The organism is Agrobacterium rosae, assembly GCF_002915175.1.
Classification (GTDB): Bacteria; Pseudomonadota; Alphaproteobacteria; order Rhizobiales; family Rhizobiaceae; genus Agrobacterium; species Agrobacterium rosae.
This window is the reverse complement of record NZ_NXEJ01000013.1, coordinates 57,672-115,342: the sequence shown is the minus strand read 5'-3', so window position 1 is coordinate 115,342 and position 57,671 is coordinate 57,672. Positions and strand designations below refer to the sequence as shown.

Here is a 57,671-nt window from a genome sequence, read left to right as displayed (position 1 = left end):
TCACCTCCGGCCGGGACTTTGGTGCATCGACGACGGTGTCGTCAGTCTCGGGCAGACCGCCCGCAGTGGCCGCGCCACCTTTGCCTTTCTTCTTCTCCTCGGGTATCCTGTACGCTACCGACTGCACCTTGCCGTCACGGTCGAGATACATCCCGACGTGATCGGACTTGGACGGCTTGCCGTAAACGCGCTCCGCCTTCTTCGGCAGTTCCGGCTGACCCCAGTTGTTGACCTCGATGATCGCCCCCTTCTTCGGAAGGTTGCTCGTCATCCATTCCTGTTGGGCGCCGAGAAACGCTTCCACGTTGGTGGTGTAGCGGCTGTCCTGGTCGGCCGGGGCGAACAGATCCTCTACCCATTCGATGCCGTAGGCAGCGGCGAGATCATCCCCGAAGCTCGCATCCTTGGCGAACATGCGGGTCTTCGAGAGCGCCCGAGAAATATTGTACCAGTCGGCTCGCTCGGACTTTTTGGGCTTGTTTGCCTTCCACACCTCCTTCTGCTCATCGAGCGAGGCTGCGGCGATGGTCCGGAGCTGCTGCTCGTTCGGCATGTCGCCGAGCGCCATATGGTCGAGCATGGGAGGCAGCACATTGGCCAGGAGTCTGAGCTTCCTGATCTGGCGGACCGGCAGTGCGAGCGCCACGCCGATCGCTTCCTCGGTCCAGCCCAGCGCAACCAGGCGTTCGATGCCGCGCCATTGGTCGACGGGGTTGAGCGGCTCGCGGGCGATGTTTTCCACCATCGAGCGCATTGCACCGTTGTCGTTGGCAGCTTCGACGACGAGGACGGTGATTTCCTCCATTCCCGCTGCGATAGCCTGCTTCACGCGGCGGTGTCCGGCCTGGATGATGTAGCCATTGCCACCGTCGATTTCCGGTGAGATGACCGGCGGCTGGATGATGCCGACCGCTTTTACCGTCGCGAGCAACAGCGCGTCAGACTGCGGCGAGGATTTCGAGCGACGCGTGTCGTCGGGATTGTCCTTCAGCGCACGGGGATCGAGTTTGAGGATTTGCATGAGATTGGCTCCTTCCGGGATTGGTGAGCCGGCGCCTTGCCGGCCCTTTTCCGTCTTCAGTTCTTTCCGAAGACACTTCCCGGACCGCGGAGCGGACGGGCCCGTGCAACTGCGGCCGAGCATCCCTGCCCGGCTGGCCAAGCGGGGCTTACAGCCCTGCGCAGGACGATGGGCCGGGATTGCGCAGTGCCGCGGTTGAGCGCAAGCGTCAGCGGCCTGCCCGATCTGCGAGCAAGCTTCCCCCTTCCTTATTTTCTCATTTCAAAAGAGCGTCCGTGCGGGCAGATGTTGTCACGAGTGTCGCTTGTCAAGCCGCGATCCGCTCACCGACATCAGCCGCCAGGGCCGTCTCGACCTCGGCAAGCTGCCGGTGTTTTTCGGCCAGTTCCCCGGCGAATGCGAATTCACTGCCTTCGCCGCGCGACTGGTACGACGCCAACCTGCGGCGGGCGTCGCCGAGACGCTGGCGATAGCGCTCCCGCTCGCCATCGAAATCGTCGAGCGCGTGCTCGAGGCGTGAAACAGCCCCGAGCGGCGTCACCGTAACCGGAAGCTCGATCTCGTAGTCCGCGCCGGTTCGCTTCAGCATGGTGGTGTAGCGATAGCCATCCTTGCCATAACGTTGGCCGTGATATTCGAGCTCGAAACCGCCGATCGAGGCGATGACGGCCTCGCCCTCTGGGCTGAGCTGGACTAGGGTCAGGATCTCCTTCATGAGGGCGCGGCCCGCCTCCTTGCGTTCGGAGTAGTCTTTCCCCGCGACCGTCATGGTGAAGTCCTCGCCAGTGGTCGGAACCAGCCGCGTGATGTCCTGACCGATCTCCGCAATCCGCCGTGTCGACACCTCAATGTCGCGCTCGGCGTCGCGAAGCTGCCTGCGAACGGCGTGCTGGTCGTCGATATGCGCTGCACGAAGCCGTTCCAGCCGGGCGATGTCCGCTTCAAGCCCCGCCTTTTGCATGAGCCGCTGATCGCCCGACGCGATGGCTTTCGCCATTGCGAACTGGTTGGCCTGCCCCTCGCCTATATCTTCCAGCCGCCGGATCGAGGTGTCGCCGGAGAGCGCGGCAGCGATGAAGCGGGCCTTGCGCTCGTTGTTCTGCCACATCGTGGCATCGAGGCTGCCTTCGGTCGCGTAGGCGAAGATATCGACCTCGTCGTGCTGGTTGCCCTGCCGAACGATGCGGCCCTCACGCTGCTCGATCTGCGAGGGAAGCCAGGGGACGTCGAGATGGTGCAGCGCCTTCAGGCGGAGCTGGACGTTGACCCCGGTTCCCATCGTCTCCGACGAACCGATGAGGAACCGGACCCTGCCGGCCCGAACGTCGCCGAACAGGCGCTGCTTCGCCTCCGACTTCTTGAAGTCCTGCATGAAGGCGATCTCCGACGCCGGCACGCCTAGGCGGATCAGCTCGTCGCGAATCCAGCGATAGGCGGAGAAGCCCCTCGTCTTTTCGACGCTGATGGTGCCCAGGTCGGAAAAAATCATCTGCGCAGCACCTGGCACCTCGAACGGCTTGCTGTCATGACGGAGATAGACGCTGCCTGCCGTCGCCTTCCAGATGCGGAAGGCGTTCGAGACGAGATTGTTGAGCTTGTTGTCTGGCTCGTTGTCATTGTCGGCGTCGACCAGACGCAGGTCGATCGCCGCATGCCGGCCATCGGTGATAACGGAGAGCAGGATGTCGTCGCCCGGCTGCGGCGGCCGCTCGCGCTCCTCGATCGCCTTGATGCGCTCGGCCAGCACCATCTGGTGGTGCTTGAACGCCTGCGTCGGCTTCGACGTGACGATCTGGCGCCTGCCGGTCGAGATCGCCGGCACCTTTACATACTCGCGCAAATCCGCCGGCATCACGACATCCGCGAAGCTCCGGAACATCGCGATCAGCTCGGGCACGTTGACGAAGCTCGCGAAGCGGGAGACCGGCTTGTACTTGCCGGATGGCTGAAGCTCCAGTTCGGTGGTGGTGTCGCCGAACGTCGACGCCCAGGCATCGAACTCGTGCAGGCCACGCTCCTCCAGCGCGGCATGGCCCATCAGCCGCTGGACCGAGAACATTTCGCCGAGCGTGTTGGTGATCGGCGTGCCCGACGCAAGCACGAGCGCCCGGCCGGGATTGATCGTCTCGATGAAGCGCGACTTCACATAGAGGTCCCAGGCCCGCTGCGAGCCGTTCGGATCGACCCCCTTCAACGTACTCATATTGGTGGCAAAGGAGAGCTTGCGGAACTCCTGCGCCTCGTCGACGATGATCTGGTCGACGCCGATCTCGGCGATCGTGAGAAGATCATCCTTGCGGGTGGAAAGCGCTTCGAGCCGCTCCTGCAGGCCTTCCTTCAGGCGCTCCAGCCGTTTGCGGGACACCCGGTCTTCATCCTCGACCTTCAGCAGCAGGGTCTCGTAGAGCTCCAGCTCATCGTGAATCATTTGGCTTTCAAATGCCGCCGGCACGCCGATGAACCTGAAGGCGGAATGCGTGATGATGATCGCATCCCAGGTCGCCGTCGCCGCGCGCGACAGGAACCGGGCCCGCTTGTCCTTCGAAAAATTCGTCTCGTCGGCAACGAGGATACGAGCCGTTGGATAGAGCGCCAGGAACTCGCGTGCCGCCTGCGCAAGGCAATGCCCCGGCACGACCTGCATCGCCTTGGCGATCAGGCCGAGACGCCGCTGCTCCATGATGCTTGCCGCCATCGTCATGGTTTTGCCGGCGCCGACGGCATGGGCAAGATAGGTCGAGCCGGACGAGATGATCCTCCAGATCCCGCGCTTTTGGTGTCCATAAAGAACAAAGGCGCCCGAGGCGCCTGGAAGGTTGAGATGATCTCCGCTGAACTTTCGCGGTGCGATGTTGTTGAAGCGGTCATTATAGACGCGCGCGAGCCGGTCGGTGCGATCGGGATCAGACCATATCCAGCGCTGGAAGGCGTCCTTGATCTTGTGAAGCTTTTCCTTTGCAGCCTCGGTATCGACGACGTTGAGAACCCGCCTTTCGCTGTCGCCATCCCTGATCGTATCGAAGATCTGCGGCACCCGGCTGTTCAGGGCATCGGACAGCAGTTCGCCTGCGTGGCGGCGGTCCGTTCCCCATTCGGACGTTCCCGCGGCCAGATAGCCGAGCTGTCGGGCCTCGACGGTCCATGACGCCAGTTCGGGCATATGATGGATCCGGATATCGGTTCCCATCATCTCCTTGACGAAGGCGACGACGTCGGCGGCCGGTATCCATGGAGCGCCTAGACGGGCGGTGATGTCGGAAGGTCGAAGATCGACCGGCTGAACGCCCGCCAGAGCGGTGACGTTACGGTTATAGACGGGATCGAGCGCGGCCGCGGCTTCAGCAACCTTGAGTTTGTCGCGAACCGGACCGGACAGATAGGCGTCGGCCATCTGCCACGAGCCATCGGCGGGATCGCGGAAGATCGCATTGCCGAGCTCAGCGACGACATCGTCTGGATCACGGTGCAGAAGTTCCGCGATATGGTCGAGATCGACGCGCCCGCGTTCGTTGAGCACCACGGCGAGTGCATCTGCTGCACTGGTGATGACAGGCGGTGCGGGCGGCGAGATGACGCGCTCGGTGAAGATCGCGCCGGGCTTCGCGGTGTCGTTTTCGAGGTCGTAGTCCTCAATCGAGGCGACCAGCCAGCAATCGGGATCGTCCGCGAACGGTTGCAGGTTCGGGCGGCGATGGCTCTCGCGTGTCTCGCCAGACTCCGGATCCTCGGTGATCGAGACCGTGGTGTGGTTGATCGGACCGAAGTCGCGCACGAAGCTCGACCAGGCGATGCGCAGCCTGACCTGCAAATCCTTCCAGGGCCGGTCCTGCTCCTGGGCTTTCAGCACCTCACGGACGGCGTCGCGTATTGGAATGAGCTTCCGGATGATGCGGACATGCTTCTCCGGGATGCCGTCAGCATTGCGACCCTTGCGGACTTTTAGAGCAACGGGCTCGCCGTCGATGACCTGCATGAGGCCGCGGGCATTGTCGAAGAAGAAGCTGCCTTCACGCACGTGCCGGTCGGACGGCAGGTCGACGGGGGCCGCGTCGATCGCATCCTCCAGACCGAGATCGAGATCGATGTCGGTCGGCTCCCCGTCATAGCGGCCTTCTGGAAGGAGATGGACGGCGGCCGACAGCGCGGCGACGAGGTCCTCGCCATCGCGGGCAACGCATGTATAGGTCTCGCCGAAGGGGCCGGAGGTCTGCGCATGGGTGCCGAGCACGAAATCCGGATGCCGCGCGAACCATCTGTTCACCCGGATGGCGCCCTCGTCGCCGGTCGCTGGCCGCACCTCCTCGATGTCGAGCCACGAGAGATCGCCCTCGGGCTCGGCGACCTTGCGCTTGCGGAAGAAAAGGATGTCCACGACGACGTCCGTGCCTGCGTCGGCTCGGAAACTGCCTTCTGGCAGGCGGATAGCCGCAATCAGATCCGCGGTCGTCGCGATATGTTGGCGCGCCGCCGAATCCGCCTTGTCCATCGTGCCGGAGCTCGTGACAAAGGCGGCGAAAGCGCCCGGCTTCAACAGGTCGATCGACCGGGCGACGAAGTAGTCGTGAAGTCTCAGACCGAGCGAGCGATAAGCCCGGTCTGATCGCACGGTCCGGTCGGAGAACGGCGGATTGCCGATGGCGAGGTCGAAGCTCGCTGGCAATTCCGTGCGCGCAAAATCTCCAGTGAGGATCCGCGCGCGCGGCTGCAACAGCCGGACGATGCATGCCGTTACGGGATCGAGTTCAACGCCGGTGACGTGCGACAGATCACGAAGCGCTTCCGGCATCAGCGCCGGAAACAGGCCTGTGCCGATTCCCGGCTCCAGCACCCGGCCGCCGCGCCATCCGAGGCGCTGAAGCCCTGACCATATCGCCCTGACGATGAACTCCGGTGTGAAATGGGCATACTGGGTGCAGCGGGCAAGCGACGCATAGTCGGTCTCGCCGACCGCATCCTCCAGATCGGAACCGATCTCGTCCCAGCCCTTGCGGAATTCGAGCTCGCCCGGACGGCGGAAGACGCCGTTGGCAAGATCGGACGCGCCGAAGCCGGTGAAGCGGATCAGCGTCTCCTGTTCCTCGCGCGTCGCAGGACGTTCGCTCGCCTCGATCTCGGCAGCGAGCCGGATCGCTGCAATATTGTCGCGCGCACGGTCCTTCCAGCTGCGGGCGAGACCACGGTCATCGGCGAGATTGAAGTTCAGGCCACGGGCACGGCACTGCCGGGACGACGGTCGCACGACTGAGGCGATCGGCAAAGCCGGCGCTGGAGTTGTAGGATCGGGATCATCGTCTGGTTCGAAGTTGCTGCCGAAGGCCGTCACGCCAAGGCCGAGGCCGGACGAAAGCGCAGTGCTGCCGAAAAGATCGATGGTGAAGTGCTCGTCATGTGACATGCTGAAATCTCCTGGGTGAAGGCGCGCGTCGCCGTCCCGCTGGAAGGTTCCAGTCGGCCGGCGACATGCGTGGGATGAGGGGGATTGGGTGGGCTTGACCGCCGCCAGATGGCGACTGTCGAAGGATCGCTAGTTTCGCTCGATCACGAAGAGCTGCATCGAGTCCTGCAGGAACGCGATCTTCAGATGCGTGCAGCCGGGGCTTGCCGCGATCAGTTTCACGAGCATGGCGCCATCGAGAAACTCGACGCCGTCATCGCCGCCGAAATGCTGGCGCTTGTAGTGCCAGTAGTCAGGGTTGGTCTTCGGATCGCACTCTTCGGCATAGACGACGAACGGCCGCTGCCCTGCGGCGAGCTTACCATTGGAGAGGATGTAGACGCCCTCGTCGCCGACCAACCAAAGACCGGGCTTCTCATCGCGGCCCGGAAACACTCCGTAGTGGGGATTGCGGAAACCGCCGTTGAGGTAGGCGTCCAGCCGTCCGTGCATCATGACGACGCGGATGTCCGTCACGGAAAAGGTGAACATCGCCGCCTCCCGTCAAGCCGCGATCGCGTCGGGGAGGTACCGCAGATGCACCGGCAGCTTCGACGCGATCTCCGCATCCGTGAGGTCGTCGAGCAGCTTCAGGCGGGTGCCCTGGCGTCCGCCGTAGAACAGCACGGTCCGCTTGCCGTGGTCGTGTTCCGGCCAGCGCTCGCCGGCATAGCCGCGATAGTCATCGTGGGTGCTCGACCAGATGTGGTCCAGGCGTTCCTCGCGCGTCATTGCCCGAACGGGCCGGGTTTCCCGCTCTGCGATTGCGCCGCGCATTCGCTCGGGCGAACCCTTGTCGGACAAGTCGCAATAGGCATGGAAATACCGCATGCGGTCATCGATCTTCAGGGTGAAGAAAATACTCGTGATGTTGCCGGTGAGGAACTCGCGCATGGCGAACATGTCGCCTCGCATGAACAGCGGCGGCAGGATCTCGAACATGTAGTCGTGCTGGGCTTGGGCGATTTCGAACCATTCGCCTCGATAGAGCGCGCTATCGTCACCCTCCCAACGGTTCGGGCGTTGCGCGTGGCGGTCGAACATGCGGAACATCTGCCGGCGGTCGGCGATGCCTTCAAAGACTTTTCGTATCGAAGAGACGGTCATGGGCAGGCTCCTTTCAGCCTTATCGGGAAGGACACGCGGCTCATCCTCGCGATGTCGCCATCCTCTTCAGCCCTTCCTGACCCCTCCTTGGCGCCGCCTCTCCGCCCGGACGGGTCAAGGGCCGCGCAGCGGGCGAAGCTTTACCCTTGACGCGGCTGGCGGGCATGCGGCAGCCGGCCTTCCCCTTCCCTTCCCCTTCCCCTCTTCCTTCCCCTCCTTGGTATTTCATTCAGGTGAAATCAGCTCACAGGCTGTTTCAATCACTCGTCTTATCATACTTGGGGCTGATTATTTGGCGTTGATAATCAGGGTGTAAACTGATAATTTGTACGCAACAATCAGCCTGTTGTCTGATGATCAGCCGCGGTAGAAAGTTGAACGATGAAGGACGACGCAAGAAAGCGAGCGCGCAGAAGGCTTGACGAGCGCCTTCGCGGGCTGCAGCCGGCAGAGGGTTTCAGGGCACCGCCAAAAGGATGGGTCCGGGCGTTGCGCGACGCGCTCGGCATGACAGGAGCGCAGCTCGGCTCAAGGATGGGAATCCGGCCCCAGACCGTGGAAGCGATCGAGAAGTCGGAGGCATCCGGAACAATCCAGCTCAGTACGTTGCGGCGTGCGGCAGAGGCACTCGACTGCACGCTGGTCTACGCATTGGTCCCGAATACGTCGCTCGAGACCGCCGTCAATGAGCGCGCGCGCAAGATCGCAATGCGCGAACTGCAACGGGTCGCACACACAATGCGCCTCGAAGCGCAGGGAACAGACAATGGCGATCTTGAAGCCCGTCTCCAGGCCTACATCCGCGACCAGCTTTCCGAGCGCGACCTCTGGTCAGAAAGATGACCGACCTCTTCCAAGAACCCGAGGACGCAACACCGCTCGAGCCGCAGGAGCGCGAGGGCCTGCTTCAAAGCTGGATCACCCACAGGCAGGATCTCAACGAGGCGGAACAGGAGAACATCGTCGAGGGTGCCGCCTGGGCGCGTGGACGACGGCGCATGCCGGTCGGCAGGATGCTGACCGAAACCTTCATGCGTACATTGCACCGACGCATGTTCGGCGAGGTCTGGCAATGGGCAGGCAGCTTCCGAACGACGGAGCGCAATATCGGCATCCAGGCCTACCGAATTCCGGTCGAACTCACGGCACGGCTCGATGACGTTCGGTATTGGGTCGACCATGAGATATTCGCGCCGGACGAGATCGCAATCAGATTCCACCATCGTCTTGTCGCCATCCACCCGTTTCCGAACGGCAATGGGCGCCATTCGCGTCTGGCTGCCGATCTGCTCGTGGAAAAACTGGGCGCCGAGCCCTTCAGCTGGGGTAGCGGAAGCCTGGGCGACGTGGGAAATCTGCGCACCCGGTACGTCGCGGCACTGCAGGCCGCGGATAATCACGACATCGCGCCTCTCCTCGAATTCGCGCGCAGCTGAGCGCAAAGGTCCTCGTTCCAGTCCTCGTGGTGGGGACGGTGGCGCTCAAATCTGCAGTCGGCGTCCCGGGCAATTGCTTCCAATCGATCAGCGTAGACATCGCCCTGCGCGTTATTATCCGTGGCGGCGACCACCGACATACCCTTCCGCGCCGCCAATAAACGGATCGCCGCATCGGTGGCAGGTGCCCAGCCGCCGCCGGTACTGAAATAGAGGCTATCACGCCGATTACTCTCCAGCGCGGCAAGGCTCATGGCGTCGATGGCAGCTTCCGTCACGCAAAGGCGCGGCGCGTGGATCGCGCCGAACCTGAACAGCACTTTCGCTCCCCCGGTCGAAAAGCCACGCCACTCCGGCCCGCGTTCTTCCCAGCCGGTGACGGCGCCCTCGCTGTCACGGTGCGCGGCCCACATACTGCCGCGCGGACCTTCGCGCACGAGATCATGCCGGAGCGCTGCGCGGATGGTTGCTTCCGGAACGCAGCGTTCGTCGCGGAGATAGCGCCAGGTCATCGAGCCCGGCCACGGCTTGCGCCGCTTCGTCCATCGTTCTGAAACTCCGGCCGGCAGATCGATCTCGCGCGCAGCGTGGGTCCAGACCGGCTCCTTCGGGACGAAGTCGACCAGCGATGCGACATGGTCGAGGGCTTCGACAAAGGGCACTCGGTCGAGATGCTCGACAAGACCGAACACGTCACCCTTGGCATCGGACAGCGGATCGAACCAGCCCCTGCCCTCGTGAATCACGATGATTATGGCCCCGCCGCCGCGGAATTTGACCGCCCTGCGGGTGCTCTCCTTCAGGTCGATGGCAAACCCAGCCTTCTCCAGCACGGCAGCGCATTGCACCCGATCCCTGAGGTCTTCCAGTTCCTTCTTTTCCATTTTTCTTCCCGACGCGCATTGCGTCCGCCCTTCCTTCTGTTTCCATTTCCATTTCCCCGCACCCGCGGGCTCCTCTCCGGACGCCGCGAAGAGCAAAGAAGGCAAGGGCGCGGCTGGCAACCTGCAGATCTGCACCTTGCGCTGACGGATCGTGCAGCCGCGGCGCAGCTTCCCTTGCCGCCTGCCGCTCGCAAGCGGCACGAGGGAGAAGGGTCTCAATGAGACCCGCCCGGAACGTATTCATGCACGATCACCAGATCGTCTTCGTCATCGAGTTCGTCGCTCGGGAGAACGCCGAACTCGTCGCCGGACCGGAAGAGCGTGACCGGAACCATCAGAGTGCGGGAAAGCTGAAAGGCGTGGTTTTGGGCAAGGGAAAGATCGGTGTTCATCTGAAGGCTCCATCTTTGGAGCGGGCCATTCCCGCTCGATGGCTCCCGTCAGTGTCCGGAACCGGTCGCGATCACCGCGAGGGCGAAGCCGAGCGGCGGCAGCTTGCTAGCCGACCCCGCAGCGGGTTGATCGTCGGAGATCCGGGGCCGGACCAGGAAGCCATCCATCAAGAGCGGAATGGCACGTCTCCTATGGACCTCGTTCAACCGACAATGATCATGCGGGAGCAAACCTTATAGCGAATGCGGATCTCTCCGAGATCTGCTCTCCTCAGAGGCCGGTTTTGGTATCAATTCGGAAGCGCGGTAAGACTGAGCTGGTGAGAAGAGCGGAAGAAATTGGAACGCGTGATGAAAAGCGAGGACATTGCCGTACTGGCTCAACAGCTAAAGGAGCAGGAGTGAAAGCATGGGTTCGAACGCTTGCGTCTAGAGGCCCGGGGCGAGGACCCTTATTAGTTGTGCATCACTCGCGGAGATCGCCATGACCTTAGTCTGAAATAATCGTCAGCTTTACCGTTCAGCAGGTCAGCCTCGATATCAAAGGCTGACTGCACGATTGAGTCCATTTCCCTTTCGCGATCTACTGCGAAATAACGCTCCTCAAGTCTGCGCTGCTGTATTTCGATGGAATCCCGCCAGTAGCGGGTTCCTTTTATGTCAGTATGTGTCTCGACATATCTAGCCAGGGGACCGCCACGTTCCCGACGCATGTAGCCCGGGCAGGCGCAGCAAAACTCGTAGAGCTTGTCGTCGCTCGTTGCGATCCAGACATCATGCTCGATGATGCCGAAGTTGAACTGCTCGCGCGAATTGTTCACGATATCTGCAGCAGCAATCAGCTTCAGGTCGTTAGCTCCATTCAAAGCGATGCGCTCCAGTACTTTGTCGGGTGTCAAGCCTTTGCCGCCACCCTTTTTCAGTTTCACGAAGTTGTTTGTGATAGCTACTTTCCGCGTCCTGAGTTGGTCAGTTAAGCCATTTTCGGGGGCGAAGACATATCGAGCGATCGTCAGTTCCTTGAGACTGATGAGATCCAGCACCTCGGCGCAATAATCGATGTAGAGGGCGAATTTTTCCAGGCCATTCAACGCCTCTAATCGATGTATGACGTTCATAGCGAGCAGCGAAGCATATGAGCACGAGATTGCCTTCTGACGCTCCAGCGACAGCGCGCTAAAATGCTCAGGGTCCATCTTTCCACCAGCATACGGAACCTTCATCGAGTTTGGGTCCTCACGGAAATTTGGCAGATAGTCTGCAAGAAACCTGTCGAACGCTGCTTCAACGTCGCCTCGACGCGCTGGGGGCAGTTCTTGGTAAGCCGCTGCGGGCGAGATGAATACGCCATACCTGGAGGTCTTCTCGATGAGTCTCGCGAGTTCCAGAACACCAGCATTCTTAAGTTCCTGGTGTCGCTGGCCGGTCTTATAGGCGCTTTCGATTGCAATCAGGATATTGGTGTCGAACATAATATTGGTTTGTCGACCATTCCGATGGTTTTCTCGGATGGCATCCCTGTCGAGGTTGATAATTTCGGTTGAGTTCGACGACGATTTGAAAGCGCGTATCATGAGGTTCTCTGTTTTATGCTCTGCGTAGTTCTCGGTCCCGAAATCTGGGTCTTCTTGTCGATACCAATCTTCCGCTGGCCTCTCCTGTATAATAATCTGATGATCTAAACTTAACCTCGGGCTCAGACAGCGATTTTTGTTCTGGAAATTGCGCTCAAGCTTTATTTTGCTTTAAAATTGCTGCGAGCGGACTGACAACTCCCTGGGCGCCACCGCGCCTCAGGATGGGGAAAATCAATGGAAGTTCCGGCTTTTGATTTTCAGCGTATCAATGTGAAGATCGGGCGCTTATCCCGAGCCGGAGACTATGCCGAGCCCGTTCCTTAAAGCCCGAGATTTCAGGTGAAGCCGCCTGGCAAGCTCGGCATATTTCAGACCACTTGAAGGTAAGCCGCGACCCATTGCAGCCATCTTTTATGATCAATACTGTCTCGATCGAGCCGTCTGGTGAAGGAGCGATCAATGTCTGAAACACCCTGGTTGGCAAAGGCGAAGCGTCTCCAAGCGATAGCTTCGACCGGGCATTCGTTCTGCAAAGATGAGTTTGATCGTGAACGCTACGAGGAAATCGCAGCAATAGCGAACGCCATGTTGGCTGATCTCGCCGATGTTCCGGTGGAACGCATTCGCGACTTGGTCTCTGACTTTGCCAAAGGGTATGCCACGCCTAAAATCGACGTTCGCGCAGCTCTGATCGAAAATGGCAAAATACTGCTTGTGCGCGAGAGATCCGACGGTCTGTGGACGCTTCCGGGAGGCTTTGCAGACGTAGGGCTTTCGGCCTCCGAGAATGTAGTAAAGGAGGTACGGGAAGAAGCTGGTATCGCCGTTTCGGTGTGTCAGCTCTACAGCGTTCGCCACAAGGCCAAGAGCAGTTATGAGCCAGATGCGCGGGACTTTTACAAGATGTTCTTCCTTTGCCGCCGAACGGGTGAACTGACGCTGACAAGCGGGCTGGAAACCAGCGAAGTTTCTTTCTTCGAACGCGGCCGACTTCCACCATTATCGCGAAGCCGCTCCATTGAGCGCGACGTCGAGCTGGCCTTCGAATTCAAAGACGGTCGCCAAACGATAGCCGTTATTGATTGAACATATTTACAGTGTTCCGATGAACATTTCCGGCGCAAGGATACTACCATCAAACATTTAGAGAACGGGTCTGCTGGCGCCGCAGGATAGCCTGCGGCGTCAAGTTGCTAAAGGTTGTCAAGAAACGACAAGAGTTTATCGTTAGCTTTGAAGCGACAGAAAGGCTGCTTGCTCAGCGAGGCAACCTTTGCAAGTGCGGCCCCCTTGATCGCCAGATGCGCATGAAGGTAGGCTTGGGTGGAGCGTGTGGATTCGTGGCCAAGCCAAAGTGAGATGACAGTGCTGTCCACCCCCGCATCCAGCAATTCCATCGCCGCACTGTGACGAAGAACGTGCGGTGAAATGCGCTTGGCTCGCAATGACGGGTATTGCTGTGCCGCCTGCTTCACATGCTTCGCCAGCAGATATTGAACCGCGTCCGGACTCATCCGAGATCCATGCACGGTCGGGAAGAGGATGTCGGACTGGCCCAATCTTGGCTCGTCCAGCCATTGTTTAAGCACGGAACTCAGAATTTTGGTGAGCGGAGTGACGCGCTCCTTCCGTCCTTTTCCGAAACATCTAATATGCGCGCCAGTGTCCAGGGTGACAGCGCCGCGATCGAGGCCGACCAGTTCGGAGAGCCGCATGCCCGTCTGTATTGCCGTCAGGAGGAGGCAGCAGTCGCGGCGACCGATCCATAATCGCCTGTCCGGTGCTGCCAGGAGCGCCTTGATCTCATCCCGGACAAGGAACTGTACCTCGCGCCTCGTGCCGATCTTGCCGGGGATGGCGAGCACGCGTTGGATCTGATGGCTAAAGGTAGGCTCCTCGAATGCAAGGAACCGAAAGAAGGCTCGAATAGCGGTAAGCCTGAGATTGTAGGTGGCGGTGCCCGATCGTCTTTCTGCGGTGAAGTCATCCAGGAATGCTATGACGAGCTCTGCGTCGAAATCTTCAAGCATCAGGGATGATGGCTGCTTGCCCGTCTTGCGGTGGGCGAACCTCAAAAAGAGCTTGAAGGTGTCGCGGTAGGAGGCGACGGTATGCGTGCTGACATTGCGTTGGCGCATTAGCCGCTGTGTAAAGAAGCGCTCGATAAGACGTGGAAGCGAACTGGTCATTGTGCCGCCTCCCATCGCGCGTCGAGACGGAGTTTGGCTTGCTCCAGAAGATCGGGATGTGCGCTTAGATACCAGTATGTGTCGGCCACCTTTCCATGGCCGAGATATGTCGAAAGTTCCGGGATTCGACGATCGACGTTCTCAACGTTCCTGTACCAGTCCAGAAGTGTGCGCACCGCGAAGGTATGGCGAAGATCGTGAATCCTTGGCCCCTCTGTCTCGGAAGCTCCCCGCAGTCGGGCCTCACGGGTCCAGAGAATGAAGGAGAAATGAGGGTTGGCATGGTTCAGACCCCGCCCACGATCCCCTGTGAAGAAGAACCTGCTGGCGCGCGGGTCGGCAGACGATCTCGCTCATCAGAATACCGTCGGAGTGCGTCCCAGGTGCTGCGATGCAAAGGTATGTGTCGGCTCTTACCGCTTCAAGCGTTGAAGGACTGACCTTGAATTGCCACAGGCGACGTTTTTGATGCCATCATTTCGTAGCCGGATCTGGAGAAGAGCGCCCGAAAATCCGCTGACTCTACGTCGGGTCCCACTCCGCGCTCAACCGAATTCCGAATGCACCTTCCGATGCTCGGACCGAGGTTGTGACACTGGTCGCCCAGAACCTTGAGCGCAAAGACCAAGAGACTGCAGAAATAACAATGCGAGATCAGGCCATCATTTAAAGCGCAAAGTCTCTGCCGATCATTCGCGTGGCCTGGGCGGTCGCTTTACACGGGGCGAAGATAATGATGCAGCAGCAGCCCGCCGATGGGGAGGGAAGCTGGATCATACTTAAAAGACACATTTTGAGGTTGACCGTAGTAGGTTTACGCACTATGTTGCCCCGTAGTCGTACTACGGAGTTTATATGGGCGACAGGACAGTCACGGACCGCATGAAGCGGCAGCGCGAACTGCGCGCGGCGGAAGGATGGCAGAAGGTGACCGTATGGGTTCCAACCGTGGTAGATGCCGAAGATGTCAAGAAACTCGCTGCCGAGCGCCGGGCCAGGGCCGAAGCGCTCGCCGGCCTTAGCGAAGAGGTGCCTAAAGTGAACGTCGACACAGCCGAACGGATCGCGAGGGCGATCGCCGAGCATGGCTCCAAGGCTTACAATACGCCCTCGGGCGCCGTCCTCGAATTGATGAAAGAACTCGCCAAGGAAGATGATTTGGAAAGTCTCGCGAGTGCGTTCGTCATCATAGCAAGGGCAAAGCCAACCAACGCAAAATTCATTACCGCACGCGTGCCGGCCATGATCAGCGAGTTTCTTATCCGCCATCGCGGAATCGACGGGGGTGCGATGGGCAAATGGGGCATGTCAAACCCGGGCTGGGCCGATGAGATCAAGGCGGCCATACGCGAACCGGAACGGTTCCCGCAGGTTGTCGACGCCCTGGCGCAAACCATTAAGCGCAGTCAGACCGTGCAATAATGCGAGAAGCGGACGTCGAGCATTCGCAAATTCCGGAAAGGGGTTCGCCTTACAGCGGCAACATCCGAGCAACTCTGTTGCTAGCGGCTGCACGAATCATATCTTAGAAATTGAAACACCAGGTGAGGACTGGCCTGACCTGGTGCACAAATATCGGTGTCGAAGGCGCATGGCAAGCCAGTGGGGCCTGTTCGACTGCTTTGGAGTAGTTATCTACGTAATATGGCAGAAAGTCAAGTTCCTTTTCCCTACCTGCCGGCGCAACTGCAGGCCATCCGTGCCTCGATTTCCGAGCCGCGCTTCGCAACTTACCTTGCAAAGGGCGGCAATCACGAAGAATATGCGATGGCGCTGTATCTCTACAACGCCCGGGTTGCCAAAGCGTTCCTCTATCCGCTTAATGTGGCAGAAGTGACACTGCGAAATGCCGTCGACGGGATCCTTGTCGCAAGGTTCGGAGCGAACTGGCATCAGGACGCCACATTCCGCGATCAAACTCTGACAGGGAATGGCTTGGCGACGCTCGACAAGGCGATACAAAGGGCGGGCGCGGGCGCAGCACGTGACCAGATCGTCGCGACGCTCACCTTCGATTTTTGGTCGAACCTCTTTCGGCCGGAATATGGTGGCCTCTGGCGCACCACCGTCAATATCGCTTTCCCCCATCTACAGCACGGCGAAAGCCGCCAGGAAATCCAGAACCTGGTAAAGCCGATCAATGTCTTCCGGAATCGCGTGGCCCATCACGAACCGGTTCTTGATCTAAACGTGACTGACATTCATGCCAAGATCGTGCGGCTGATCGAATTACGATGCGCCGAAACGGCAACCTGGATGAAGCATCACTCCACTCTCAGCACCGTCGTCAGAACGCGCCCTCGCCGGGACGGCACCAATGCCAACACGCTGGCCGCGAAGCTCGATCCGGGGTTCGTGCCAGTCAGGCCGGAAACGGGTTTGAGTGAGCTGGCCGAGCTGCTCGACGAAAAGCATCAGGCAATCATCTGCCTCGACGATGACGGGCGTCCGATCGCGGCGCTCACAGTAGTAGACGCCATCCGCTTCATCACAGAGTGCGCAAAGAGGTTGGGTGGGATGATCGATCTTAATGATCATACGGTTTCGGACCTGGTCAAGGTGGCCAACCTCGCGGACCGATGGACGCAAATGGATGACGCCACCCCGCTCGCCTTGGCGGTGAAGGAACTCCAGAAGCCGCGTATCCAGATTCTCGTCGGGATTGAGGCCGCATCAGGCAAGGCCACAGGCGCGATTTTGCGCGCACACCGCCGCTATTGACCGGAAGGATTGCACTTGAGCTTCAAATTGGTGGATTCTGGATGGTCGGACGAACTGGATATCGGGATGCGGGAAAGACCGGAAACGGTTCTGATCGTATGTCCGTTCATCAAGAAGCAGACCGTAGAGCGCCTGATTTTCGCGCATTGCCCTCGTGATCTTCGCGTCATCACTCGATTCGACCTCAACGCCTTCAATGCGGGGGTAAGCGATATGGATGCGCTGTCTCTCCTTCTCCGAAGCGGAGCGAAAATCCGGGGAGTCGTCGGCGTCCATTCCAAAATGTATATCTTCGGCGGCAAGCGGGCGATCGTAACAAGCGCGAATCTCACCGAAGCCGCCATGTTTCAGAATAAGGAGTTCGGCTTCGCCGCTGATGACCACTTCATCGCCGCACAGTGCCAGAATTATTTCGACCGCTTATGGGCCAGCACCAGACACGATCTGTCGCAAGCCGATATCGAGCGATGGCGGCAAATTCTCGCCCCGTACCGTGTCGGGACGAGAGATAGCATTTCTCTACCCGACTTCGGAGAGACGGTGAATTCGACATCGCCGTTCGTACTGGAGCCTCCGACCGATGCGCCTATGCAGTCTTTCGTCAAATTCTTCGGAAGAGCGGACAACCGCGTGTCGCTATCTATGGGGATCGACGAGGAGGTTATTCGCTCCGGTTCGCATTGGGCATGCACGTACCCGAGTGGAAAGCGGCCACGCCAGGTTCGAGAGGGGGCCATCATGTTCATGGCTCGTATGGTTCAGGCGCGGAGCGACTACATTATCTACGGGCGCGCCATTAGCAGGGAACACAGACCAATTCTGGATGACGCCACACCAGCCGACGTGTCGGTGAGAGTATGGAAGGAGAATTGGCCTCACTACGTTCGCGTCCACGATCCCGTCTTCATTAACGGACCGCTTTCGGCAGGAGTGTCCATGGTCGATATGATGACCGAACTTGGTCCGAATTCTTTTGCGCCAACGCAACGCAATCTGAACGCCGGCAGTGGAGGCAATCTCAATCCGCGGCGCGCCATCATGAGAAAACCGCATATGGAGCTCACGCCACAGGCCTATAGGTGGATATTCGATCGGCTCGAGAAATCGATGATGCGGTATGGTGCGCTCGATCTCACCGACTCGCGTTTCGACCTTCCGGCGGCGCAAGACAACTCCCCAGATGCGCTTGCGACCACCCCACAGCTGTCAATGCAGTCTTTAGAGGATTAGAAAATGGATATCCCGCACGTCTCGCGTCAGCCACCTGAGATCGGTAGCCGGGTGAAAATCTACTTTGATCGTAAGTCGGCTGATCTCATCATTGAGACCCCTGAGGGACAGCGCAGCAGGGATTTTATGGGCGTTTGCATCGGAGACGCTGTTTTCGACACGGAACCCACCGCCAGGAGCAGCACCCGCTGCATCGTGACGGGAACTTTTCTTGCTGTCCCGGGCTCACGTGAGAGCCGCGATATCGAGTCGGAAATCCGCGCGCAGGGCAGATCGCATCTGGAGTTTTACTGGTGGCGTGACAAGACGTGGCCACTCCGCAAAGCGCGCCTGGCGTTCATTGCGAAGCCTCATGGTGGCTTCCCGACTTCGATGGTCGTCGACGGAGAAGACTAACAGGGGGCGCCTCGGCGCCGTCTGTAGTCTACAGATCAAAGATTTCGAGGCCTGAAATTATCATTTGCGCCGTTCCCAGCAATGATCTGGGAAGTCTCGCTGCAAAGGCCTGCCTACCGCTATCGACAATTGCCATTATGCGATGTCGGCCGTCCATGACTGAGATCCAGCCCTCCTCTTTTGAGGTCGGTGTCAGCACCGGAAAACCTATTGGTTGGTTGGAACCGATCCGGCGCACCCAATAGTCATATTTCCCTTGCTTGAAATCCACGCCGCCGCCGCCTCTCCTATCGATCGACCAAAACCATGGTGCATGATTTCCGAGGTGCTGATCAAACCCAGCACTCGGCACTTGGACGGTTACATAGTCGTCCAGGTCCGCGAGCGGCACTTTTTCATTTGAGATATAGGTGAGGCCAAGAAGGGTCGTCATGGAGCGAGCATCTCTGATGGAATTATGGGGTTGTAGTAATTTACATGAATTCCCTGGTCAGAAGGTGAAACCAACACCCCGACATAAAGTCGGCCATTTAACCCAGCGTCCGGAAGCGTCGAAGGGAGCGCGGCGAACGGCGGTCAAGAAGCAGGACCCCGTCAAGACCGGACGAAACACTTCTATCCTGCCGACCCGCATAGGTCTGCGACCGACCTTCAAGGGCAGAGAAGACCTGAGCGACACGCCTGCGACGCGTTGCTTCAGTCGGGGGCCGCTCTTGTACCAAGGCAAGGATTTCCTTGTCGATACCCAAGAACACACCATCATCGATCTCGCGGCCGACATAACCCGCACCAACCTGATCGGATAGATCAAGTACCGGCTGATCGAGGATAATGGAGTAGGCTCGTGTAATCGCTTCGAAGAGATCAAACGTCACGGTGATGCCGTCACCCTTTGCCGGCGGATCCAGCACTCTGCCCTCTGCACCACCGGCCTTGAACATGAAGAAGTTTGCACAGCGCGTGGTCGGCGCCCGTCCGTTGACCGTGTGAAGCGCCGAAACCTGCCCCAGTGCCTTCGCAACGGTGCTTGCGGCTGGCGCTCGGATGCGACCCTTACTCTCGAACACATGGCGTTCCCTTCGCTTGATGCCGATAAAGTCGGGACGCGATTTTGGAGGAGGAGGCGCTGCGCCAGCCTTCGGCGCGACCGGAGCCGTTGGGGATCCCCATCGGCAGGAGGCAAGGCCGGCGACATGCACGAGATACTGCACGCTCATCTGACTCTGAGCATACCAGTGCGTGAACGCCTCGCCGAAAAGGAACGAAACCCCCACCTTCTCCGACTGCTCCAAACTCCGAAAATAGGCCATCGTGTTCAAGGAGGCATCCAGATAGCCCGTCGCCATCGCGACCAGCATTTTCTCCCGCCAGGGGCCAACGGTGCGGACAGCGGCTCGACGGCTGGGATAGCCGACGGTCAGCAACGAGCGGATGATGTCGGCATGTGTCGCTGGCAACGTTTTCGTGCCATTCAACGCCGTAAATCGTCCAGAGAAGTTTGCGGAAGTGACTGTAACGGACATACCTATCGCCCGGCCCGGATTGACACCCCGATAGACCGCAGGGCGGGTATCAGGTCGGCTTGACGAACTAACTCGACCGCCGGAGAGGCGACAAGTTTCTCACCGACGGCCCGATCGTAGACCGCCACGCAATCTGTTGCAGTGAGGCGTGAGGAATAGAGCAATCCATCGACAGCATAGGATCGAAAGATCGACTCGCTCAGTCTCTGCCCTTCCTGATGTTCCTTGCCCCGGGCTGCGTCCGTGCTGACGCCCAACCTCAGGAGGCCGGTCGTGCGCAGGTCGAGAAGAATGAGAGCATCCGTGGCCGTCACCTCAGTGACCGACCAGTCCTCGATTTCACTCTCATCCAGCACTCGGTCCTGCGTCCCCTCGAAGCGGTCGCGCACGATCGTCTCCGCAATCGCGGTCGCGAGATCATATGCGGCATAAAGCAGTCGGAACATCTGGTTTGGACTTGAGAATCGCGATTGACCGAAACCCATGCCGAGCGGGGTCGACATGTGGGCTACAGGGATGATGCGGAGATAGGATTGAGGGAGAAACGCAAGCGCGAGCTCCCGAACCGTTTGAGGATCAAGTTTCACGATTCAGCTCAACCAAAATCGCGCTCAGCTGCATCCAGAACCTCGTCAAGATTGCCCATCTTGAGATTGTCGAGCGGCGTTCCGCCTATGCTTGGCTTCGGCTGGATCAACCATTGCCACGCTGAACGCGGATTGCGGATGATTTTGGTGACCTGAGGCATGCCCTCGACCGGCCGGCCATCCACAAACTGAGCCAGGGGAAAGACATGCTTTCGCTCGCCCTTGAGCAGACCGACTACAGCTCCGCGCTTGTGCCAGTCGTGTAAGGTCGATCGCTTCGTGCCGAACTTTTTCTCGATATCGCCCGGACCGGCGACCGGACCGGCCCAGTCTTCGATGCGGGTTGGCGTCGCAAATTCGTCGAGCCTGCGGCGCCCTTCCTCAATGCCTACCGATTGACCCAGACCAGCACCTCGGCTGACCTCCACAGGCTTTTCGACCGATACCTCCGCGAGCACATGACCTGGCTTCGCAGCCAGTTCGGCGACGGCGGCTTCGACAATATGGGCGAGTTCCGTTTCGTCGTCGGCAATCCGACGCTGTTGCTCGACAGAAAGGCGCGCTGCTACCGCAGAGACCACGGCCATGACCTTGCCAGTCGCCGCAAGAGCCTGCTTTGAAAGGCCTGGATTGTGTCGGGCCAGAACCTTGAGAACATCGGCTACCGCAGCCGGATTGACTTCCAGCTTTGCGCCCATCTGCGATTTACGGGTGACAGCGACCATCTTCGTCTTCCTTCTTGACTACAGCCAAGATAATGCGGATTGTCCGGTTTGTCCAGATTGTTGCCATCAGAGGGCGTCGCGTTGGTTTCCCGCTGAACAACGCTTGATCAGGCAACAGCCTTGATGTCGGAGGGGATCGATATCGTCGCGACGGCCGCAACGACAGAGGCAATGCCCGCCAGAACGAATGTCGTGGACAGCGATGACGTGATCACCATGCCGGCCAAGGCGGAACCAAGAGGGAAACCGGCCAGATTCAGGCTCATCGAAATCGACATGACGCGGCCGAGTTGTTGCGGATCGGTTCGACGCTGGCGAAGCGTCAGAAGAGCAACATCGATCGGACCGGACATGACGCCGGCAAGCATGAGGCCGATCGCCAGCCCGCCAAACCCAAACTCAGCTGCCACGGGCCATGCCGCCAAGGCCGTAATTACCATTCCGATAGCCATAATGTGACGCTCGCGACCGGTCGTTCGTATGTGCCCAGCGAACAGCGCACCAATCCCGCCGGCAATGCCCATCGCAGCCCACAGGAAGCCTGTCACCGAACTCCCAATGGAAGTGTCGTAATGGTTGGCGACAAAAACCGGAACGACGACATAGAGAACGCCCCAGGTGATCTGATACATCGAATAGGAGATGGCAAGGCCGCGCAGTGTCGGTTGCCGAGCCACGATCTGGATGCCTTCCAAAGTCTGCCGCATGAACGACGCCTGCCCTGACGCCAGACCTGGAAGGAGCGGTACGAGGGACATGCATATTGCCGCGCCTGCATAGAAGAGGGCGATCATGGACATCGCACTTTCAGGACCAAGCCACGCGACAATGATGCCGGCCATCGCTGGCCCGACGACATCAACGACGGCATAGACCGCCGTATCCAGCGCATTTGCTCGATCGAGTGCGTGAGACGGAACCAGGCGAGGCAATAGGGTGCGGGTGCCAGCTGCGCCCAACGGACCGGCGAGGGAAAACAATATCACCAGAAAGAACAGGACCGGTGGCGTCGTCCAGTTGAGCCAGCTCACGGTACTGATTGCGGCAATGAATATGGCGCTGGCAATCATGTCGATTCTGACAGCTATCGTCGGTCCGACGCGATCAAGCAGAACACCCGCGATTGGACTAACCATCAGGCCAGGCACGATTGCCGCGAAAGTCAGCCAGCCGGCCAGTGCCGGTGACGAGAACCGCGCCAGCACGAACAGCACCAACGTGAGAATGAACATGCGTCCGGCCAGACGCGAGAGGGTAGCAGCGACAATGAGAGGCGTCAGACCGGGAATTGTGGTGAGGGCTCGGTATGAATTTTGCTGTTCCATCGTGACCTGCGAAAGATGGTTGGATTTTTGAACATCAATCAAGTGCGCTCGGAATGTCCGGGCTGAATGCAAAGGCAAGTATCAGGCAGTTCTCTGAATGCCGAGACGTCGTAATTCCCGGTAGACAGTTGAGCGACCAAGGCCAAGCTGCTTGGCGGCTTCGGTCGGGGATGTCTTAGCTTCGATGAGTTTGATCGCCGCGTCTATCTTTTTCATGTCGAGGGGTTGGCGGCCGGGGCGCTTGCCCTTGGCTCTCGCCGCGACGATACCGTCCTTCGTCCGTTCCGAAATCAACCGTCGCTCGAAATGGGCAATGGCCCCGAAGACATGAAAGATCAGCTCGCCGGCGGCTGACGACGTATCGATCTTCTCTTCAAGGCTCAGCAGGTCGATCTGACGCTCGCGCAGCATCTTCACGGTCTCAAGCAGTTCGGCCAAAGACCGGCCGAGGCGATCCAGCCGAACGATCGCTAGCGTGTCGCCAGCGCGAGCATAGGCAATAAGATCCGCCAGACCCGGCCGATCCATGCTCTTGCCGGACTTCACATCGGTGAACACCTTGATCGCTCCGGCGTGTTCGAGACGCAGCGTCTGACCCGCTACATCCTGATCGCCGGTCGAGACGCGCGCATATCCAAGAATTGCCCCCATGATGGCGTCTCCGAAACGGCCGTTCTGTGGACGGTGACAACCGACCTCATTCCGCCACTGAAAAATCGTCCATATAATACGTCTCTTTATTCTCTGCTGTCCATAGATTATCACGCCCTTTTGTGGACGAGTTAGCAGGGTGAAGATGCGCAAACATGAACTTTTGACCGAGCACGAACGGCGACAGCTCTTATATGGGGTCGGAACAAGATCTGTTCCCGCAGACACGCTAAGGCCGAACGGAATGTGAACTTTCGTCGCGAACCCGCATGACGGTCTGTCGGCTGGTTGCGAATTTTCGCGCGATCGCCGAAACGCTCATGCCTTTCGCTAGATCTTCGCGTACATCTTTCTTCTGCTCTTCACTGAGCGTGGCCGGCCGGCCGAGGGTCTTGCCTTCCGATTTGGCGCGCTTGAGGCCGGATTGCGTCCGCTCGACCAGCAGATCGTTCGAACTGGGCGACGGCGTTAAGCACCTGCATGGTCATTGTGCCGGATGAACTGGTCAGGTCCGCGCCGCCGAGAGCGAGACAATAGATCCGTTCCGCGGAATTGTGGATGGCTGAGATAGATATCTTATCCCATCCGATCGAAGCTCATCGTGCCACATCTTGGGAGGGCACAGATCTGGCAGGCTTCTTGAATGGATCAAGGACCGTGACGCCCCGGCTCTGAAAATCCGCGACGTTGCGTGTCACGATGACCAGATCATTTACCTGCGCTGTCGCGGCCAAGCCGGTATCGTCGGTATTCTTTTCAGATTGACCGAGCATCTGCCCCCAACGGCGTGCGACAGCCTCGTCGACCGGGAGAATACGACCTTGATAAGCGGCGAAGATTGCGTCGGCAGCCTTGGCAATCGCGTTCGCCACAGTGTCATCGGCTTTCCGCTTCTTCTCGATGCCTTTCGAAATCTCTCGAACCGAGATCACGCTGATGGCGAGATCGGTATCATCGATCGTATCGAGCCAAGCCGCGACATTCTCGTGCGGTTCGGGTCGACCAATCTCTTTCAGGACATTTGTATCGAGCAGGTATTTCAAGCTCAGTCATCCAGCGCGCTAAGATCGGCTGCGCGCATGGCGGCTTTTGCCGTTTGCTTCGGGTACGGCCGGCCCGCCTTCGGATGCGCCTCCGCATAAACTCGCGCCGCCACGACCTGTTGTTCCTTCAAGGAGGGATAGTCGCGAAGGACCTCTTCGACCGTGGCGCCGGCGTCGAGAAGAGCAGCGATCCGATGAGCCTCGATGTGCGTGCCTCGGATGACCGGCTCCTTCCCGGATAGGTCGACCTGATCGGTGAGCTTCTCGAGTTCCTTCAGCTTGCGCTCGACGAAGACTAAGTGCTGACCGATGTCGTAGCGCTGTTTGCCGAACACGACTTCCTTCGCGAGACCGCGCTTTAGGGAGGTCTGCAACGCCTCATAGAACTCGGATTGGCTCTTGGGCGTGAGCGCCAGTTTGAGTTCGTCATAGGCATGGAGAAACACCAGCTCAGCTTGACCGAACTGTCGAATGCTTCGACCACCTCGCTTCACGAGTTGCGGCTTAATCGGCGCGCGCTCGACAACCTTCTTGAAGATGTCCAGCGGCGCGCCCACTACAAAAGCCGCCTGTGCCGTTGTCAGATGTTCCATCCGATCGCCTCTCTAATTCACCCCGAAAGATAGGGCCGAATTAGAGATAGTGCAAGGCCCCCGTTTGATTTCATTTTGGCAGGGTGTTTCAGACAATACCCCAGGCTCGGTAGCTTCCACGTCCCGTCATTTCCCGAACACCCAGCTCGGCGATCAGATCGAGCGCCGCGCGATGGCTCACTCGCAACTCCTTGGTAATCATGGATGAGGAGACGATCGGCCGGGTTAAAAGCAAATCCACGACACCGGGAAGGCTGCTTGACGACCGCTTTCCTTGGAGCTTGCGCTCTAGGCGGTCCCGGGCTTGGCCTAACCGAATGATTTCTTTCATCCCCAATGCTGCCCCTTCCGCCATGGCCTCAAGCGTGGCGACCAGTCGCCGCGTCCGGTCCCGAGACCGGCGACGATCGCGCGGAACAACCTTCAGGCCGAAATTGAGCCCGAACAGGTGCGACGCGAGCTTGCCGCGCGCGCGAAGATAGGAACTCACCAGTTGCGCACCGAGCCAATGTTGTCTTTGCAGCGGTTCCAGAGTTTCCCACGCATCCCAGAGGATCGCAGAACTGAGCGTCGGCGGCATCGCCGCAACCTGCTGCATGACGGCTTTCCATTCCGAAAGCCGGCCGCCTTCGTCCCAGTCCGGATCCCGAATGATCAGTTCGCCAAGGGCCAAAGATCCCGCCTTGTGTTCCTGATCCTTCCCTGTCGCGGCTGCGAGCGTGCGAGCCGACCGGTCAAGAAGCGCATCGATTTCTGCCATCTCGTCGGCGAAACCATCATGGACCTCATCCGACGTCACCTCTGCTAGCGGTGCTCGCGCGCCCTCCCCTGACACCTCACGTGCGGGAGGGATCGAAGCCCGGGCAATCAAGTTTTCGAGACCTGATTGGCTGATCGCCCAGTCTGCCTCAGCCCCGGCTATTCGCCTCCGGGCCCGGAGGATAGAATGTGCGATGGTGATGTCGTGCGTAGGGGCCCGAACATCCCGCTCGGCATCGTGGAGAACTAGGTCTTCGACGTGTACGAGTTCGCCGGCGACCCACATGCTGGCGGTGGCGTCATGGAAGTGCGCTCGCTCGATGAAGCCCGGTCCCACTACACTACGCCGCACAATCTCATCCAGGCGTGCTAGTTGATCCTCGGCGTGAGCGACCGCCGGAAAAAGAAGCGCCAGAGGCAAATCGCCGATTTCATAGGCCATTGGTATTCCCTGTTAAATTGTTCAATATTGAAGCTATTATAACGTTAACTTCAATCACAGGTGAGAGATTTTCCGCCTACTTTATATATAGAACGGAGCGGCGCTCCTGATTGTACAGCTGGACCGTCGGCGGACGTCGAAGCGCCCAAAAACGTTGTCTTTCAGCGCATTTTTTTACCAAAGTGACCACGCACATGCGTCAAGAGACGTTTACAAACGATCGTTTATCCTTATCCTCTGCGTTTGGAAAACTGCCCTTCAACACTCCTCAGGCGCTGCAAATGGCTCGTAACACGCAAAATCGACGTTCCGGTCGGCCTCAGGGCCGTATAATCGGCTATGCCCGCGTTTCGACGGACGAACAGGCGACGGAAGCGCAGGAGATCGAACTCAGGTCGGCCGGTTGCGACATTATCGTTCAAGAACATGGTTCCGGCGCCTCGCGTGCCCGCCCTGCTCTTTCCAAACTGCTTCGGGAGATTAGCGCTGGCGACACGCTTGTTGTGGTACGACTTGACCGCCTGGCGCGCTCGGTCAGTCATTTGCTCGAGGTAATCGAGGATATGACGGCGAAGGGCGCGCATTTCCGGTCGCTGCGCGATCCTATCGACACGTCGACGCCGCAAGGAATGTTTTCCCTCCAGGTTCTCGGCGCCGTGGCGCAGCTCGAACGCGCGCTCATTTCCGAACGAACGAAGGCGGGTATCCGCGCAGCCAAGTCCAAAGGAAAGCTTTCCGGCAACCCGGGCATCCGGGAAAAGCGCCCGGAGGCACTGGCAAGGATGACCGCGGCCCAGAAAGCGGCATATGGCGATAGGATTCAGGCGTCCGCGAACCAATGGCTTCCTACCGTTCGTCGCATGCGACCGGATCACACATGGGACGACATCGCCCGAATGCTCAAGCAGCGGGGCCTCGACTGGACGCCGGAACGTCTTCGCCGCGCCGTGAAGTGGATGGTGACGGAACGCCTGGTGGATGCAGCGCTCCTGAAAAAATCTCCTCCCCGTCTTCCCGAAGATCGCCTGATGACGCTTGTGGCCGGCATCCATTCTTCGAACCCCGACCTGAAGCTCCGCGAGATCGCCTGCCAGCTTGAAAGACTGCACGAGCGCACGCCGCGCGGTGGATCCAAATGGGCGCCCTCGTCCGTCAAGAACCTGATCGACCGCGCCCGACGTTCCGGGTTGATCACCGACGTCGACATCGCCGCGGCTGAATAGCGAGAGGATCACCAAGATCTCGGCTTTCGCAGGTTTTTGAGCAGCGATTCCGATACGTGGAGGCGGCTGTCATCCTCGACCTCCTCAGCAGTTCGCGGCTTTCCAGCGCCGACTGCATTCTTCTGCTCGTCCAGCTTCGCCCGGAGCAACGCCATGACCATCGGCCAGGTCGAAAACTTCCCATCCTTGGCCCGGTCGGTCAGGCTGCGCAGATAGCCCCCAGCGTTATTGATCTGACCGGCCCGCTGATAGATCGAAGCCAGCGTGATCGCCGCGTGTTGCTCGCCCATGGTTTCGCGGGCCTCCCGCCAGGCGCTCGGACTAATCCCCAGCATCGGCCGGGCAAGCTCAGCCGCCGCCAGCAAGTCGCGCCAATGCCGAATTGGACCTCCCTGGGCCAATTCCCGCATTTCGGGGCAGGCATCCAGCACGATTCCCAAAGGCAGCTCGCGTTTCGGCAAGCTCCGTACATTGTCGGTTTCCGCAACGCTGCCGCCCGCTTCATCTTTTTTTCTAGAGCCGTATTCAGATTCAAATTTAGAGTCTGGATTTGAATTCTGTTTGTGGCGACCGATATGGGACTCATTGGCGTCCAGATTCATCGTTTTTGTGAAAGATTCCAATACGTCACGGATCTCGATGCAAAGTTCCTGAAGCTCTTGCCCAATACTCTCGACAAGCTGCCGAGGTGCCGAGCGTGGCAGGCGGCCGATGATCCCCTGATAGGTCTGGGTAACTCTTCCCCAGTTTCCAGGAACGCTCTCTTCGACGCCAGTTTCGATCATTTTGACAATGTCACGACGAAGAAGAGTCAAGCGCTCCTTGGCCACCCGGAAGGCCTTTTTTTCAGCTTGCACTGTCTGGGCCAGATCTCGGAACTCCTCGGCCCGCGCGACGATCGGCGACAGATCGAACCCATAGGCCTGCTCAATCTCCCCTCCCCTTCCCTTGCGGGCGAACCGCTTGCCATTGGGGCTGTCGCGGCGAATGATGAGCCCGCAATCAACCAGTATGGCAAGATGCCGGCGCAGTGTCGTGGCGGGCATGCCGTTGGCGCGAGCCATCAGCTGTTCGTTAGAAGGCCATACGACCAGTTCGGCACCACCAGTCAAGGCGGTCTCCGGGTAAAACGTCAACAGCGCGTTCAGGATCGAGAGTGAGCGGTCCGTGGCTCCGATCAGTCCCCGGGATTCACGGATGTGCTGGAAGACCTGCCATTTGTGGGCGACAGTGTCTGATGCGACAGCTTTTGCTGCCATCTGGCTTGCAATATGGCCGAGTGTCATCGGCCGCCGCCCAAAGGACGTCGTTGAGATATGCGTCTGCATTTCCTTTTACCTTTTGTTAGGCAATTGAAATCCGCCCGTCGAAATGACGCTTTCCCTTACGGGACCCTTGACTACGATTCCTGGAAATGCGATTCTCTTAGCTGCGAGACTACAGAGAAGGTCTTCCGGAACGCCGTTTCGGGGGCCTTTTTCTTTTGCGGTGAGAGCCAGTCCATCTCAGTCGAGCGGAGCTTTAAATTGGATGAAACCCTGACTATTGGTCGAGCTTGCCTCCTCCGTTGGTTTCAATGAACTGGGCGTACAGACTGTCCAACTGGTCAGCGACATATTCGCCAAAAGTTGGCACCAGTCTCTCGTCGAAAACCAGAGCCGTTCGTCCAGTTTCTTGTCGGATCGTCGCTGCCTTTTTCCCCTTTGGCGTGCTCCAGGCCCTTACCTTTTTTGGAGTCTTCGCAGGTGGCCTTGAAACGGCGTTGAAAATGAGGTTAAAGCGGGTATCGCTATCAGATTGCTTGAACTGCTCTGACCCAAGCATCGCTTCGATTGCGTCGGTTGCCTTAGGCTTCCCAAGCCCCTCGGCAAGTGCGACCCAACGCGATCGACCCGCTTTCGACGCTGGGCCGATTTGTGTGGCGAGGTTCAGCGGTATGCCCCTTGCTACAGTTATGTAGCGGCTGAGGTCGGCCTTGTCAGTGGATAGCGCGGCAATGATGGTGGCTCTATCAAAACCCGCATCTTCGAGGCGCAGGGCGAAGAGAGCCTTCTCAATGAACGAGAGGTCAGCACGGTTAAGATTTTCGCGGCCCTGGGCCACGACCAGTTCACAGTCCGTGAGATTTCGAACAATGGCAGAAACCTCTCTCCGCAGATTTACTGCCGCGCGCAGCCGCCGCCTTCCATATACGATCTGATATCGACCGGCAGCCTCAGGGTGCGGTCTGACAAGAACCGGCACCTGCTGCCCCTCCTGCGAAATGCTCGCCTCAAGCTGCTCGAATTTCGGATCCACGTCTGAGGGCAGCCGATCCGCGATCGGCGACCCGTCGATCATGGATGGATCCAGAGACACGACGGCTTCGCCTGTAGCCAGTTGATCCTGCAGCCGAGCTGCAGCCTTTGCGCCCTCAGCCATCTCTTGCAAAGACGAACCCATGGCCGAAATCGCTCCGGTACGAACACGAGCGGTCGACTTGTCGACTGCTGCTCTATCGGTCGCAGGTTGCTTCTTGAGGAACAAAGTATCGATTGCGTCTTTGCGGCTCATGATATCGGCCTCTTGGGTTTGGCGTCGTGGCGTCGCATTTTTGATTGCAAATGCGCTTGGTTGGGAGCTCCCAACAAGACAAGACAACTGCACCCTGGCCAATTAGCGATGGGCGTGCGTCGTCGTCTCAAATTACCCCGGCTTCTCCAGTGCCCCATGTCCAGGGGGCGAATCAACACCTGTCTGTTGGGAGCTCCCAACAGATCTGTGAGGAACGCAAAGCCTTTCATTAGACCCGCCCCCACGCCATCTTGATCAAAGCCTCGATCTCCGAATTCACCGCATCTAAAGATTCCATCGCCCGGTCGTATGTCGACCGCGTAAGGTTCTCTCGCCCTATCTCATAGAGCGTCTGCTTGGTTAAACCGGCATCAGATACCGCTGCCGACTTGACCATAGGATTTGTAAGGACGTGATCCTCGAACATGTTGCGCAGCAGTGCCGTCACTTTCGTCTGCGGCGCGTCCTGGGGCTCATAGCGCGTCAAGAGATAGCGTATGAAATCGTACTGGAGATTGCCCCCCGCCTCTTTCACGACACCCAGAAGGTCGCGTGTCATGAGGAGAAACTGGCTCATGGAAGCGATATCCAGCATCTGAGGATGTACGGTGATTACCATTGATGTTGCAGCACACAACCCGCTGAGAGTCAAAAACCCAAGCTGAGGAGGGCAGTCGATGACCACGACATCGTAATCGTCGGCGACCTCATCAAAGGCTTGGGCCACGCGAGTGAAGAACAATCCGTCGCGCGTACCTTTGTCAGTCAATGCTTTCGGGGTGGTATGCTCGAACTCCATAAGCTCGAGATTTCCAGGAACAAGGTGAAGACCATCAAAATACGTCGGTCGGATCACATCTCGCAACGGACGACGTGTGTCGTCGTACCGAATAGCCGCATAGAGCGTTTCGTTTGCACCGACATCAGTTTCTGGCAGAACGCCGAGGAGTGCTGAAAGACTAGCCTGCGGATCGAGATCGACTGCGAGAACCCTGTAACCTTGCAACGCCAGATACTGTGCAAGATGAGCGGACGTCGTCGTCTTCCCAGAGCCACCTTTGAAGTTGGTTACAGCAACGACTTGCAAATGCTCAGAACCTCGGCGATGAGGCACAAAATCAATGCTTTCACGTCCTCGAGTCGAGCCGGCAAGCATCTGCCGGATTTCGTTTATCTGACCGAGGGTGTAAAAGCGCCGTCCGTTGCTGGCGAGTTCAGGTTGCGGCCCTTCGCCAGCCAGTGTCATCTTTCGAAGAGTTGAGTCAGATATTTTCATCAAGCGTGCGGCTTCACCCGAGGTGAATTTGCGCAAGCTCTTGTGCGACGTCGGAGGAAACAAAGCCTCGCTCATCGCTTGAAGCTGAGAGCTGAGCTGCTCAGCATGCTCACCAATGGTAACATCTACCGACGGGCGATCATTTCGGGATATGGCAGCGGCTTTGCTCACGGTGTTATCTCTTGTCACGGTTAATTGGCGCGTATTGCCATTTATCCGTGACGATTACCTAATGCGGGTGAGGTTGCAAGACGTTTTTGGTTAATGAACGGTTACGCGCGTTTCAATCGAAATCACACTAAATCCCGATTCTTCAAATGCTATCTGTGAGTTAGACCGATTCCCTTCATCTGTGCGACGTGGCACCAAGTGCAGATCTGCACAACCTTGTCGGCGTCTGGCCGGCCTCACCCGCTCGCATTTCGCGCCTTGGAACACCGACTCGGTAGAATCACCTGAGGTGCAAATCTGCACGTAGGCAAACGCACCGTGAGATGATTTCTGTTCGCATGACCTGTTCATGCGGAGATTACGATGCGGATACTCACAGTTTCGCCGGACCAATACGAACGGTATCGAAGCTTCCTCAAACAGATGCACCGCCTTCGCGCGACGGTGTTCGGTGGCCGTCTCGAATGGGACGTCTCCATCATCGCTGGGGAAGAGCGCGACCAATACGATAATTTCAAGCCGAGCTACCTTCTGGCGATTACTGACAGTGGGCGGGTCGCCGGATGCGTCAGACTTCTTCCGGCTTGCGGGCCTACGATGCTGGAGCAGACTTTTTCGCAACTCCTCGAAATGGGCTCGCTCGCAGCGCATTCCGGAATGGTAGAGAGCTCTCGCTTCTGCGTCGACACCTCCCTCGTCTCACGGAGAGATGCGAGCCAGCTGCACCTGGCGACTCTTACCTTATTCGCCGGTATCATTGAATGGTCGATGGCCAGCGGCTACACGGAGATCGTCACGGCGACCGATCTTCGTTTCGAGCGCATCCTGAAGCGTGCTGGATGGCCGATGCGCCGGCTTGGTGAACCCACCGCGATCGGCAACACCATTGCCATTGCCGGAAGACTGCCAGCCGATCGTGCCAGCTTCGAGCAGGTTTGCCCTCCGGGCTACTATTCTATCCCCCGGATCGACGTGGCAGCGATCAGGAGTGCCGCGTGACCCAGCTGCGCTCTCACTCCCGTCTCGTCCGCAAACTCCAGGACGCACTCGGCGACCAGCTCTGCGTCGCGCTCGATGACGCAACGGTCGTCGAGATCATGCTCAACCCCGATGGCAAGCTCTTCATCGAGCGCCTGGGCCATGGCGTGGCCCCTGCAGGTTTGCTCAGCCCGGCCGCGGCAGAAGTGATCATTGGCAGCGTCGCGCACGCACTGCAATCAGAAGCCGACGACGAGCAACCGATCATCTCCGGCGAATTGCCGATCGGCGGCCATCGTTTCGAGGGCCTGCTGCCGCCAGTGGTTTCCGGACCGAGTTTCACTATCCGGCGGCGGGCCTCGCGCCTGATCCCGCTCGACGACTATGTGAAGCATAAGATCATGACGGCGGCGCAGGTATCGGTTCTGCGCAGCGCGATCGCTTCTCGCATGAACATTGTGATTTCTGGCGGCACCGGTTCGGGCAAGACGACGCTTGCCAACGCGGTCATTGCCGAAATCGTAGCGAATGCGCCGGACGATCGGATCGTCATTCTCGAAGACACGGCGGAGATCCAATGCGCCGCCGAGAACGCGGTCGCGCTCCACACGAGCGACACGATCGATATGGCCCGGCTTCTCAAGAGCACCATGCGTCTGCGGCCCGACCGGATCATCGTTGGTGAGGTGCGCGACGGGGCGGCCCTCACGCTACTCAAGGCCTGGAACACCGGGCATCCGGGCGGCGTCACCACCATCCACTCGAACACGGCGATGTCGGCGCTTCGCCGGCTCGAACAATTGACCGCGGAGGTGAGCCAGCAGCCCATGCAGGAAGTGATCGGCGAGGCGGTGGACCTGATCGTCTCGATAGAACGAACGGGGAAGGGGAGGCGGGTCCGTGAGGTCATCCATGTCGAGGGTTTCGCAAACGCCCGCTACCGAACCGAGCACTACGCGCAGATCGATGAGGATAGTCATGTCGCATAAGATCAGGATTGCCATCGCGCTTGCGGCATTCGCCGCCGTCTCTTTCATCGGTTTGGCGGATCCGGCCTTCGCCTCTTCAGGCGGCAGTCTGCCGTGGGAATCCCCGCTTCAGCAAATCCAGCAATCGATCACCGGGCCGGTTGCCGGCTTCATCGCACTCGCCGCAGTCGCGATCGCCGGCGGCATGCTGATCTTCGGGGGCGAGTTGAATGATTTCGCAAGGCGGCTTTGCTACGTCGCCCTCGTTGGCGGCGTTCTGCTCGGTGCGACACAGATCGTCGCCCTGTTCGGCGCAACTGGCGCTTCGATTGGCGAGATGGAGGCTCGAACCGGGCCTGGGATCATCGAACCGGTAATGCTTCGCGCGCAAGGGGAGGGGGCCCATGGCTGAGCCGGGTTCCAACCTTGCCCGTTCTCGGGTCCACCGGGCGCTGTCGCGCCCGAACCTGCTGATGGGCGCCGACCGCGAGCTGGTATTGCTCACCGGGCTTGCCGCCGTGATCCTGATCTTCGTCGTGCTGACGTGGTACGCCGCATTGTTCGGCGTCGCGATCTGGCTCGTTGCGGTCGCGGCCCTTCGCATGATGGCGAAATCCGACCCGCTGATGCGCCGCGTTTATCTGCGGCATGTCTCCTATCGGTCCCACTATCGGCCGACCTCGACGCCCTGGCGCAAGTTCTGAGGTCGCGGGCATGGTGGCACTGAAACAGTTCCGACACTCCGGCCCGTCCTTCGCCGACCTGGTTCCCTATGCTGGACTGGTCGACAACGGCGTGATCCTGCTGAAGGAAGGCTCGCTGATGGCTGGCTGGTATTTTGCCGGGCCGGACAGCGAAAGTTCGACCGACGCCGAGCGCAATGAGGTCAGCCGGCAGATCAATATGATCCTCTCCCGGCTGGGCTCGGGCTGGATGATACAGGTCGAAGCGTTGCGCGTCCCGACGATCGACTATCCGGCAGAGGACGCCTGCCATTTCCCCGATCCGGTGACGCGTGCGATTGACGCCGAGCGCAGGTCTCACTTTGAGAGGGAGAGCGGACATTTCGAGAGCCGGCACGCGCTGATCCTAACCTGGCGGCCGCCCGAGCCTCGGCGCTCCGGCCTGGCGCGCTACGTCTATTCCGACACTGCCAGCCGCTCGGCCACCTATGCCGACTCGGCGCTCGAGTCTTTCCGGACCTCGATCCGCGAGGTTGAGCAGTACCTTGCTAATGTCGTCTCCATCCGCCGCATGGTGACGAGCGAAACCGAAGAGCGCGGGGGTTTCCGGATGGCCCGCTACGACGAGCTGTTCCAGTTCATCCGCTTCTGCATCACCGGTGAGAACCATCCAGTCCGGCTCCCGGATATCCCGATGTATCTTGACTGGCTGGTCACGGCCGAGCTGCAGCACGGTCTGACCCCGACCCTCGAGAATCGCTTTCTCGGGGTCGTCGCCATTGACGGCTTAGCCGCGGAGAGCTGGCCGGGGATACTGAACAGCCTGGACCTGATGCCGCTCACCTATCGATGGTCGTCGCGCTTCGTCTTTCTCGATGAGCAGGAGGCACGCTCGAGGCTGGAGCGCACCCGCAAGAAATGGCAGCAGAAGGTGCGTCCGTTCTTCGATCAGCTTTTCCAGACACAGAGCCGTTCGGTAGATCAGGACGCCATGATGATGGTGGCCGAGACCGAGGATGCGATCGCCGAGGCGTCGTCACAACTCGTCGCCTATGGCTATTACACCCCGGTTATCGTTCTGTTTGATGAACAGCAACCGCGCCTTCAGGAAAAGTGCGAGGCGATCCGTCGCCTCATCCAGGCCGAAGGGTTCGGCGCCCGGATCGAGACGCTTAACGCGACCGATGCGTATCTGGGCAGTCTGCCGGGAGTTTCCTATGCCAATATCCGCGAGCCGCTCGTCAACACGCGCAATCTCGCGGACCTCATTCCGCTGAACTCGGTCTGGTCGGGAAGCCCCGTCGCGCCATGCCCATTCTACCCGCCGGGATCGCCGCCGCTCATGCAGGTCGCCAGCGGCTCGACGCCCTTCCGGCTCAACCTCCATGTGGATGACGTCGGACACACGCTGGTCTTCGGCCCGACCGGTTCGGGCAAATCGACTTTGCTGTCGCTGATCGCCGCACAGTTCCGACGCTATGCGGATGCGCAGATCTTTGCCTTCGACAAGGGGCGGTCGATGCTGCCGCTGACGCGCGCCATAGGCGGCGATCACTACGAAATCGGCGGGGACACAGCCGAAGGAGGGGAGGGGGCCTCGCCACAGCTCGCCTTCTGCCCGCTCGCCGAACTCGCCTCCGATAGCGATCGCGCCTGGGCGGCCGAGTGGATCGAGACGCTCGTTGCTCTGCAGGGCGTCACTGTCACACCCGACTATCGCAACGCCATTTCCAGGCAGTTGGGCCTGATGGCGGAATCGCGCGGCCGCTCGCTCTCGGACTTCGTCTCCGGTGTGCAGATGCGCGAGATCAAGGATGCGCTGCACCACTACACGGTCGATGGACCGATGGGCCAGTTGCTTGATGCCGAACAGGACGGACTGGCGCTCGGCGCTTTCCAGTGCTTCGAGGTCGAGGAGCTGATGAATATGGGTGAGCGCAATCTCGTTCCGGTCCTGCTCTATATGTTTCGGCGGGTCGAGAAGCGGCTGACGGGCGCGCCCAGCCTCATCATTCTCGACGAGGCCTGGCTGATGCTTGGTCATCCGACGTTCCGCGACAAAATCAGGGAATGGCTAAAGGTGCTGCGCAAGGCCAACTGCGCCGTGGTGCTCGCGACCCAGTCGATCTCCGACGCCGAGCGTTCCGGGATCATCGACGTGCTCAAGGAGTCCTGCCCGACCAAGATATGCCTGCCCAACGGCGCGGCCCGCGAGCCCGGGATGCGCGAGTTCTACGAGCGTATCGGCTTCAACGAGCGGCAGATCGAGATCGTCGCGACTGCCCTGCCGAAGCGCGAATACTACGTCGCCTCACCCGAAGGCCGCCGGCTGTTCGACATGTCGCTCGGTCCCGTGGCGCTCTCCTTCGTCGGTGCGTCCGGCAAGGAGGATTTGAAGCGTATCCGCGCCCTTCACTTCGAACACGGGGTCGACTGGCCCAAGCACTGGCTCCAGCAAAGGGGGATCGCCCATGCCGAAACACTTTTCCCGGCCGCTTGAAGCGGCGCGCGCCGTCATGATCGCGGCCATCATGATCCCGGTCGCTTTCCCGCTTGCCGCATATGCCGGCGGTGTGACCGGGCAAGCCACCGAATGGACGCAGCTCGCCAACAATGCGGAGCTCATTAGTCTCGTCGGCAAGTCCGCCGAGCAGGTGAACAATCAGATCACCCAGATCAGCCAGCTTGCCGAGCAGATCCAGAACCAGATCAACATCTACAAGAACCTGCTGCAGAACACCGCGCAGCTGCCAAACCATATCTGGGGCCAGGTCGAGAACGACCTCAACAAGCTCCAGAACATCGTCGCGCAGGGACAGGGCGTGGCATTTTCGATGGGCAACATCGACGACGTCCTGAAGCAGCGGTTTCAGAGCTTTGCGGACATGAAGAGTAACCTTCCGGACGGTCAAAGCTTCTCGTCGACCTACCAGAACTGGTCCGACACCAATCGCGACACCATCGCGGGCACACTGAAGGCGGCTAACCTCACGGCCGAGCAGTTTTCCAGCGAAGAATCCACCATGTCCTCGCTGCGCTCGATGTCGGAGAGCGCCGACGGCCAGATGAAGGCCCTGCAGGTGGGCCACCAGATCGCCACCCAGCAGGTGGCGCAGATGCAGAAGCTGCGCGGGCTGGTGTCACAGCAGACCACGATGATGGGAACTTGGTTCCAGTCGGAACAGGCACAGAAGGATCTTGCCCAGGCCCGGCGCGAGAAATTCTTCAACGCGCCAACCAATGACATCCGCGGCGGGCAGACTATGGAGCCCCGCTGGTGAGCCCGCGTATCATCATCGCCCTCGCAGTAGCCGGTGTCGTCGCCTTCGGAGCCGGCATGATCGTCTGGGTGGTGGTCCAACCGGATGCTGCGACTGAAACACCGGCCGGGACGTCGCGTTCTGGCGCAGCGCAGCGCGAGCACCGGGAGCGCTTCTTCGAGGGCGACCCGGATCGCGACGTGCGTGGCGGGCAGGAAATGAAGCCGCGATGGTAGTCATCCGCTCGTCCCGCAAGCTCGAAACCGCATTCATCGTCGTCGCGATCCTGGCTCTCGCGACAGCGCCGGCGCTCGCCCAACAGGGTTCCGTGCTCACCACGTTGGAGAACCAGGTCGTCACCGCCGCCAAGGGCTGGGAGACGACGATCATGAACGCGGCGCGCTCCCTGTTCTGGATCCTCGCCGGGATCGAGATCGGCATCGCCGCCGTGTGGCTGGCGATCAATGCGGCAAGCCTCGACGCCTGGTTCGCCGAGCTCGTGCGTCGGATCATGTTCATCGGTCTCTTCGCCTTCATCCTCGATCGCGGCCCTGCGCTCGCCAAGGCGGTGGTCGACAGCCTGTTCCAGATCGGCGCCGGCGGGGGCTCCGCTTCGCCGGCCAACATTTTCGATGCCGGTATCCGCGTGGCATCGAAAATGTCGGAGCAGGCGAAGTTCGGCTTGTGGGAGGACAATGCGCTGGCGATCGCCGCGGTCTTCGCGATGATAGTGGTCGTCGTCGCTTTCAGCCTCGTCGCCGCGATCTTTGTCGCCGTCATGGTCGAGATGTATGTGGGCCTCCTCGCCGGCATGATCATGCTCGGCCTCGGCGGCAGCTCCTATACCAAGGATTTCGCGGTCCGTTACCTTGTCTATGCCTTCTCGGTCGGCATGAAGCTGATGGCACTGGTGATGATCGCGAAGATCGGTTCCGACATTCTGATCGGGCTGGCTGAGGCGCCGACGGCGACCTCCGACCAGTTCATCACCACGCTCGGCATCGCCGGTATCTCCGTCGTGGTCTTCATTATCGCCATGTACGTGCCGCCGATCATCCAGGGCGTCGTCCAGGGTGCATCGGTCTCGGGCGGCATGGAGGCAATCCGCCACGGTGGTCAGACGGCCGCCTTCGCCGCCGGCGGCGCTTTCCTTGGCGCAGGCGCCGCGATGAAAGGGGCGCAATCGGCAAGTACGGCGAGGGCTGAGGGCTCATCGATGGCCGGGGCGGCGCTCCGTGGCATGGCGTCCGGCATCGGCAACGCCGGATGGGCGGCGGGCTCGGCAGCAAAGGAGAAGGCGATTGCCTCGCCCGGTGCCTATGCCGGCTCGCTGCTCGGTCTCGCCAACGCCAAGCTCGACCAGACGCGGCAATCCGGCAGGCCCTCAGCGCCTCCTCCGCCTCCACCCGTCAACGAAAACAAATAAGAGGCTGACCGCTCATGGCCGGACGTACCCCGCCCGACAATCCCTATATTGCTGCGAGAACCGAATGGAACGAGCGCTATGGCTCCTATGTGAGGGCGGCCGCGGCGTGGCGTGTCGTCGGCATCACCGCCATGCTCATGGCCGTGATCGGCTTTGCTTATGCGCTCTACCAGAGCACGCAGGTCAAGCTCATTCCCTACATCGTCGAGGTCGATAAGCTCGGCACGGCCTCGAGCGTCGGCTTCCCGCAGCAGATCGAATATGCTGACCCGCGCGTGGTTCGCGCCACGCTCGGCGGCTTTGTCTCGAACTTCCGATCGGTGACGCCGGATGCGGTCGTGCAGAAGCAGTATATCGATCGCACCTATGCGTTGCTTCGGACCTCGGATCCCGCCACCGAAAAGGTCAACGCCTGGTTCCGCTCCTCCTCGCCGTTCGAGAAGGCGAAGAACGCGACCGTCGCCGTCGAGGTCAACAACATCGTCGCGCTGTCGAACCAGAGCTACCAGATCGACTGGACGGAGTTCGAGCGCGATCGCCGCGGCAAGGAGACCGCAACACGCCGGTTCCGCAGCATCGCCACGGTAACACTCACGCCGCCGCAGGACGAGGGCGTCATCCGACTGAACCCGATCGGTCTCTATCTCCGGGATCTCGACTGGACCGCGCAGCTTTGAAAGGCATGGCCCCCAACATGAACATTCAACTCAGACGTTTTTCGGCCACGCTGACTGCTGCCACGATCGTCGCTGCTATCGTGCCGTTGTCGGCTTCACTTTCCTCCCGCGCGCTCGCGGCCGATGGCGTCACGGCCAACGAAGCGAAGGGGATGGGGATCTCCGGCCAGTGGCGCGGAAGTCGCGGCCTTGTGACGAAAGGACCGGACGGAAAGGTGATCTTCCTCTATGGCGAGGTTCAGCCCTCCGTGGTCTGCTCGCCCTTGCAGGTCTGCGATATAGAGCTTCAGGGCGGCGAGGTCGTCCGCGACGTGCTCGTCGGCGACACGGTTCGCTGGAAGGTCGAGCCGGCAACGTCGGGGGCGGCCGGAGGGCAGGCAATCCACCTGATCGTCAAGCCGTCGGAGCCGAACCTCGTCACCTCGATGGTGGTGACGACGTCGCGCCGCACTTATCACATCCAGCTCAAGTCGCATCAGACGCAATATATGGCCCGCGTCGGCTTCGAATATCCGGAAGACGTCTCGACCAGGCTCGCCGACATCAATGCTCGAATGGAGGCGAGCACCATTCCCGGCGCCGGTGTCTCGGCCGAGCAGCTCAATTTTTCCTATTCCGTCTCAGGTAGCGCCGGCTGGCGGCCGACGCGCGTCTATTCGGACGGGGAGAAGACCTACGTCCAGTTCCCGCGCTCGATCTCCGGCCAGGACGTGCCGGTCCTGTTCGTCGTCTCGGGTGGGCAGAACCGCATCGTCAATTACCGGATGAAGGGCGATATGATGGTGGTTGACTATCACGTCGACCGTGCGGTCCTCGTCTCCGGCGTCGGCTGGAAACAGGAGAAGGTGACGATCCGGCGGGGAGGGCGGTGATGCGAAGCTTCCTCACCCACCTACAGCCCTTGCACGCCCTCCCCAGCTTTGCCGCCGGCTGCACCCTCGCGCTCTTCCTTTCCGGATGCCAGTCGCTCGGAACGGACGGGCTGACTACCAGCAACGCGCCCGCCGAAATCTCGGGACCGGCGGCGAGCGCCATCGCCGGTGACATGGTGAGCAGGCTCGCCGAGCAGATCGGCCCCGGAACCGCGACCGTCTCGCTGAAGCAGGACAGCTCGCCCTTCGGGCAAGCGCTGGAAGCTGCACTGAAAGGATGGGGTTATGCCGTCGTGACTGACCAGAAGATCGATGGCGCGACCCGCACTGTGCCGCTCGCCTATGTCGTCATTCCATTCGAGGGCCAGGTTCTCGCGCGCCTGTCGACCAATAGCGTCGAGCTCGGCCGCGCCTACACCGTCACCACGACGGGTGCCCAGCCGGCGAGCGCGCTCTCGGTCATGAAACGCGGTTAGGGGAGGGCGCTCATGGTTCAATCGCTCAAGCTCGGCGGCGCCAAGAACGAGAACACAGGCGCCGGCATGCGTCGGATCAACCGTCTGCCGATCATCGTCGTGGTCGTGCTCGTCGTCGCCTTCCTCGCGGTCATCTTCTACGGCCTGACCTCGCGCGGGCTATATTTCCGCGACACCGGACCGGAGACAAGCTCCGGTGATCCGGCCTCGACCTTCGCCGACCAGTTCAAGCGCGGTGTCTCAGACGGCATCATCGGCGAGCCGCAGCAGGTGACGACGCTACAGCCGACCCCCGTCGAAACGCAGGAAGAGAAGCGCTCGGTCAATCCGTTCACAGCGCAGCCCCGTCACAGGGAAGAGGCACGGCCCGCCGAGGTGCTGGAATCCGAACAGGTCTGGCGCGCGCGCCTGGCACGCGAGCAGGAAGAGCAATATCTCCGCGAGCGGCAACGCCAGAGAATGGCCCGGCTGCAGGCCAATGACGCCGCGTATGACTCGCCGATCGCCGTCGATCGCGGCAAGTTCGACAGGCGGGCAGCGGAAACGGCCGACACGTCTGGCGCGACGACGAACGGAGTTTCCACTTCGGCGACACCTGGCGCGTCCGACTTGTACGCTGCAGCTCTTCGCTCGGGCCTCGCTGGGCAGAACAGTGATCCGAACGGCCAAAAATCCAAGGAGGATTTCTTCAATGCCGACCTCAAGGAGCTCGGCTACCTGCCCAACCGAGTTGTCCCCCAACAGTCGCTTTACGAACTCAAGCGTGGCTCTGTTATCCCCGCGACATTGATTACCGGGATTAATTCCGACCTTCCCGGCCGGATCACCGCTCAGGTGAGCCAGAACGTCTACGATTCAGCGACGGGACATCGGCTTCTGATCCCGCAGGGAACGAAGCTGTTCGGCCGTTACGACAGCAAGGTATCGTTCGGCCAGAGCCGCGTGCTCGTCGTGTGGTCCGACATCATTTTCCCGAACGGCTCGACGCTGCAGATCGGCGGCATGGCGGGAACGGACGCTGAAGGTTATGGCGGGTTTAAGGACAAGGTGGATAATCACTACCTCAAAACATTCGGTTCGGCCGTGCTGATTGCCCTCATCGGAACCGGGATCGACATGGCCGTGCCGCAGAGTTCGACACTGGCGACCCAGGACACCGCCTCGGATGCCGCAAGGCGGAATTTCGCGGAGACTTTCGGGCGTGTTGCTGACCGGACAATCCAGCGCAACATGGACGTGCAGCCAACGCTGGAAATCCGGCCCGGCTTCAAGTTCAATGTGCTAGTTGACCAGGACATCATCTTTCCCGGCACCTATAGTGGCTGACGGAGGCCTCCAAGCGGTATCACGGAGTAGACGCAACTGAGATAGCTTCCTCCACTCGCGAGGAAAAGCAAACTCTTCCCGCCCACTTCGAAAGCTATTGCATCAACAATTTGAAAATGTTCTCATATAGCTGTGCAATATCGGTTCCGACTTCAGCCTCGTCAGAACTTTCAAGGTTGAGAAGCGGAAGGATAGCGAGTTGCAGATCGGCGGGCGCCAGCCTTCGAAATTTCGCCAAAACACCATCATAGTCGAGACCATTTCCTGCTCCGTCCGATAAACTGTTCAGTCCAACTGACGCGGTCAGTTCCCGCCCCTTACGTGTATTGATCAGAACTTGTCTTTCGTCGGAGCGCATATAGTGGAAGCCACGCTCCACGAGCTGCGGCTTTTTTGCAGCCCAAAGAGGACCGGGCTCAACCCCCGCAATAAGCAACTCAAACATCGCAGGCAGGCTGAATGCGACATCGGCCGTCCCGATAAGATTTCTGTCGCAGAATTTCTCGATATCGGGGGTCGCAAAAATGACGATATCAAGCACATCGTCCTCTGCATCGACCTGGGCAAGAAGCGTGGAAAAAGTTTTGAGATATTCCTGAGTGTGCCAGCACGCAGGGTAATGCTTGAAACCCGTGCGTAGGACCGCAGGCGGCTTGCCAAGCAAATCTTCATTGAAGACCCAGCGGTCAGAACCCGCCATTCTCCAGAAACCCTTATCACCCTCAAGCGGCTGGGTAATGCCCGTCTGGCCCTCGAGTGCAAGGTTCACAGCCAACACCGCCCCGGCTGCGATCCAGCCAATATTATTCTTCATTCCAGGCACGGGCCGCTCGTACCATTTCGCCGTGTAGGGGACAATGGAGTGCGCGGCAGAGACCCCAATTATACGCTCGATCATTTCGTCATCGAGATTGAGCGCTACAGAGATCCCCAGCGCCGCAGCGATGGTATCAAGATTACCGACTGAGCGAATCTTGGCTGCGTGTTCCGGTGATGGTTTGGTCGCTTCACAGAGTATGCCATGTGTTTCATAGCCTGCGGCAATACCTCTCAATATCCGGTCGAGCGTGAAATTGCTTTCGCTGGCAACCGCCAATATCGCGCCGATAACGGGACCGCCGGGATGACCATACAAAGTATCGTCATAATCCATCGCGATCACCGCCTGTCCGTAGAGATAAGCTCGAAGAAATGGTGAGGATCGAATTTCGGCACCAGTAGAAAACAGAGTACGTTTAAAACCTGCTGTCGACTGCTTGAAATGCGTGAGAGACAACCCGCCAGAAAAACAGCCAAGACTGTCGACGAGACAAAGTTTGGTTCGTTGCAAAACGTTCGGCTGCCAAGGCCCGTCTCGGAATTGGTGAAGATGCGCGATCAGCCGCGGTGCGGACTTGCCGTCTTGTGCCATTAGCATGCCCGTTTCCTGAATGTGTTGCAGAGAGAAAACAGCGGCAGATGAAAAACCTGCCGCCGCAAAAGCGAACCAAGGAATGCCGGTTATCCAGCCAGTGGCTGAATAGCTTTCGGTTCAATTCGCAGTTTGACCATGCTGCCGACATCAACGCCCTGCAGACGGCGAACCGGGATTTGCGCTTTAATGGTGCAATCCTGGGAGACGTCTACCCATACATCGACATGGGCTCCCAGATTGACCATTTTGTCCACCCGGCCTGGTAAGAGATTCTCACTCGTCTCTTCCGGCGCAGCCAACTGCACATTTTCCGGCCGGATACAGCACAGCTCTATCCTGCCGGTTGGAGTTGAGGGCGTTTCGTCTGCCACCAGCGTCGGGCCGCCTTTGAGAGTCAGCCTGAGCTCACCACCCATCTTCTCGACGCTTGTGACAGCCAACAGATTTGATTTGCCGATAAAGTCCGCCACAAAGGCGGAGACCGGATTTTGATATATATCCGTTGGTCGGCCCTCCTGCGCAATCAGACCACCTGACATGACGACGACCCGGTCTGACATCGCCATGGCTTCTTCCTGATCGTGCGTAACATACACAAACGTCATTCCGAGCTGCTGCTGGATTTCTTTCAACTCGATGCGCATGGCTTCACGAAGCTTCAGATCAAGATTTGATAGGGGCTCGTCAAGCAGCAATACAGAGGGTTGTGGCGCGATAGCGCGTGCCAGAGCCGTTCTCTGCTGCTGACCACCCGAAAGCTCTTTGGGGTAACGTGTCTCATAGCCTTCGAGATGGACACTCTTGAGTGCACGGCGAACCCCCTCTTCGATTTCCGATTTGGATTTTCGCTTCATCTTGAGCCCAAAGGCTACATTTTCCGCGACAGTCATATGCGGGAAGAGCGCATAGTTTTGGAAGACCAGCCCAATGTTGCGCTTTTCGGGTGGAACACCGACTTGATCCTTTCCGCGGATGCGGATTTCCCCCGAACTCGGCTCAAGGAAGCCCGCAACCATGTTCAGAGTAGTGGTCTTTCCACAGCCAGATGGCCCGAGAATGCTGACGAACTCGCCTTTTGGGATGACGAGATTGATCCGATCGACGACCAGATGATTGCCATAGGTTTTCGAAACATCCACCAGTTGGATATCTGCATTGTCGATCGAACTCATTTGCTGCCTCCGTGGATTTGTGCCGAGAACCCACCAATCCGCTCGAACAGAAAGATCACTGCGAGAAGGAAGAGAAGGGAAGCGACATTGACTGCGGCCAAAACGGGATCAAGGCCATATTGGAAGTATTCGATCACCTTGATGGGCAGCGGCACTTCACCCGGACGAGCGAGAAAAAGGGACAAGGGCACATCATTGAACGAGAGGACGAAGGCAAAAGTCATGCCCGAAAAAATGCCCGGTTTGATCAGCGGCAACAGCACGTAGAAAATGCGCTGAAACTTATTCGCACCCAAAATTTGAGCAGCCCGGTCGAGGTTCTTGTCAAAATTATAGATCGATGTGACGATCATCCTTACGGCAAAGGGCATCGTCAAAATCACATGGGCGAGGACCAACCCGGGAAAGCCCAGATATCGATACAAACCAGCAGAGGAGAAAAACAAGACGATTGCCACGCCTTTGACGATCTGAGGCACCGCAAGGGGCGACAACAAAAACGACATGATGGCGGTATGACCCGGCACCCTGCGATATGCTACTGCGTAGGCGCCAAGCGACGCCAACGTTCCGGTGATCACCGCTACAAGCGCGGCTACTTTTACACTGAGGATGAAAGGATCAATCCATCTTGGCGTCCACAGTTTCCGGAACCAATCGAAAGTCCAGGTCCAGAACTCGAAAGTGACCTTGCTCGTCGGGCTGAACGAGGCGGCCACTACCACTACAAGTGGCAGTGCGATGAAGAGAACAATCAGCGAGAAAAACAGCCAATAGAGGCCAGGTAAAACGAATCTGCTCATCACCTCACCTCACATGCAATCTGCTGACAATGCGATTTTCGGCACGTGCACTGATAAAGGCGATGCACAGCACAATTGCCAGCAGAACAATTGCCATCGCAGCAGCAGCGGGCCAATCCACCACAACCATCACCTCGTGGTAAATCATCGTAGCAAGCACCCTGAACTTCATTCCACCCAAGAGCGCCGGCGTCGCATAAGCGCTCGCGGACAGGGTGAAGGCGATCAAGAAAGAGCTTATGATGCCGGGCAAGGAGAGAGGGAGAACAACATAACGCAAAACGGACAACCGGGATGCACCCAGAATTTGCGCGGCCTTTTCCAGATTACGATCAACGCCCTGTAAGCTGGTCAAAAGCGACAGGATACCAAAGGGCAGGAGCACATGGGTCAAACCAACAACCGCTCCGAACATATTGTTCATCAGAGGAAGAGGGCTCTGAATTAGACCCATCCAAATCAACGTATTGTTGATAAAGCCGTTCTTCTCGAGAATTACCAACCAGCCGTAAGTACGTAGCACCACGCCCGCAAGTTCCGGAGCGATGGCAATGCCAAATACAACGGCTCTCCAACGAGATGTCGAGCGCGCCAGGTAGTAGGCAATAGGATAGGCCATTGTGGTTACACAGAGTGCCACAATCCCCGATAAAACAAGCGTACGTCGCAATCCGTCCAGAGCCAGATCGTCAGTGAAAAAATCGTGATACTGTTGCAGACCAAAGGTGCCCGTAACTGTTGACTGCAGACTTAGTCCGATCATCATGCCGACAGGCAGCGCAAAGAAAAGAAGCAGAATTGTAACCGGCGGGATCAGCGGCAAGTAGCCGCCAAGGTGAAGGGATCTGCGGCCCTTTGTTGCCGCAGAAATTGAATGGGTTGTTACCATGGTGGAACCACCTTACCTTGCAGCGGGAACGACTTCACGTTCCCAACGATCGCCCCACTGTGGTATACGGGTCGCCATCACTGCCATATTCGGTAGTATCAGCTTCTGGATGTCTTCTCGGGTGGTGATCTGGTTCTTGCGGAATTCCGCCGGCAGCTCAACATCAGCGCGCGCCGTACCAACCTGATACGCTTGCGCCCAGTTTTCCTGGCCGGTCTTGCTGAGCCAGTAGTTGATGAATTTGTACGCTGCCTCCTTGTGCTCCGCATTGGCAGGTACATTGAGGGTGGCCACGAGCGGGACGGTGCCTTCCTTCGGTATAATAAAATCAACAGGCACGCCTTCAGCCTTCATCAGCGCAGAACGGCCGCTGTAAAAAGGCATAGCCCAGGCTTCTCCCTGGCGAATATACGGATCCATCAACGCCGATGTCTCGCCGAAAGCCAGAGCACGCGGCGCCAACTCGACCATTTTCTTGAAACCGGGATCGACATCGTTGGGGTCATTACCAGCGGCCGCAGAGAATACCTGCAGCATTTGAGCTGCCATTGCATTGCTGAAAACCGGCAAGACAATCTTGCCCTCAAGCTTGGAGTCCGCCAGCACGTTCCAGGACGTGGGGGCCGGATTGAGCTTGTCGGTGCGATACAATAGAGCGACATACTGCAGCTCGTGCACCGCCCCGCACTTCCCGGCAAGTTCGCGTACGCCGGGGTCGATAGACGCAAGATTTGGCACTTTCTCCGGTGTGATCCGCTCCAGTAGCCCGTCCTTGCACCCATCAAGGGACTGAGCCGCCGTCATCACGTTAACGTCCCAGCCTGGATAACCTCGGGAGGCCTTGATTTTAGCATAGTCTTGCGAGGCAGATCCCACCGGATCATACAGAACTTTAAGGCCGGTCTCAGCCATAAACGGCTTGATAATTGCCTCCTGGATGAGTTCTTCATACGGACCACCCTGACCATTCACGATCAGATCCTGCGACAGCGCAGCGGTACTGCCCAGCCCCATCATGAGCCCGACCAAACAAGTCGTGTATTTTGCAATTTTCATTTGAACACATTCCCCTTTTTTTGTTGCTCAAGCAGATTAGTACGCGCGTGAAAGTCGGTCTAAGTTGAAAAAGCACTGATTGAGTGGAAATATCGCATAATACGATAGTCGTTGAAGCGGCGCTATCCGCCTATGGTGGCATCCGAGACATCGCCAGATCACGGGCCGCTCCAGTTCAATCACGAAGACGCGAGAACCTTCACGATGGGAAATGATAAGATTGCCAACGGTTTTTCAGTTGATCGCAACCACCCACTCGATCTGTGGAGTGTAAAGGGATTTGTCGCCGTAGCCGAAGAATTGCATTTCGGGCGGGCGGCAGTGCGGTTGAGGCTGACCCAGTCAACCCTCAGCCAACGCATCAGGCGCCTTGAATCAGAAGTGGGCGTACCGCTTTTCCTTCGCTCCACGAGGAACGTAGAACTCACCGAAGCCGGTAAAACTTTCTTGCCTCTCGCTCGCGACATTCTGATCAAACTAGACGAAGCAACACTGCTTTCACGAATAGCAGCAGGCGGAGTGTCGCCCGGCGACGAACAGCTCAACATTGCAACGATCGGTCCGGCAGCTTACCGCTTGCTGCCTCTCATATTGAGACGATTTTGTGCAGGCCGCCCAAAAACAGGCCTTGACGTAAAGATCTGCGATTCAACGGAACTCGTCAGACTGTTGGAACATGGTGATTACCACGTCGGGTTGATGCGCGCCCCCTCTAACGTCAATTTCTTGCGCTTCAAGCCACTGATATCCGAGCGGTTTTTGGCTGTCATTCCAAAACAATCGGATCTCGCCAACGCTACGAGCTTACATCTTGAGGATTTTGTTGGGCATCGGTGTTTTACACTGAAGCGATTTGAAATTTCGGGCTTCGAAGAAGTACATCAAATGGTTCTGCATGCAGGAGTAGAGATTGACAACAGGATATCTGCCTCCACAACGTCTGCGGCACTGGCGCTGGCGTCAGCGGGGGTCGGCGTCACATTTCTTCCATCGTGGGTGAGAAACATCTCGGATGGGAATGTGGTGCTCCGGCAGGTTGAGGATTTAACGACCGAGTTGATCCTTGGAGTAGTCTGGCGTGCGGACAGTCCGGCTCCGGGCATTGCTCCGTTTATCGAATACGCCGAACTTGTCTGCCGGCCACTCGATGCCTTGGTATAAATTGCGATTCGACTGCCAAAAGAGAGCTTATTTTGGCGTAGACATTCTGATGGCCAAGATATCCTTGATTGAGAGACTCAATACTCGTTAAACATGCGTTGTATTTCTTTTAGATCTTTGGTCTTGCTCAAGGCCAACATCAGCAAGATGCGGGCTTTGTGCGGGCTCAACGTATCAGATTTAAGAAAACTTTCCTCATCCCAGCGCGGTATCGACTTGAAGACTGGCCCGGAACCAGCGCGAGAACTTCTGACAACAACCAAGCCTGCCTTTCTCGCGTCATTGAGGCCAGCTTCTGCGCGGGTTGCAATGGCTGCATTTCCTGACCCCGCGTAAATCAGACCCTCTACCCCCGCTGCAACCGCAGCATCTACAAAGAGACGATCGTCGCCAGCATGACCATAGATAATCTTGACGTAAGGCAGGCTCGTAAAATCAGACAGGCTGAACTCTGACCGGCCGGTGTGCCTCCTGGTGGTCTGTCGATAAAAGGTCGGTTGTCCGTCAACTACGTAACCCAAGCATCCCATATCAGGCGATCGGAATGTCGCAACGTTCATCGTACTCGATTTCGTAACGTCTCTGGCACCGTTGATTTCATTATTCATGACGACGAGAACACCTCTAGCTGAAGCGTTCTTGTCTGCAGCGACCTGAACAGCATTAAGGAGGTTCAACGGACCATCTGCGCTCAAAGCCGTCGCCGGCCGCATGGAGCCCACAAGCACGACAGGCTTTTCAGATTTTATAACCAGATTCAAAAAGAACGCCGTTTCCTCCAGCGTTCCAGTTCCGTGGGTAATTACAACACCATCTAGCTCTGTTTTGCCAAGCAATTCGTTGACGCGCCGGGCTAATTCGATCCAGTCCGCAGTGGTGATCTCATTGCTCCCAATCTGCAGAAACTGTTCACCATGGATGTCGGCGATTTGCCCGATTTCAGGAACCGAGGCTATCAAGTTTTCTACCATCACAGATCCTGTCTTGTAGCCAGTCATCTGCGTCCGCGTGGCACCGCTACCCGCTATTGTGCCCCCGGTGGCAACGACAACAATGCGAGGCAGCCTATCGTCGTTCTTCATTTTGATCATCTTGGTTTTGCATACTTAAGTTTATCACAGCCCAATACTCACGTCGCCTTGAGGGGTAATCGATACCCACACGCAACCCCTCGCATACAGTCACCAGAAACTCCGGTCAGAGCCGGAGTTTCGTAGCTTAAATTTCTGCATATTCCGGTACGTTGCCGTTGTCTTAGTCCTATGGCAATGCCGAGTTGGCCCGAAAGACATAGAGATCGCCGATCCAGAGCATTAACCGTGGAAGCCGGATCGTCTCGGATCTTCCCCCTCGGCTGCAATTGAGGCGACCCCCTTGAGGTAGACTCACGGACGCGCCGACTTGGAAGATGAACCACCAAGAGCAGATACTTCGGCTTCAATCGCCTCTTCGAGAGCCGGTAGCGTGACTTCCTTACCGATCGCCAACATTTTCCGTTGCACACGATCGACAATCGGCCACCGCAATCTCATGTCCAGCTTCATTGCCTTCGTGGCAAGCTCACGGCGGACCTTATACGGCCAAACCCGGTCGTGATCGTCACGGTTTTTGCCGTAGGTGATGTCAGGCACCTCTGTCTGCATGAGTTCGCGCCGATTAGCCTCAGTGGCATTCCTGTCCAGCGAGCCATCAGGCTTGAAAACAGCGCCGTATACGGCTTCCGCTCGTTCAGGACTCACCATCTCCGTTCGCACATCGGCCTCGAGAAGGTCGAGATTACGCTTCAGCGGATTGCCGAAGCCGCCCCCCGAAGGGCTGGTAATCTGAAGAACCTCACCCTTGCCCAGCTGCAGAACCGTGATTTTTCCGTCCGACCGTTCTGTTTCCTTCCCAGGATTAACCTTCGTGAAGCCAAGCCGCCCGGCCTCGCCACCGAACACCCCCCAAGGCTGAAAATGAAAGCGATTTAGATTCCGGCAACTGATCGATCCAGCCTCACCTCGATTTTCCAGTTCGATGACCTGAGACGCGCCCCCATTCCACTGACCGGCTGCGCGGCTATCGGGAAGCGAGCGATAGGCCCGCACCACCAACATGGTTTCCGCCTCGGTAATCTCCACCGGTACATTGAGCAAGGCGGCATTACGCGGTTCGAGCGCATCAACGCCGTCAGCGCCATTGCGACCGCCACTTCCTCCCGGGATTGGATTGACGACGGTAACACGGTTGGCACCCGTGCGTGGATCCGGGCCGGAGAATACGATGATGCCCGATCCAGACCCCGACGAAGCCAAACCTCCGTCGAGCGCTTGATTGAGGCATCCGATCACCGAGTCGTAGACTCGGCAGCCCGACGCGGCGCGCGAGCCACCTGATGCCGGATGGACCGCGTTGATGAGGCTTCCAAGGGGTGCATTTCCCCTTATCGAGCGGATCAGACCAGCGTTCCAGGGCGTCAGCGGCTCATGCGTCAGGACGAATGAGATCAGAGCCTGCACGATGTACGGATGGGTCTTGGAACCGGTGACAATGTTATGAGCGGCCGGCACCTGCGGATCTGTTCCCGTGTAATCGACCTCGATATTGCCGTCCTTGACGATGAGCTTGACGCTTACATGAACGAGGTTTCCTTCTCCCGCCATTTCAAGATAGTCGCTGAATGTGTATTCGCCGTTCGGAATAGTCGCGAGGACTGACCTTGCTTTCTCTTCCGAGTAGGCAATCACATCCTGCATGCCAGCCTTGACTTCCTCGACGCCATATCTGTCGCACAGACCGGTCAGCCTGCGGTCAATGCTCTTCATTGCCGAGACCATCGCCTCCAGATCACCCGCAATCTCCTTTGGTGTCCGACTGTTGTCCATGTAGAGGCCCATGACGTCTTCATTCAGCTTGTCGTCGATAAAGAGCCGCATCGGACGCACACGAAGGCCTTCCTGGAAAACCTCCGTGAAGGCAGGCGAAATACTACCGGGAACCGCCCCACCGATATCGGTTGCGTGAATGAAGGCCCAGCCAAAGGCAATCAGTTCGCCTTTGTAGAAGATGGGCCGGATCATCGTGAGGTCCATCAGATGGGTCAACAAACCTTCCGTGGCGAACGGATCGTTGGTGATGAAAATATCACCGGGCTTGAAGTTCTCCTTTCCGATCTTGTTGATCGTTGCAGCCATTGGAACGCCGATGAACTGCTTAACACCCGACTGATCCGGAAACGCGAACATGTCGCCATCGGCCGTGGCAACCGCGCATTGATAGTCCTGCACGATCTTGACGAAGGTTGTGCGGGCCGTGCGGTAAACACAAGCAGAAGCTTCTTCGACAATTGCCTTGAAGCGATTGTTCATAACCATAGTACGAATAGCGCGCATGTTTTCAGTCCTTGGAAATGATGATGTTGTCATACGCATCGATGCGCGCAGAATAGTCGGGCGGTACCACGACCGTCGCGGTAACCTGCTGGATGACAGCCGGCCCGATGATGAGACTGTCGCGACCCAGAGCGTCACGCTCATAGACTTTTGTCGCCGGATACACGGTGCCATTAAATCGCATGTCCCGGGTAGCAATATGAGCCGTGCCAGTTGCTTCCCTCGTGGATATCGACATTTGCGGAACGGCCAGGCGTCCGTTAATTCGGACACGCAGGGCAACAAACTCAATGGCACCCGTAGGATTGGCGTAGCTGAAAGTCCGCAGATGCTCGGTATGGAATGCCTCCATCATGGCGAGAAAGTCTGCATTCAGGACCGCCTGTTCAGGCAGTTCAACGTCAATCTGGAATGACTGACCAGCATAACGCATTTCGGCCCAGTGCTCGATCGAAACGCTCGCTAGCTTCTCCGACTCAATCTGCCGAGAGAGCCAGTCTTTCGCCTGCGTGGCCAGGTCAGCGAATGTCGAAGTCACGTCCTGCGCACTCAGAACGCGCCCTTGGACGCTGGCCAAGACATCTTCGCTGAGTTCCGACACCAACCCCCCGAGCGCGCAGAAGACAGCGGGAGATGCAGGCACAAGAATGCGATTAATGCCGATTTCGCTAGCAACGAGCGGCCCGTGGATCGCGCCGCCGCCGCCATAAACAAGCAGTGTCAGGTCTTCGGCATCAACGCCTTTACGGGCTAGGTATGGCAGGACCCCAGCAACCATGTTTGATGTTGCGATGGTAACCGCCATGTCGGCGACAGCTTCGACAGCGATGCCTAGATGCTCGGCAACAGGCGTGAGCGCACGGACCGAAGCATCCCGGTCGAGCTTCATGGCGCCGCCCAAAAGCGCTTCCGGCAAATAGCCCGACAGAAGATAGGCGTCGGTAAGTGCCGGCTCGGCGCCACCGCGTCTGAAGCATGCGGGGCCTGGATAGGAACCGGCACTGCGGGGGCCAACGCGCAACGCGGAGCCGTCCATGGCAATAATCGAACCACCTCCCGCACCGATTGCTTCGATCTCAGAAACCGGGAGAATCACGGGGAAATTGCCGACTTCTGCCGAATTCGATGTCTGGCCTCGACCTTCACGAATGAGCGAAATGTCGGTACTCGTTCCACCCATATCCAAGGTCAGAAGGTTATCTTCCTTGATCGAGCGGCCGAGAAATTCGGCAGCAGTCACGCCTGATGCCGGTCCGGATAACAATGTGTGGATCGGAAAGGCGCGAGCTTCTGCTGCGGACATCGCACCACCATTCGAGCGGGTGATGAACAGGTGAGAGCCCGGCAGCCGCTTTGCCACATAGCTTTCGACAGCGCCCAGATATTCGTCCATGCGCTGCTTTACAAAAGCGTTCAAAACAGCGGCGATGGTGCGCTCGTATTCCCCCATCCGCGGCCAAATCTCGCTGGACAGGCTGACACGGGTATCTTCCCCAAGTGCCTCACGGATTGCGTCACGCGCGAGAATTTCATGCTCGGGGTTGGTGTAGCTGTGGAGAAATGCCACGGCAAAACCGGTTGCCCCTGCGGCCGCGGCCTTTTTGGCGAGTTCCGAAACCTCTTCCTTGTCGAGCGGCTTGTCGAGTTCGCCTTCGCGCAGCAAGCGCTCATCAACTTCGATGACGAAATTTCTTTCAATCAACGGCACAGTCCGGCGCTCGAACAAGTTGAGCGCATTGGGAACTCTGATGCGCTGCAATTCGAGAATGTCGCGGTAGCCCTTGGTCACGAACAGCGCAATTTTCGGACCTGCGCGTTCGATCACCGCGTTTGTGCTGACCGTGGTTCCGTGCATCACCAGAGCGATTTCGTCTTCTTTCGGTTCGAGCAATTCGAGAATCCGCTCAAATCCAGCCCGAAACCCCTCTTCAAAATTGGGGGGTGTGGAAGGGACTTTGAATGAGACAACTTCGCTTCCGGCCTCGTCGCGCCAACCGCAAAAATCGGTGAATGTGCCACCAATATCTACACCAATACGAAGATACCTGGATGAGCGCGTCGATTCTGAGGACCGTAGCGGAGCGCTGGTTGGTACTTCAGGAGTTGTTTCTATAAGCATCTGGCTTCCCTACAAAGTGAACGCATCCGCCATTGCTGCAAACGGGCCAACTTCAGCGATGGCCTCGTCTATCTGACGGGGAGTTGGCCGAAAGTTCGACACTTACATCCGAAGGTAAAGGTGAGAATCGCCGACATTTAGTGATTTCTATAATCAATCTGGCTGGAAGCCGACTGATACGAAGGAGCGGCTATGGCTCCCAAAGGGATGCAAGATGGTTATGGTCTCAGTGACTTAGCGTGCGAACCATTTCAGCTTCGGAATATTTTGTAAGGGAAAAAGCGTCGTATCAAGAGCATCCGTTTTGATCAAGAAACTCGACCCAACAGATCGATAATCCATTTCCTGACCAATTTGGCACATCGTCGTGCATGCTTGGAATGATCCGCGGCAGATGTTTGTGTCCGTCGTTCTTCGGAAGACCTGAACGCCTGTGCAAAGGACCTCCACTAATCGCGATCACCACTCGTGGACACGTTCCGCGACACTCGTCCGATGCGACCAATTTGGCGCTTCGCCGTCCACTCCAACTATAACTTTTCCAGATACACCCCCCAAAATATCGACTTTGACACTTATTGTGATTTTTCAAATAATTCGGTGCGAAATCAAAAAAATGGAGTGGAACATGATCAACATAGTAAAAGCGGGAGCTGTTATCGCGATGGCGTCGTGCTTGATGGCCGGAACGTCGTTCACATCTAGCGCGTACGCAGAAACCCTGCGAGTTGGTGTCCAAGCACCGGACATCACCAATATGGATCCCGCGCGTGCCACCACGACCCAGGATCTGACCGTCGTGTCCTGGATGTTCAACGGCCTTGTCCGGTTCACTCCAGGTACGGCCGACCCATCAAAAATCGAACCCGATCTTGCAGAGAGCTGGACCAGCTCTGCCGACGGTCTCACTTGGACGTTCAAGCTTCGCAAGGATGTGAAGTTCCACGGTAACTACGGTACGCTTACCGCTGACGACGTCGTCTTTTCACTTGAACGGGCTAAAAATCCGGAAACTTCCGCTTACGCGAGCGACTATGCAGCGTTCAAAACGATCGAAGCCGTCGATCCCGCGACCGTTCGCATCGTTCTCAGCGAACCAGTTCCCGGTTTTCTCGGCCTGATCGCGAACTATCACGGCGGCAATATTGTGAGCAAAAAAGCCGTTGAAAAAATGGGGGCTAATTTCAAGAGCAGTCCGATCGGGACCGGCCCATTCACATTTGACAAAGCCGTCACGCAGCAGTCGGTATATCTGAAAGCATTTCCGGAATACTTCCGTGGGAAACCGAAAATCGACGACATTCGGGTCGATTTGATTCCATCGGATTCGAGCCGCGAGCTTGCATTCCGATCTGGCGAGCTCGATCTCATTTACGGCAAACGCGAGCAGCGTTGGGTCGATCAGGCAAAAACGTGGGACGGCGCAGTCGTCGATGTTTTTGCCCCAGGTGAATACCGTACGGTATTTTTGAATATCCAACACAAGCCACTGGACAATGTGAAAATTCGCCAGGCAATCGCCCATGCCGTGAACGTCGATCAGATCATCCAGTTTGTTGGAGCCTCCGTGGCAGTCAAAGGCTGCTCAGTTGTCCCGTCCGGCTATCTTGGCGAAGATTGCGCATGGACGTACAACTATGATCCGGATCTATCGAAAAAGCTTCTTAAAGAGGCCGGCGTTGGTAACAGCTTGAAGCTGTCAGCAATCGTATCGTCGAACACGACACAGTTACCCATCATGGAAGTTATTCAGGCGCAGCTGGCCGAAGTTGGCATTGCTCTTGAACTTAAAGTCGTAGATCATCCGACCTACCATGAGCAAATCCGAAAGGACCTCAGTGATATCGTCTTTTATGGCGCTGCGCGTTATCCAGTAGCTGATAGCTACCTCAGCCAGTTTTATCACTCCGACGCATCAGTCGGGAAGCCGACTGCCGTGACCAATTTTGCTCACTGTGATGCCGGTGACGCCGATATCACGGCAGCACGAAAGGCCGCAACCGACGAGGAACGGTTGAAGTTTTGGTCTGCCGCCCAAAAGAAAATTAGCGAACAGGTATGCAGCGTACCTCTTTTCAGCCTGATGCAGGTCTGGGTTCGCAGCAAGGCTCTCAACTACGGCTACGATCTCACGGGTTCCTTGAACCTTTCGCCGCCTATCACCGAACAAACAACCATCAGCCGCTGATCTCACTTCCCCGACTAAATCCCGGCATTGGCAACAACAGAGTTGCCATGCCGGGAGCTTTTTAAACCGAGACTTTCGGTGATTGTGCAGCGACGTGAATTTCCTCCACGAAGTCGGCAACCAAAACGCTGTTTCTTGCTCGAAGCGGGCGAATAAGCACGTAATCTGACTCAACGACCGGCCTGAAAGGCCTGACTTCGATCCGACCGGCGACATGCTCTAGGGCTAGTGGATCGGCGACAGTCACACCCAATCCGGCTGCCACCATCTCTGTAACATTTGGAGCAGTAGTCGCCTCAATCACGATATTTGGAATCACTCCGAAACGTTCGAAGACAGCATCAAGATTGCTTCGTGTCATCCCTCTCGGCGCAAACGCGATAAATGGTTCATCCTGGAGATCGGTTGGGGACAGCTCTGACTTGCCGGATAGCCTGTGACCTAGCGGCATCGCCACGACATACGGCGGACATTTCACCCGATCAATCTGCACCGACGAGTGTTCTAATCCACTCACAACAAGCGCCACATCTAACCGACGAAGCAGCACTGCTTCTGTCAAAAACTGCGAGCTACGCGCCTCGATGGAGACAAAAACATCTGGATGCCGCGCCTTGAAGCCTGCAATCGCCCGGGTGATAAACGGCCCTGATAGGGCTGGCATGGTGCCTATCAGGATATGCCCGTGCTCCTCGCGACGAATTGCATCCACGGCGCGCGCGAGTTGATTGACGCCACCAAATATCCGTTCGACCTCCTCATACAGGCGCATACCGCGGCCTGTCGGTACCAGCCGGCCACTTTCGCGCTCGAAGAGTTGCAAGCCTGTATCTGCCTCCAGATCTTGGATGAGCTTGCTTGCGGCAGGTTGTGAAATCCGAAGGACATCGGCGGCACGGCTTACCGTGCCTGACTCGACCACTGCCATGAGTGCCTCGAGCTGCCGCAAACTTGGATATCTCATTGGCTATAACCTCTACGAATACCGCACAGAAATAAACGACTTTGACTTTCTACCTCGCTTTCCTAAGCTCAGCAACAATTTGATGGAGATCAAGGTGGACGCAGAAGTAATTGTAGTGGGCGGGGCCGTTGTTGGCTCCGCGCTGGCCTACGGGATAGCCAAACTCGGGAAACGCGTCATCGTCCTGGATGGACAGGATCAGGACATGCGTGCCGCGCGTGCGAATTTCGGGCTCGTCTGGACCCAGGGAAAGGGCGCAAACGCCCCAGCTTACCAGCAGTTAACGGGTGAAAGTTCCGATCTGTGGCCGGATTTTGTTCAAGAGTTGGCTGAATCGGCGGGTGTTGGTATCGACTACTCCCGACCAGGAGGCTTTGTTTACTGTCTCAGCGAAACCGAATACGAAAATCGAGAAACACTCAATAAGCGGACACACAATTACCTGTCTGCAAGCGATTTGAGGATGGTCGATCGCTCTGAGCTAGAGCGAATGATGCCAGCAGTCGCATTCGGGCCGGAGGTCGTCGGAGCAAGTTACTGTAAGGCTGATGGTCACGTGAACCCATTACAGCTTCTTGCCGCCATGCAACGAGGTGTGACTGCTCACGGT

The 57,671-nt window shown here is 58.3% G+C and carries 51 protein-coding genes and 2 pseudogenes (2 of these 53 cut by a window edge); 24 read left to right on the top strand and 29 right to left on the bottom strand.

Annotated elements, in window-relative coordinates; translation table 11 throughout:
• The 4 genes from CPJ18_RS24965 to CPJ18_RS24950 all read right to left on the bottom strand — a co-directional run.
• On the bottom strand, positions 1-1,021 hold the 5' portion of the coding sequence (locus CPJ18_RS24965; protein WP_099086238.1) for a ParB N-terminal domain-containing protein. 767 nt of this gene lie to the left of the window's left edge; the window shows 1,021 of its 1,788 coding nt (coding positions 1-1,021); the start codon lies at positions 1,019-1,021; its stop codon lies off the left edge, out of view.
• Positions 1,022-1,328: 307 nt separating this feature from the next.
• A complete protein-coding gene (locus CPJ18_RS24960; protein ID WP_099086239.1) occupies positions 1,329-6,416 on the bottom strand; it encodes a lactate dehydrogenase in 5,088 nt (1,695 codons plus the stop codon).
• A gap of 129 nt (positions 6,417-6,545) precedes the next feature.
• Positions 6,546-6,947 (bottom strand): DUF3085 domain-containing protein, encoded by a 402-nt coding sequence (locus tag CPJ18_RS24955; RefSeq protein ID WP_065698707.1) that lies wholly within the window; start codon positions 6,945-6,947, stop codon positions 6,546-6,548.
• Positions 6,948-6,959: 12 nt separating this feature from the next.
• Positions 6,960-7,562: a DUF1419 domain-containing protein gene (locus tag CPJ18_RS24950; protein ID WP_065698706.1), complete on the bottom strand. Its 603-nt coding sequence runs from the start codon at positions 7,560-7,562 to the stop codon at positions 6,960-6,962.
• A gap of 381 nt (positions 7,563-7,943) precedes the next feature.
• On the opposite strand from CPJ18_RS24950, the gene CPJ18_RS24945 reads away from it, so the two are divergent.
• On the top strand, positions 7,944-8,405 hold the full coding sequence (locus CPJ18_RS24945) for a mobile mystery protein A (protein WP_065698705.1): 462 nt from the start codon (positions 7,944-7,946) through the stop codon (positions 8,403-8,405).
• A complete protein-coding gene (locus CPJ18_RS24940; RefSeq protein ID WP_065698704.1) occupies positions 8,402-8,998 on the top strand; it encodes a mobile mystery protein B in 597 nt (198 codons plus the stop codon). The genes CPJ18_RS24945 and CPJ18_RS24940 overlap by 4 nt, the downstream gene beginning before the upstream one ends.
• On the opposite strand, the gene CPJ18_RS24935 is transcribed toward CPJ18_RS24940, so the two are convergent.
• On the bottom strand, positions 8,959-9,882 hold the full coding sequence (locus tag CPJ18_RS24935) for a DUF3991 and toprim domain-containing protein (RefSeq protein ID WP_065698703.1): 924 nt from the start codon (positions 9,880-9,882) through the stop codon (positions 8,959-8,961). The genes CPJ18_RS24940 and CPJ18_RS24935 overlap by 40 nt on opposite strands.
• 242 nt (positions 9,883-10,124) lie before the next feature.
• Here CPJ18_RS24935 and CPJ18_RS24930 point away from each other — a divergent pair, with 242 nt between their 5' ends.
• Positions 10,125-10,514: a hypothetical protein gene (locus CPJ18_RS24930; protein ID WP_137006661.1), complete on the top strand. Its 390-nt coding sequence runs from the start codon at positions 10,125-10,127 to the stop codon at positions 10,512-10,514.
• A gap of 215 nt (positions 10,515-10,729) precedes the next feature.
• Here CPJ18_RS24930 and CPJ18_RS24925 read toward each other — a convergent pair whose 3' ends face one another.
• Complete coding sequence (locus CPJ18_RS24925; protein ID WP_065698701.1) at positions 10,730-11,848, bottom strand: hypothetical protein; 1,119 nt, start codon at positions 11,846-11,848, stop codon at positions 10,730-10,732.
• Between the two features lie 462 nt (positions 11,849-12,310).
• Between CPJ18_RS24925 and CPJ18_RS24920 the strand changes: the two genes are divergently transcribed.
• Positions 12,311-12,937, top strand: a complete 627-nt coding sequence (locus CPJ18_RS24920; protein WP_010891604.1) for an NUDIX hydrolase — start codon at positions 12,311-12,313, stop codon at positions 12,935-12,937.
• Between the two features lie 107 nt (positions 12,938-13,044).
• Here CPJ18_RS24920 and CPJ18_RS24915 read toward each other — a convergent pair whose 3' ends face one another.
• Positions 13,045-14,040: a tyrosine-type recombinase/integrase gene (locus tag CPJ18_RS24915; RefSeq protein WP_065698726.1), complete on the bottom strand. Its 996-nt coding sequence runs from the start codon at positions 14,038-14,040 to the stop codon at positions 13,045-13,047.
• 855 nt (positions 14,041-14,895) lie between these two features.
• Between CPJ18_RS24915 and CPJ18_RS24905 the strand changes: the two genes are divergently transcribed.
• The 4 genes and pseudogenes from CPJ18_RS24905 (at position 14,896) to CPJ18_RS24890 (ending at position 18,387) form a co-directional block, all read left to right on the top strand.
• Complete coding sequence (locus tag CPJ18_RS24905; protein ID WP_010891606.1) at positions 14,896-15,462, top strand: hypothetical protein; 567 nt, start codon at positions 14,896-14,898, stop codon at positions 15,460-15,462.
• 222 nt (positions 15,463-15,684) lie between these two features.
• Positions 15,685-16,761 (top strand): Abi family protein, encoded by a 1,077-nt coding sequence (locus CPJ18_RS24900; protein ID WP_233109037.1) that lies wholly within the window; start codon positions 15,685-15,687, stop codon positions 16,759-16,761.
• A 66-nt stretch (positions 16,762-16,827) separates the two neighbouring features.
• Positions 16,828-17,175: pseudogene (locus CPJ18_RS27705) on the top strand (phospholipase D family protein); the annotation flags it as partial.
• An 819-nt stretch (positions 17,176-17,994) separates the two neighbouring features.
• Positions 17,995-18,387, top strand: coding sequence for a hypothetical protein (locus CPJ18_RS24890; protein WP_010891609.1), 393 nt, complete (start codon positions 17,995-17,997; stop codon positions 18,385-18,387).
• A 28-nt stretch (positions 18,388-18,415) separates the two neighbouring features.
• Here CPJ18_RS24890 and CPJ18_RS24885 read toward each other — a convergent pair whose 3' ends face one another.
• From CPJ18_RS24885 to CPJ18_RS24840, 10 genes and pseudogenes are all read right to left on the bottom strand, one after another.
• Positions 18,416-18,820 (bottom strand): hypothetical protein, encoded by a 405-nt coding sequence (locus tag CPJ18_RS24885; RefSeq protein ID WP_065698697.1) that lies wholly within the window; start codon positions 18,818-18,820, stop codon positions 18,416-18,418.
• Positions 18,821-18,917: 97 nt separating this feature from the next.
• A complete protein-coding gene (locus CPJ18_RS24880) occupies positions 18,918-19,910 on the bottom strand; it encodes a hypothetical protein (protein WP_065698696.1) in 993 nt (330 codons plus the stop codon).
• Positions 19,911-19,912: 2 nt separating this feature from the next.
• Positions 19,913-20,497, bottom strand: a complete 585-nt coding sequence (locus tag CPJ18_RS24875; protein WP_010891612.1) for an RES family NAD+ phosphorylase — start codon at positions 20,495-20,497, stop codon at positions 19,913-19,915.
• An 8-nt stretch (positions 20,498-20,505) separates the two neighbouring features.
• Complete coding sequence (locus tag CPJ18_RS24870; protein WP_010891613.1) at positions 20,506-21,222, bottom strand: antitoxin Xre/MbcA/ParS-like domain-containing protein; 717 nt, start codon at positions 21,220-21,222, stop codon at positions 20,506-20,508.
• 107 nt (positions 21,223-21,329) lie between these two features.
• Positions 21,330-22,547 carry an MFS transporter gene (locus CPJ18_RS24865; protein ID WP_010891614.1) on the bottom strand — a complete coding sequence of 406 codons (1,218 nt, stop codon included), beginning with the start codon at positions 22,545-22,547 and terminating at the stop codon, positions 21,330-21,332.
• 81 nt (positions 22,548-22,628) lie between these two features.
• Complete coding sequence (locus CPJ18_RS24860) at positions 22,629-23,198, bottom strand: recombinase family protein (RefSeq protein WP_010891615.1); 570 nt, start codon at positions 23,196-23,198, stop codon at positions 22,629-22,631.
• A 229-nt stretch (positions 23,199-23,427) separates the two neighbouring features.
• Positions 23,428-23,788 (bottom strand): annotated as a pseudogene (locus tag CPJ18_RS24855) (recombinase family protein); the annotation flags it as partial.
• A 6-nt stretch (positions 23,789-23,794) separates the two neighbouring features.
• Positions 23,795-24,241 (bottom strand): type II toxin-antitoxin system VapC family toxin, encoded by a 447-nt coding sequence (locus CPJ18_RS24850; RefSeq protein WP_065698695.1) that lies wholly within the window; start codon positions 24,239-24,241, stop codon positions 23,795-23,797.
• Between the two features lie 2 nt (positions 24,242-24,243).
• On the bottom strand, positions 24,244-24,834 hold the full coding sequence (locus CPJ18_RS24845) for a DUF433 domain-containing protein (RefSeq protein WP_065698694.1): 591 nt from the start codon (positions 24,832-24,834) through the stop codon (positions 24,244-24,246).
• An 88-nt stretch (positions 24,835-24,922) separates the two neighbouring features.
• Positions 24,923-26,035, bottom strand: coding sequence for an RHE_PE00001 family protein (locus tag CPJ18_RS24840; RefSeq protein ID WP_010891618.1), 1,113 nt, complete (start codon positions 26,033-26,035; stop codon positions 24,923-24,925).
• Between the two features lie 281 nt (positions 26,036-26,316).
• On the opposite strand from CPJ18_RS24840, the gene CPJ18_RS24835 reads away from it, so the two are divergent.
• Positions 26,317-27,258 (top strand): recombinase family protein, encoded by a 942-nt coding sequence (locus tag CPJ18_RS24835; protein WP_065698693.1) that lies wholly within the window; start codon positions 26,317-26,319, stop codon positions 27,256-27,258.
• Between the two features lie 8 nt (positions 27,259-27,266).
• Here the strand turns inward: CPJ18_RS24835 and repC are convergent, their stop codons facing one another.
• The 3 genes from repC to repA form a co-directional block, all read right to left on the bottom strand.
• Positions 27,267-28,586, bottom strand: a complete 1,320-nt coding sequence (gene repC / locus CPJ18_RS24830; protein ID WP_099086240.1) for a plasmid replication protein RepC — start codon at positions 28,584-28,586, stop codon at positions 27,267-27,269.
• A 214-nt stretch (positions 28,587-28,800) separates the two neighbouring features.
• Complete coding sequence (gene repB / locus CPJ18_RS24825) at positions 28,801-29,811, bottom strand: plasmid partitioning protein RepB (RefSeq protein WP_010891621.1); 1,011 nt, start codon at positions 29,809-29,811, stop codon at positions 28,801-28,803.
• Between the two features lie 229 nt (positions 29,812-30,040).
• Positions 30,041-31,258: a plasmid partitioning protein RepA gene (repA, locus tag CPJ18_RS24820; protein WP_010891622.1), complete on the bottom strand. Its 1,218-nt coding sequence runs from the start codon at positions 31,256-31,258 to the stop codon at positions 30,041-30,043.
• A 363-nt stretch (positions 31,259-31,621) separates the two neighbouring features.
• Here repA and traI point away from each other — a divergent pair, with 363 nt between their 5' ends.
• Genes traI through trbI form a run of 12 tightly spaced genes read left to right on the top strand, consistent with a single transcriptional unit; the run spans position 31,622 to position 41,924 of the window.
• The gene (gene traI / locus CPJ18_RS24815; RefSeq protein WP_010974838.1) at positions 31,622-32,257 is read left to right on the top strand and encodes an acyl-homoserine-lactone synthase; all 636 of its coding nucleotides are present in this window, start codon (positions 31,622-31,624) and stop codon (positions 32,255-32,257) included.
• Positions 32,254-33,225, top strand: coding sequence for a P-type conjugative transfer ATPase TrbB (trbB, locus tag CPJ18_RS24810; RefSeq protein WP_010891624.1), 972 nt, complete (start codon positions 32,254-32,256; stop codon positions 33,223-33,225). The genes traI and trbB overlap by 4 nt, the downstream gene beginning before the upstream one ends.
• Entirely contained in the window at positions 33,215-33,616 is a 402-nt protein-coding gene (gene trbC / locus CPJ18_RS24805; RefSeq protein ID WP_065698691.1) for a conjugal transfer pilin TrbC, read from the top strand. Before trbB ends, trbC begins: the two co-directional genes overlap by 11 nt.
• Positions 33,609-33,908, top strand: a complete 300-nt coding sequence (locus tag CPJ18_RS24800) for a conjugal transfer protein TrbD (RefSeq protein ID WP_010891626.1) — start codon at positions 33,609-33,611, stop codon at positions 33,906-33,908. The genes trbC and CPJ18_RS24800 overlap by 8 nt, the downstream gene beginning before the upstream one ends.
• 10 nt (positions 33,909-33,918) lie before the next feature.
• Positions 33,919-36,387, top strand: a complete 2,469-nt coding sequence (locus tag CPJ18_RS24795) for a conjugal transfer protein TrbE (RefSeq protein ID WP_099086241.1) — start codon at positions 33,919-33,921, stop codon at positions 36,385-36,387.
• Positions 36,359-37,168, top strand: a complete 810-nt coding sequence (trbJ, locus tag CPJ18_RS24790) for a P-type conjugative transfer protein TrbJ (protein WP_065698689.1) — start codon at positions 36,359-36,361, stop codon at positions 37,166-37,168. The genes CPJ18_RS24795 and trbJ overlap by 29 nt, the downstream gene beginning before the upstream one ends.
• On the top strand, positions 37,165-37,383 hold the full coding sequence (trbK, locus tag CPJ18_RS24785) for an entry exclusion protein TrbK (protein WP_065698688.1): 219 nt from the start codon (positions 37,165-37,167) through the stop codon (positions 37,381-37,383). Before trbJ ends, trbK begins: the two co-directional genes overlap by 4 nt.
• Positions 37,377-38,573 (top strand): P-type conjugative transfer protein TrbL, encoded by a 1,197-nt coding sequence (gene trbL, locus CPJ18_RS24780; protein ID WP_065698687.1) that lies wholly within the window; start codon positions 37,377-37,379, stop codon positions 38,571-38,573. Before trbK ends, trbL begins: the two co-directional genes overlap by 7 nt.
• A 14-nt stretch (positions 38,574-38,587) precedes the next feature.
• Complete coding sequence (locus CPJ18_RS24775) at positions 38,588-39,250, top strand: conjugal transfer protein TrbF (RefSeq protein ID WP_065698686.1); 663 nt, start codon at positions 38,588-38,590, stop codon at positions 39,248-39,250.
• A gap of 17 nt (positions 39,251-39,267) precedes the next feature.
• Entirely contained in the window at positions 39,268-40,122 is an 855-nt protein-coding gene (gene trbG / locus CPJ18_RS24770; protein WP_065698725.1) for a P-type conjugative transfer protein TrbG, read from the top strand.
• Positions 40,122-40,598 (top strand): conjugal transfer protein TrbH, encoded by a 477-nt coding sequence (gene trbH, locus CPJ18_RS24765; protein ID WP_065698685.1) that lies wholly within the window; start codon positions 40,122-40,124, stop codon positions 40,596-40,598. Before trbG ends, trbH begins: the two co-directional genes overlap by 1 nt.
• Before the next feature lie 12 nt (positions 40,599-40,610).
• Positions 40,611-41,924, top strand: a complete 1,314-nt coding sequence (gene trbI / locus CPJ18_RS24760) for an IncP-type conjugal transfer protein TrbI (protein ID WP_065698684.1) — start codon at positions 40,611-40,613, stop codon at positions 41,922-41,924.
• A gap of 94 nt (positions 41,925-42,018) precedes the next feature.
• Here the strand turns inward: trbI and CPJ18_RS24755 are convergent, their stop codons facing one another.
• The 5 genes from CPJ18_RS24755 to CPJ18_RS24735 all read right to left on the bottom strand — a co-directional run bounded on the left by CPJ18_RS24755 (position 42,019) and on the right by CPJ18_RS24735 (position 47,258).
• Positions 42,019-43,335 carry an MmgE/PrpD family protein gene (locus CPJ18_RS24755; protein WP_065698683.1) on the bottom strand — a complete coding sequence of 439 codons (1,317 nt, stop codon included), beginning with the start codon at positions 43,333-43,335 and terminating at the stop codon, positions 42,019-42,021.
• Between the two features lie 89 nt (positions 43,336-43,424).
• Complete coding sequence (locus CPJ18_RS24750; RefSeq protein WP_065698682.1) at positions 43,425-44,510, bottom strand: ABC transporter ATP-binding protein; 1,086 nt, start codon at positions 44,508-44,510, stop codon at positions 43,425-43,427.
• The gene (locus CPJ18_RS24745; protein WP_065698681.1) at positions 44,507-45,313 is read right to left on the bottom strand and encodes an ABC transporter permease; all 807 of its coding nucleotides are present in this window, start codon (positions 45,311-45,313) and stop codon (positions 44,507-44,509) included. The genes CPJ18_RS24750 and CPJ18_RS24745 overlap by 4 nt, the downstream gene beginning before the upstream one ends.
• A gap of 4 nt (positions 45,314-45,317) precedes the next feature.
• The gene (locus CPJ18_RS24740) at positions 45,318-46,202 is read right to left on the bottom strand and encodes an ABC transporter permease (protein WP_065698680.1); all 885 of its coding nucleotides are present in this window, start codon (positions 46,200-46,202) and stop codon (positions 45,318-45,320) included.
• Between the two features lie 12 nt (positions 46,203-46,214).
• Positions 46,215-47,258: an ABC transporter substrate-binding protein gene (locus CPJ18_RS24735; protein WP_065698679.1), complete on the bottom strand. Its 1,044-nt coding sequence runs from the start codon at positions 47,256-47,258 to the stop codon at positions 46,215-46,217.
• A gap of 204 nt (positions 47,259-47,462) precedes the next feature.
• Between CPJ18_RS24735 and CPJ18_RS24730 the strand changes: the two genes are divergently transcribed.
• Positions 47,463-48,419 carry a LysR family transcriptional regulator gene (locus CPJ18_RS24730; RefSeq protein ID WP_065698724.1) on the top strand — a complete coding sequence of 319 codons (957 nt, stop codon included), beginning with the start codon at positions 47,463-47,465 and terminating at the stop codon, positions 48,417-48,419.
• Between the two features lie 77 nt (positions 48,420-48,496).
• Here the strand turns inward: CPJ18_RS24730 and CPJ18_RS24725 are convergent, their stop codons facing one another.
• The 3 genes from CPJ18_RS24725 to CPJ18_RS24715 form a co-directional block, all read right to left on the bottom strand.
• Positions 48,497-49,501 carry an asparaginase gene (locus CPJ18_RS24725; RefSeq protein WP_233109034.1) on the bottom strand — a complete coding sequence of 335 codons (1,005 nt, stop codon included), beginning with the start codon at positions 49,499-49,501 and terminating at the stop codon, positions 48,497-48,499.
• 303 nt (positions 49,502-49,804) lie between these two features.
• Entirely contained in the window at positions 49,805-51,790 is a 1,986-nt protein-coding gene (locus tag CPJ18_RS24720; RefSeq protein WP_065698677.1) for a hydantoinase B/oxoprolinase family protein, read from the bottom strand.
• A 4-nt stretch (positions 51,791-51,794) separates the two neighbouring features.
• Entirely contained in the window at positions 51,795-53,825 is a 2,031-nt protein-coding gene (locus CPJ18_RS24715) for a hydantoinase/oxoprolinase family protein (protein ID WP_065698723.1), read from the bottom strand.
• A 712-nt stretch (positions 53,826-54,537) separates the two neighbouring features.
• Between CPJ18_RS24715 and CPJ18_RS24710 the strand changes: the two genes are divergently transcribed.
• Complete coding sequence (locus tag CPJ18_RS24710) at positions 54,538-56,097, top strand: ABC transporter substrate-binding protein (RefSeq protein ID WP_065698722.1); 1,560 nt, start codon at positions 54,538-54,540, stop codon at positions 56,095-56,097.
• Between the two features lie 61 nt (positions 56,098-56,158).
• Here the strand turns inward: CPJ18_RS24710 and CPJ18_RS24705 are convergent, their stop codons facing one another.
• Positions 56,159-57,025, bottom strand: coding sequence for a LysR substrate-binding domain-containing protein (locus CPJ18_RS24705; RefSeq protein WP_233109031.1), 867 nt, complete (start codon positions 57,023-57,025; stop codon positions 56,159-56,161).
• On the opposite strand from CPJ18_RS24705, the gene CPJ18_RS24700 reads away from it, so the two are divergent.
• Positions 57,024-57,671 carry the 5' portion of an NAD(P)/FAD-dependent oxidoreductase gene (locus CPJ18_RS24700; protein ID WP_233109030.1) on the top strand. 594 nt of this gene lie beyond the right edge of the window, so only the first 648 of its 1,242 coding nucleotides appear in the window; its start codon is at positions 57,024-57,026; its stop codon lies beyond the right edge, outside the window. The two genes, CPJ18_RS24705 and CPJ18_RS24700, sit on opposite strands and share 2 nt — an antisense overlap.

Bases quoted from the DNA above. Each gene is read 5' to 3' on its own strand.
- CPJ18_RS24705 (WP_233109031.1), bottom strand. From the start codon at position 57,025: ATGGCAGTGGTCGAGTCAGGCACGGTAAGCCGTGCCGCCGATGTCCTT.
- CPJ18_RS24915 (WP_065698726.1), bottom strand. From the start codon at position 14,040: ATGACCAGTTCGCTTCCACGTCTTATCGAGCGCTTCTTTACACAGCGG.
- trbG (WP_065698725.1), top strand. From the start codon at position 39,268: ATGAACATTCAACTCAGACGTTTTTCGGCCACGCTGACTGCTGCCACG.
- CPJ18_RS24755 (WP_065698683.1), bottom strand. From the start codon at position 43,335: ATGGCACAAGACGGCAAGTCCGCACCGCGGCTGATCGCGCATCTTCAC.
- CPJ18_RS24900 (WP_233109037.1), top strand. From the start codon at position 15,685: ATGGCAGAAAGTCAAGTTCCTTTTCCCTACCTGCCGGCGCAACTGCAG.
- CPJ18_RS24710 (WP_065698722.1), top strand. From the start codon at position 54,538: ATGATCAACATAGTAAAAGCGGGAGCTGTTATCGCGATGGCGTCGTGC.
- repB (WP_010891621.1), bottom strand. From the start codon at position 29,811: ATGAGCCGCAAAGACGCAATCGATACTTTGTTCCTCAAGAAGCAACCT.
- CPJ18_RS24735 (WP_065698679.1), bottom strand. From the start codon at position 47,258: ATGAAAATTGCAAAATACACGACTTGTTTGGTCGGGCTCATGATGGGG.
- CPJ18_RS24890 (WP_010891609.1), top strand. From the start codon at position 17,995: ATGGATATCCCGCACGTCTCGCGTCAGCCACCTGAGATCGGTAGCCGG.
- CPJ18_RS24795 (WP_099086241.1), top strand. From the start codon at position 33,919: ATGGTGGCACTGAAACAGTTCCGACACTCCGGCCCGTCCTTCGCCGAC.
- CPJ18_RS24860 (WP_010891615.1), bottom strand. From the start codon at position 23,198: ATGGGGGCAATTCTTGGATATGCGCGCGTCTCGACCGGCGATCAGGAT.
- CPJ18_RS24870 (WP_010891613.1), bottom strand. From the start codon at position 21,222: ATGGTCGCTGTCACCCGTAAATCGCAGATGGGCGCAAAGCTGGAAGTC.
- CPJ18_RS24960 (WP_099086239.1), bottom strand. From the start codon at position 6,416: ATGTCACATGACGAGCACTTCACCATCGATCTTTTCGGCAGCACTGCG.
- repC (WP_099086240.1), bottom strand. From the start codon at position 28,586: ATGCAGACGCATATCTCAACGACGTCCTTTGGGCGGCGGCCGATGACA.
- trbC (WP_065698691.1), top strand. From the start codon at position 33,215: ATGTCGCATAAGATCAGGATTGCCATCGCGCTTGCGGCATTCGCCGCC.
- CPJ18_RS24905 (WP_010891606.1), top strand. From the start codon at position 14,896: ATGGGCGACAGGACAGTCACGGACCGCATGAAGCGGCAGCGCGAACTG.
- CPJ18_RS24945 (WP_065698705.1), top strand. From the start codon at position 7,944: ATGAAGGACGACGCAAGAAAGCGAGCGCGCAGAAGGCTTGACGAGCGC.
- CPJ18_RS24955 (WP_065698707.1), bottom strand. From the start codon at position 6,947: ATGTTCACCTTTTCCGTGACGGACATCCGCGTCGTCATGATGCACGGA.
- trbJ (WP_065698689.1), top strand. From the start codon at position 36,359: ATGCCGAAACACTTTTCCCGGCCGCTTGAAGCGGCGCGCGCCGTCATG.
- trbI (WP_065698684.1), top strand. From the start codon at position 40,611: ATGGTTCAATCGCTCAAGCTCGGCGGCGCCAAGAACGAGAACACAGGC.
- trbH (WP_065698685.1), top strand. From the start codon at position 40,122: ATGCGAAGCTTCCTCACCCACCTACAGCCCTTGCACGCCCTCCCCAGC.
- CPJ18_RS24750 (WP_065698682.1), bottom strand. From the start codon at position 44,510: ATGAGTTCGATCGACAATGCAGATATCCAACTGGTGGATGTTTCGAAA.
- CPJ18_RS24835 (WP_065698693.1), top strand. From the start codon at position 26,317: ATGGCTCGTAACACGCAAAATCGACGTTCCGGTCGGCCTCAGGGCCGT.
- CPJ18_RS24950 (WP_065698706.1), bottom strand. From the start codon at position 7,562: ATGACCGTCTCTTCGATACGAAAAGTCTTTGAAGGCATCGCCGACCGC.
- CPJ18_RS24740 (WP_065698680.1), bottom strand. From the start codon at position 46,202: ATGGTAACAACCCATTCAATTTCTGCGGCAACAAAGGGCCGCAGATCC.
- traI (WP_010974838.1), top strand. From the start codon at position 31,622: ATGCGGATACTCACAGTTTCGCCGGACCAATACGAACGGTATCGAAGC.
- CPJ18_RS24885 (WP_065698697.1), bottom strand. From the start codon at position 18,820: ATGACGACCCTTCTTGGCCTCACCTATATCTCAAATGAAAAAGTGCCG.
- CPJ18_RS24725 (WP_233109034.1), bottom strand. From the start codon at position 49,501: ATGAAGAACGACGATAGGCTGCCTCGCATTGTTGTCGTTGCCACCGGG.
- CPJ18_RS24865 (WP_010891614.1), bottom strand. From the start codon at position 22,547: ATGGAACAGCAAAATTCATACCGAGCCCTCACCACAATTCCCGGTCTG.
- CPJ18_RS24800 (WP_010891626.1), top strand. From the start codon at position 33,609: ATGGCTGAGCCGGGTTCCAACCTTGCCCGTTCTCGGGTCCACCGGGCG.
- CPJ18_RS24730 (WP_065698724.1), top strand. From the start codon at position 47,463: ATGGGAAATGATAAGATTGCCAACGGTTTTTCAGTTGATCGCAACCAC.
- trbL (WP_065698687.1), top strand. From the start codon at position 37,377: ATGGTAGTCATCCGCTCGTCCCGCAAGCTCGAAACCGCATTCATCGTC.
- CPJ18_RS24920 (WP_010891604.1), top strand. From the start codon at position 12,311: ATGTCTGAAACACCCTGGTTGGCAAAGGCGAAGCGTCTCCAAGCGATA.
- CPJ18_RS24720 (WP_065698677.1), bottom strand. From the start codon at position 51,790: ATGCGCGCTATTCGTACTATGGTTATGAACAATCGCTTCAAGGCAATT.
- CPJ18_RS24880 (WP_065698696.1), bottom strand. From the start codon at position 19,910: ATGTCCGTTACAGTCACTTCCGCAAACTTCTCTGGACGATTTACGGCG.
- CPJ18_RS24940 (WP_065698704.1), top strand. From the start codon at position 8,402: ATGACCGACCTCTTCCAAGAACCCGAGGACGCAACACCGCTCGAGCCG.
- CPJ18_RS24845 (WP_065698694.1), bottom strand. From the start codon at position 24,834: ATGGAACATCTGACAACGGCACAGGCGGCTTTTGTAGTGGGCGCGCCG.
- CPJ18_RS24745 (WP_065698681.1), bottom strand. From the start codon at position 45,313: ATGAGCAGATTCGTTTTACCTGGCCTCTATTGGCTGTTTTTCTCGCTG.
- CPJ18_RS24935 (WP_065698703.1), bottom strand. From the start codon at position 9,882: ATGGAAAAGAAGGAACTGGAAGACCTCAGGGATCGGGTGCAATGCGCT.
- CPJ18_RS24930 (WP_137006661.1), top strand. From the start codon at position 10,125: ATGCACGATCACCAGATCGTCTTCGTCATCGAGTTCGTCGCTCGGGAG.
- CPJ18_RS24840 (WP_010891618.1), bottom strand. From the start codon at position 26,035: ATGGCCTATGAAATCGGCGATTTGCCTCTGGCGCTTCTTTTTCCGGCG.
- CPJ18_RS24925 (WP_065698701.1), bottom strand. From the start codon at position 11,848: ATGATACGCGCTTTCAAATCGTCGTCGAACTCAACCGAAATTATCAAC.
- CPJ18_RS24775 (WP_065698686.1), top strand. From the start codon at position 38,588: ATGGCCGGACGTACCCCGCCCGACAATCCCTATATTGCTGCGAGAACC.